Annotated in this window: 49 protein-coding genes and 1 pseudogene (1 of these 50 running past the window's edge); 16 read left to right on the top strand and 34 right to left on the bottom strand. The window is 32.6% G+C overall.

What is annotated here, in order from left to right; translation table 11 throughout:
* From NHF47_RS03770 to NHF47_RS03745, 6 genes are all read right to left on the bottom strand, one after another.
* On the bottom strand, window positions 1-2,301 hold the 5' portion of the coding sequence (locus NHF47_RS03770) for a PKD domain-containing protein (RefSeq protein ID WP_252763682.1). It extends 1,848 nt beyond the left edge of the window; the window shows 2,301 of its 4,149 coding nt (coding positions 1-2,301); the start codon lies at window positions 2,299-2,301; its stop codon lies off the left edge, out of view.
* A gap of 91 nt (window positions 2,302-2,392) precedes the next feature.
* Window positions 2,393-2,674 (bottom strand): F0F1 ATP synthase subunit epsilon, encoded by a 282-nt coding sequence (locus NHF47_RS03765; protein ID WP_252763681.1) that lies wholly within the window; start codon window positions 2,672-2,674, stop codon window positions 2,393-2,395.
* A gap of 70 nt (window positions 2,675-2,744) precedes the next feature.
* A complete protein-coding gene (gene atpD, locus NHF47_RS03760) occupies window positions 2,745-4,256 on the bottom strand; it encodes a F0F1 ATP synthase subunit beta (protein WP_252763680.1) in 1,512 nt (503 codons plus the stop codon).
* 152 nt (window positions 4,257-4,408) lie between these two features.
* Window positions 4,409-6,256, bottom strand: coding sequence for a glutamine--fructose-6-phosphate transaminase (isomerizing) (gene glmS, locus NHF47_RS03755; protein WP_252763679.1), 1,848 nt, complete (start codon window positions 6,254-6,256; stop codon window positions 4,409-4,411).
* A gap of 8 nt (window positions 6,257-6,264) precedes the next feature.
* Window positions 6,265-7,920, bottom strand: a complete 1,656-nt coding sequence (locus tag NHF47_RS03750) for a DUF4270 domain-containing protein (RefSeq protein WP_252763678.1) — start codon at window positions 7,918-7,920, stop codon at window positions 6,265-6,267.
* Window positions 7,921-7,937: 17 nt separating this feature from the next.
* Window positions 7,938-8,744 carry a glycogen/starch synthase gene (locus NHF47_RS03745; RefSeq protein ID WP_252763677.1) on the bottom strand — a complete coding sequence of 269 codons (807 nt, stop codon included), beginning with the start codon at window positions 8,742-8,744 and terminating at the stop codon, window positions 7,938-7,940.
* Between the two features lie 107 nt (window positions 8,745-8,851).
* On the opposite strand from NHF47_RS03745, the gene panC reads away from it, so the two are divergent.
* From panC to radA, 5 genes are all read left to right on the top strand, one after another.
* Window positions 8,852-9,700 carry a pantoate--beta-alanine ligase gene (panC, locus tag NHF47_RS03740; protein ID WP_252763676.1) on the top strand — a complete coding sequence of 283 codons (849 nt, stop codon included), beginning with the start codon at window positions 8,852-8,854 and terminating at the stop codon, window positions 9,698-9,700.
* Window positions 9,701-9,764: 64 nt separating this feature from the next.
* On the top strand, window positions 9,765-10,115 hold the full coding sequence (gene panD, locus NHF47_RS03735) for an aspartate 1-decarboxylase (RefSeq protein WP_252763675.1): 351 nt from the start codon (window positions 9,765-9,767) through the stop codon (window positions 10,113-10,115).
* Between the two features lie 2 nt (window positions 10,116-10,117).
* Window positions 10,118-11,077, top strand: coding sequence for a lysylphosphatidylglycerol synthase transmembrane domain-containing protein (locus tag NHF47_RS03730; RefSeq protein WP_252763674.1), 960 nt, complete (start codon window positions 10,118-10,120; stop codon window positions 11,075-11,077).
* Between the two features lie 84 nt (window positions 11,078-11,161).
* Window positions 11,162-12,376 carry an alpha/beta hydrolase gene (locus NHF47_RS03725; RefSeq protein ID WP_252763673.1) on the top strand — a complete coding sequence of 405 codons (1,215 nt, stop codon included), beginning with the start codon at window positions 11,162-11,164 and terminating at the stop codon, window positions 12,374-12,376.
* A gap of 5 nt (window positions 12,377-12,381) precedes the next feature.
* Window positions 12,382-13,743, top strand: a complete 1,362-nt coding sequence (gene radA / locus NHF47_RS03720; protein ID WP_252763672.1) for a DNA repair protein RadA — start codon at window positions 12,382-12,384, stop codon at window positions 13,741-13,743.
* Here the strand turns inward: radA and NHF47_RS03715 are convergent.
* The 3 genes from NHF47_RS03715 to NHF47_RS03705 are packed head-to-tail and all read right to left on the bottom strand — an operon-like array spanning window position 13,732 to window position 17,143.
* Window positions 13,732-14,583 carry a phytanoyl-CoA dioxygenase family protein gene (locus NHF47_RS03715; RefSeq protein WP_252763671.1) on the bottom strand — a complete coding sequence of 284 codons (852 nt, stop codon included), beginning with the start codon at window positions 14,581-14,583 and terminating at the stop codon, window positions 13,732-13,734. The two genes, radA and NHF47_RS03715, sit on opposite strands and share 12 nt — an antisense overlap.
* 14 nt (window positions 14,584-14,597) lie before the next feature.
* On the bottom strand, window positions 14,598-15,347 hold the full coding sequence (locus tag NHF47_RS03710; protein WP_252763670.1) for a LytTR family DNA-binding domain-containing protein: 750 nt from the start codon (window positions 15,345-15,347) through the stop codon (window positions 14,598-14,600).
* The gene (locus NHF47_RS03705; RefSeq protein ID WP_252763669.1) at window positions 15,344-17,143 is read right to left on the bottom strand and encodes a histidine kinase; all 1,800 of its coding nucleotides are present in this window, start codon (window positions 17,141-17,143) and stop codon (window positions 15,344-15,346) included. Before NHF47_RS03705 ends, NHF47_RS03710 begins: the two co-directional genes overlap by 4 nt.
* 197 nt (window positions 17,144-17,340) lie before the next feature.
* Here NHF47_RS03705 and NHF47_RS03700 point away from each other — a divergent pair, with 197 nt between their 5' ends.
* From NHF47_RS03700 to NHF47_RS03690, 3 genes are all read left to right on the top strand, one after another.
* The gene (locus NHF47_RS03700) at window positions 17,341-18,516 is read left to right on the top strand and encodes a VWA domain-containing protein (RefSeq protein ID WP_252763668.1); all 1,176 of its coding nucleotides are present in this window, start codon (window positions 17,341-17,343) and stop codon (window positions 18,514-18,516) included.
* Between the two features lie 69 nt (window positions 18,517-18,585).
* The gene (locus tag NHF47_RS03695; protein WP_252763667.1) at window positions 18,586-20,202 is read left to right on the top strand and encodes a DUF4139 domain-containing protein; all 1,617 of its coding nucleotides are present in this window, start codon (window positions 18,586-18,588) and stop codon (window positions 20,200-20,202) included.
* Window positions 20,203-20,310: 108 nt separating this feature from the next.
* The gene (locus tag NHF47_RS03690; protein WP_252763666.1) at window positions 20,311-21,744 is read left to right on the top strand and encodes a PQQ-dependent sugar dehydrogenase; all 1,434 of its coding nucleotides are present in this window, start codon (window positions 20,311-20,313) and stop codon (window positions 21,742-21,744) included.
* Window positions 21,745-21,810: 66 nt separating this feature from the next.
* On the opposite strand, the gene NHF47_RS03685 is transcribed toward NHF47_RS03690, so the two are convergent.
* From NHF47_RS03685 to NHF47_RS03670, 4 genes are all read right to left on the bottom strand, one after another.
* Window positions 21,811-25,083, bottom strand: a complete 3,273-nt coding sequence (locus NHF47_RS03685; RefSeq protein ID WP_252763665.1) for a GEVED domain-containing protein — start codon at window positions 25,081-25,083, stop codon at window positions 21,811-21,813.
* 270 nt (window positions 25,084-25,353) lie between these two features.
* Window positions 25,354-26,394 carry an aldo/keto reductase gene (locus tag NHF47_RS03680; protein WP_252763664.1) on the bottom strand — a complete coding sequence of 347 codons (1,041 nt, stop codon included), beginning with the start codon at window positions 26,392-26,394 and terminating at the stop codon, window positions 25,354-25,356.
* A 129-nt stretch (window positions 26,395-26,523) separates the two neighbouring features.
* A complete protein-coding gene (locus NHF47_RS03675) occupies window positions 26,524-27,489 on the bottom strand; it encodes an OmpA family protein (RefSeq protein WP_252766054.1) in 966 nt (321 codons plus the stop codon).
* Between the two features lie 148 nt (window positions 27,490-27,637).
* On the bottom strand, window positions 27,638-28,399 hold the full coding sequence (locus NHF47_RS03670) for an exodeoxyribonuclease III (protein ID WP_252763663.1): 762 nt from the start codon (window positions 28,397-28,399) through the stop codon (window positions 27,638-27,640).
* A 180-nt stretch (window positions 28,400-28,579) separates the two neighbouring features.
* Here NHF47_RS03670 and NHF47_RS03665 point away from each other — a divergent pair, with 180 nt between their 5' ends.
* Window positions 28,580-30,382 carry a lysophospholipid acyltransferase family protein gene (locus NHF47_RS03665; protein WP_252763662.1) on the top strand — a complete coding sequence of 601 codons (1,803 nt, stop codon included), beginning with the start codon at window positions 28,580-28,582 and terminating at the stop codon, window positions 30,380-30,382.
* A gap of 41 nt (window positions 30,383-30,423) precedes the next feature.
* Here NHF47_RS03665 and NHF47_RS03660 read toward each other — a convergent pair whose 3' ends face one another.
* The 11 genes and pseudogenes from NHF47_RS03660 to NHF47_RS03615 form a co-directional block, all read right to left on the bottom strand.
* On the bottom strand, window positions 30,424-30,834 hold the full coding sequence (locus NHF47_RS03660) for a DUF805 domain-containing protein (protein ID WP_252763661.1): 411 nt from the start codon (window positions 30,832-30,834) through the stop codon (window positions 30,424-30,426).
* Window positions 30,835-30,902: 68 nt separating this feature from the next.
* Window positions 30,903-31,187 carry a TM2 domain-containing protein gene (locus tag NHF47_RS03655; RefSeq protein WP_252763660.1) on the bottom strand — a complete coding sequence of 95 codons (285 nt, stop codon included), beginning with the start codon at window positions 31,185-31,187 and terminating at the stop codon, window positions 30,903-30,905.
* A gap of 22 nt (window positions 31,188-31,209) precedes the next feature.
* A complete protein-coding gene (locus NHF47_RS17305; RefSeq protein ID WP_374670176.1) occupies window positions 31,210-31,575 on the bottom strand; it encodes a VOC family protein in 366 nt (121 codons plus the stop codon).
* A 42-nt stretch (window positions 31,576-31,617) separates the two neighbouring features.
* Window positions 31,618-32,580, bottom strand: a pseudogene (locus NHF47_RS03650) (2-hydroxyacid dehydrogenase); the annotation flags it as partial.
* Window positions 32,581-32,635: 55 nt separating this feature from the next.
* The gene (mgtE, locus tag NHF47_RS03645) at window positions 32,636-33,988 is read right to left on the bottom strand and encodes a magnesium transporter (protein ID WP_252763659.1); all 1,353 of its coding nucleotides are present in this window, start codon (window positions 33,986-33,988) and stop codon (window positions 32,636-32,638) included.
* Window positions 33,978-34,754, bottom strand: a complete 777-nt coding sequence (gene rsmA, locus NHF47_RS03640; RefSeq protein ID WP_252763658.1) for a 16S rRNA (adenine(1518)-N(6)/adenine(1519)-N(6))-dimethyltransferase RsmA — start codon at window positions 34,752-34,754, stop codon at window positions 33,978-33,980. The genes mgtE and rsmA overlap by 11 nt, the downstream gene beginning before the upstream one ends.
* A 68-nt stretch (window positions 34,755-34,822) precedes the next feature.
* The gene (locus NHF47_RS03635) at window positions 34,823-35,149 is read right to left on the bottom strand and encodes a DUF4286 family protein (protein WP_140998054.1); all 327 of its coding nucleotides are present in this window, start codon (window positions 35,147-35,149) and stop codon (window positions 34,823-34,825) included.
* Between the two features lie 30 nt (window positions 35,150-35,179).
* Window positions 35,180-36,958: a tetratricopeptide repeat protein gene (locus tag NHF47_RS03630; RefSeq protein ID WP_252763657.1), complete on the bottom strand. Its 1,779-nt coding sequence runs from the start codon at window positions 36,956-36,958 to the stop codon at window positions 35,180-35,182.
* Between the two features lie 78 nt (window positions 36,959-37,036).
* Window positions 37,037-38,308, bottom strand: a complete 1,272-nt coding sequence (serS, locus tag NHF47_RS03625; protein WP_252763656.1) for a serine--tRNA ligase — start codon at window positions 38,306-38,308, stop codon at window positions 37,037-37,039.
* Between the two features lie 89 nt (window positions 38,309-38,397).
* A complete protein-coding gene (gene rnhA, locus NHF47_RS03620) occupies window positions 38,398-38,871 on the bottom strand; it encodes a ribonuclease HI (RefSeq protein ID WP_252763655.1) in 474 nt (157 codons plus the stop codon).
* Between the two features lie 4 nt (window positions 38,872-38,875).
* Window positions 38,876-39,439 (bottom strand): phosphoribosylglycinamide formyltransferase, encoded by a 564-nt coding sequence (locus NHF47_RS03615; protein ID WP_252763654.1) that lies wholly within the window; start codon window positions 39,437-39,439, stop codon window positions 38,876-38,878.
* Window positions 39,440-39,612: 173 nt separating this feature from the next.
* Between NHF47_RS03615 and NHF47_RS03610 the strand changes: the two genes are divergently transcribed.
* From NHF47_RS03610 to NHF47_RS03585, 6 genes are all read left to right on the top strand, one after another.
* Window positions 39,613-39,849: an acyl carrier protein gene (locus NHF47_RS03610; RefSeq protein ID WP_002988156.1), complete on the top strand. Its 237-nt coding sequence runs from the start codon at window positions 39,613-39,615 to the stop codon at window positions 39,847-39,849.
* A gap of 288 nt (window positions 39,850-40,137) precedes the next feature.
* Window positions 40,138-41,391 (top strand): beta-ketoacyl-ACP synthase II, encoded by a 1,254-nt coding sequence (fabF, locus tag NHF47_RS03605; protein WP_252763653.1) that lies wholly within the window; start codon window positions 40,138-40,140, stop codon window positions 41,389-41,391.
* A 5-nt stretch (window positions 41,392-41,396) separates the two neighbouring features.
* On the top strand, window positions 41,397-42,140 hold the full coding sequence (gene rnc / locus NHF47_RS03600) for a ribonuclease III (protein ID WP_252763652.1): 744 nt from the start codon (window positions 41,397-41,399) through the stop codon (window positions 42,138-42,140).
* 113 nt (window positions 42,141-42,253) lie between these two features.
* Window positions 42,254-42,730, top strand: a complete 477-nt coding sequence (locus NHF47_RS03595) for an IPExxxVDY family protein (protein ID WP_252763651.1) — start codon at window positions 42,254-42,256, stop codon at window positions 42,728-42,730.
* A 5-nt stretch (window positions 42,731-42,735) separates the two neighbouring features.
* Window positions 42,736-44,166, top strand: coding sequence for a pyruvate kinase (pyk, locus tag NHF47_RS03590; RefSeq protein ID WP_140998046.1), 1,431 nt, complete (start codon window positions 42,736-42,738; stop codon window positions 44,164-44,166).
* Window positions 44,167-44,196: 30 nt separating this feature from the next.
* Window positions 44,197-44,958 (top strand): Bax inhibitor-1/YccA family protein, encoded by a 762-nt coding sequence (locus tag NHF47_RS03585; RefSeq protein ID WP_252763650.1) that lies wholly within the window; start codon window positions 44,197-44,199, stop codon window positions 44,956-44,958.
* 47 nt (window positions 44,959-45,005) lie between these two features.
* Here NHF47_RS03585 and dinB read toward each other — a convergent pair whose 3' ends face one another.
* Window positions 45,006-46,121, bottom strand: coding sequence for a DNA polymerase IV (gene dinB, locus NHF47_RS03580; RefSeq protein ID WP_252763649.1), 1,116 nt, complete (start codon window positions 46,119-46,121; stop codon window positions 45,006-45,008).
* Between the two features lie 153 nt (window positions 46,122-46,274).
* Here dinB and NHF47_RS03575 point away from each other — a divergent pair, with 153 nt between their 5' ends.
* Window positions 46,275-46,748, top strand: coding sequence for a CYTH domain-containing protein (locus tag NHF47_RS03575; protein ID WP_252763648.1), 474 nt, complete (start codon window positions 46,275-46,277; stop codon window positions 46,746-46,748).
* Here NHF47_RS03575 and NHF47_RS03570 read toward each other — a convergent pair.
* The 9 genes from NHF47_RS03570 to NHF47_RS17300 all read right to left on the bottom strand — a co-directional run bounded on the left by NHF47_RS03570 (window position 46,745) and on the right by NHF47_RS17300 (window position 57,657).
* Entirely contained in the window at window positions 46,745-47,326 is a 582-nt protein-coding gene (locus NHF47_RS03570; RefSeq protein WP_252763647.1) for a TetR/AcrR family transcriptional regulator, read from the bottom strand. The two genes, NHF47_RS03575 and NHF47_RS03570, sit on opposite strands and share 4 nt — an antisense overlap.
* A 40-nt stretch (window positions 47,327-47,366) precedes the next feature.
* Window positions 47,367-48,758 (bottom strand): efflux transporter outer membrane subunit, encoded by a 1,392-nt coding sequence (locus NHF47_RS03565; protein WP_252763646.1) that lies wholly within the window; start codon window positions 48,756-48,758, stop codon window positions 47,367-47,369.
* A gap of 10 nt (window positions 48,759-48,768) precedes the next feature.
* Entirely contained in the window at window positions 48,769-51,918 is a 3,150-nt protein-coding gene (locus tag NHF47_RS03560) for an efflux RND transporter permease subunit (RefSeq protein WP_252763645.1), read from the bottom strand.
* Window positions 51,919-51,935: 17 nt separating this feature from the next.
* Window positions 51,936-53,045, bottom strand: coding sequence for an efflux RND transporter periplasmic adaptor subunit (locus tag NHF47_RS03555; RefSeq protein ID WP_252763644.1), 1,110 nt, complete (start codon window positions 53,043-53,045; stop codon window positions 51,936-51,938).
* Between the two features lie 13 nt (window positions 53,046-53,058).
* Window positions 53,059-53,550 carry a GbsR/MarR family transcriptional regulator gene (locus NHF47_RS03550; RefSeq protein WP_252763643.1) on the bottom strand — a complete coding sequence of 164 codons (492 nt, stop codon included), beginning with the start codon at window positions 53,548-53,550 and terminating at the stop codon, window positions 53,059-53,061.
* Window positions 53,551-53,654: 104 nt separating this feature from the next.
* Complete coding sequence (locus NHF47_RS03545) at window positions 53,655-54,140, bottom strand: septal ring lytic transglycosylase RlpA family protein (protein WP_252763642.1); 486 nt, start codon at window positions 54,138-54,140, stop codon at window positions 53,655-53,657.
* 20 nt (window positions 54,141-54,160) lie between these two features.
* Window positions 54,161-54,586: a hypothetical protein gene (locus tag NHF47_RS03540; protein ID WP_252763641.1), complete on the bottom strand. Its 426-nt coding sequence runs from the start codon at window positions 54,584-54,586 to the stop codon at window positions 54,161-54,163.
* Window positions 54,587-54,679: 93 nt separating this feature from the next.
* Window positions 54,680-57,280: a TonB-dependent receptor domain-containing protein gene (locus NHF47_RS03535; protein WP_252763640.1), complete on the bottom strand. Its 2,601-nt coding sequence runs from the start codon at window positions 57,278-57,280 to the stop codon at window positions 54,680-54,682.
* A gap of 245 nt (window positions 57,281-57,525) precedes the next feature.
* A complete protein-coding gene (locus NHF47_RS17300) occupies window positions 57,526-57,657 on the bottom strand; it encodes a T9SS type A sorting domain-containing protein (protein ID WP_366926832.1) in 132 nt (43 codons plus the stop codon).
* Window positions 57,658-57,671: the final 14 nt, after the last annotated feature.

Here is a 57,671-nt window from a genome sequence, read left to right as displayed (position 1 = left end):
AATTGTTCCAGGATCTTTTAAATCAGAAACCCACAATCCTTGCCCATAAGTTGCCGCATATAGTTTACTTTTACATTCAGTAGCATTCGTATATATTTCTAATTCTGTAATTTCGAGATTGGCTAAACCAGAACTATAAGAAACCCAATCTGACAACGTATTGTCTTTATAGTACACTCCTACATCCATACCTACATACATTGCAGCTACAGAACTCCCTGAATCTATAACAATGGTATTTAATGAGATATTGGGTAGTGTTCCTGAAATGTTTGTCCAATTTAATCCAGCATTAGTAGATTCATAAATATCATTTCCAAGAGCAATGAATAAATGATTTGCATCTATAGGGTCAATTTCTATATCTTTTGGTGTAGACGCTACAGGTAAATTTGCAGTTAAATCAGTCCATGTTGGTGTTGCAGCTAACGCATTTGTAGTACTATAAAAACGATCTGAAGCACTTCTAGCTACATACATAATATTACTATTAGAAGGAGCAATAGCTAAATCTGTGATATTTGAAGTTCCTCCAAAACTAGAAATTTGGGTCCATGTTGTCCCTGTTTTTACAGCATCGTTTCTCCAAATATTATCATATCCAGCAAACATTCTATTTGGCTCATTAGGGTCTAATTTATAAGGAGTAACCCAAGCTCCTGTTTCCGATATTGACCCAGAGATAATAGAAAAAGTGACACCTCCATTAGCAGATCTTCTAATATCTCCATAATAAAGTGCTCCATACATATAATTAGCATCAGTTGGATCAATGATACACTCCATTCCATCACCTCCAATTTCAGTAGTAAATATTCCACCTCTATTAACTGAAGTACCATTATCTTGATATCCATTAATTACAGTGTTTTCTATAGTTTGAGCAACTCCTATTTTATATATTTGGGCAATTCCCAAACCACTACTAATATCTTTCCAGTTGACACCTCCATCAGTTGTATAATAAATTCCCCCATCATTTCCATTATATAAGTTATTTGTATGTGGAGAAAATTCTAATGCATGTTGATCGGCATGAACACCATCAATTAATCCACTTGGACCTACCCAATAGGACACACAATTCATCGTTGAACCACCATCAGTAGATTTCCAAAGATTAACTCCACCAGTGTAGATAACGTTAGCGTCTGTTGGATCTGCAACTATTACTAAATCATACCAGGCTTGACTACCTGTATCAGAACCATCGGTTTGATATCCTAAAATATTGGGTGTTGTAGTTGTGGCGACAAAGCTAGTACCACTATCTGTAGAACGATAAATCCCTACTAAACCGCTACCTCCTCCAGCTAACAAATATACCCAATTGGGTTGATTTTCAGATACCGCTAAAGCCATACGTTGCGTTCCTGTAGGCACGCCACTTGTAATTTGGGTGAAGGAAAGTCCGTTATCTGTAGAAACCTCAAAGGAAGTACCTGATGCATATATGGTATTTGGATCTCCAGGTTTAAAAGCTATATCTTTCATTGCTGTACTTGTTGATGCAAATGTCCAATTGGCACCTCCATCTGTACTTCTGTAAATTCTACTCCCATTTGTAGTAGCAATTAAATTATTTGGATCTAAAGGATTTATAAGTAATTCATAAACTGTTCTATTCCCCATTCCTGTATTCTGAGGACTCCAACTAACACCACCATCTAAACTTCTCCATACTCCATAACCTGGAGCATCACCACTATCCCGATCACCTGTTCCAATGTAAATAATATTAGGATTTGTAGGATTGATTGCAATTGAAGAGACCCCCAAACGCGTTAATCCACTTGAAAATTCAGCCCAAGTTGTTCCATTATCTATAGATTTCCAAAAGCCTCCTGAAGGAGCACCTACATAAATTACATTGGCATCTGTAGGGTGAAATGCGATACAATTTAAACGACCACTTCCATTAAGCTGTCCTGTACCATTATTTGGAGAAGCCACAGGACCTACTATTTGCCAATTTCCAGACGGTGTTGTAGCTCTATTAGAGTAAGTACCTTTAGTGTTTCTATATTTTTGGATTTCTTCTAATACACTACCGTTCTTTGGAAAATTTCCATTTGCATCTACTCTTTGTTGCCAATAATATTCCCATCGTTTAAATTGTTTGATTCCTTTTCCTTTCGGAATTTTTTTAGAATCAACCATATGCTGATTGTAATATACATTAAAATCATTTTGAATGACAAAAAAATTGGCTTCTTTAGTATGCATTAATTCTTGCCAACTATTTTGAGAAAAAGCAAAATAAGAACTCAAAATAAAGGTTAATAACACTATTTTTTTCATAGTTTACGTATTGTTTGTTTCATCGCAAATATTGCAAAAAAAAATAAGCCCTACAAATTGCAAGGCTTATATAAGTTTGAAAGTAATTATTTTAGTCAGCTAAAACAATCACTTTATTATCTTTCATCTCGATAGTACCTGAATTAATTGGCAACCAAAATGTTTGCTCATTCACTTTATTGAATTTAGAAACAAATTCTTTTTCAATAACTATGTTTTGAGCATTAATCTTAACGTTTCCTTTTGTTAATAAAGACACTATAGGAGCGTGATTATTTAACATCTGGAATTCACCATTTACTCCAGGAACTGCTACAGAGGTAACTTCTCCTTTAAATAATGTTGCTTCTGGCGATACTATTTCTAAAATCATAATTTTTTAATTAAATACGAATTTAAAATCACAAATTACGGAAATTAATAATTCGCAATTCATAATTCTATTACGCTTCTGCCAACATTTTCTCTCCAGCTTCGATAGCTTCTTCAATAGAACCTTTAAGGTTGAATGCAGCTTCTGGCAAGTGATCTAATTCACCATCCATAATCATGTTAAAACCTTTAATAGTTTCTTTGATATCTACTAATACACCTGGAATACCTGTAAACTGTTCCGCTACGTGGAAAGGTTGAGATAAGAAACGTTGTACGCGACGCGCTCTAGATACTACTAACTTATCATCTTCAGATAATTCTTCCATACCTAGGATAGCAATAATATCTTGTAATTCTTTGTAACGTTGTAAAATTTCTTTTACTCTTTGCGCACAAGCATAATGATCTTTACCTAAAATCTCTGGAGTTAAAATACGAGAAGTAGAATCTAAAGGATCCACCGCAGGATAAATACCTAACTCAGCAATTTTACGAGACAATACGGTTGTTGCATCTAAGTGAGCAAACGTAGTTGCTGGCGCAGGGTCAGTTAAGTCATCCGCAGGTACATAAACTGCTTGTACAGATGTAATAGAACCTGTTTTAGTAGACGTAATACGCTCTTGCATAGCTCCCATCTCAGTTGCTAATGTAGGTTGGTAACCTACCGCAGATGGCATACGTCCTAATAACGCAGACACTTCAGAACCAGCTTGTGTAAAACGGAAGATATTATCTACGAAGAATAGTACATCTTTCCCTTGACCATCTCCAGCTCCATCACGGAAATATTCAGCAATAGTTAATCCAGATAAAGCTACACGAGCACGTGCTCCTGGTGGCTCATTCATCTGACCAAAAACGAAAGTAGCTTTAGAATCTTTCATGATATTCTTGTCCACTTTTGTTAAGTCCCATCCACCATTTTCCATAGAATGCATGAAATCATCACCATATTTGATAATTCCTGATTCTAACATTTCTCTTAAAAGATCATTTCCTTCACGTGTTCTTTCACCAACTCCTGCAAATACAGAAAGTCCTCCGTGACCTTTAGCGATATTATTAATCAACTCTTGAATTAATACCGTTTTACCTACTCCAGCACCTCCAAAAAGACCAATTTTTCCTCCTTTTGCATAAGGCTCAATTAAGTCAATTACTTTAATACCTGTAAATAAAACTTCTGTAGAAGTTGATAAATCTTCAAATTTTGGTGCTGGTCTGTGAATTGGTAAACCATTTGCTCCTTCTTTAGGTAAATCACCTAAACCGTCAATTGCATCACCAATAACATTAAATAAACGACCAAACACTTCAGAACCAATAGGCATCTGAATTGGTGTTCCTAAAGAAACAACTTCTTGTCCTCTAGACAAACCGTCTGTAGAATCCATAGAGATAGTACGAACAGTATCTTCACCAATGTGAGATTGTACTTCTAATACTAATTTTGTTCCGTCTGTTTTAGTGATTTCTAATGAATCATAAATTTTAGGAAGCTCAGCATTTTCCGTGTTAAATACCACGTCAACAACTGGTCCGATAATTTTTGCAACTTTTCCTGTAACTTTAGACATTGCTTATGTATTTATTAAATAGCTATTTAGTATTGAAAAACTCTTCTATTTTTCAGAGTGCAAAGATAGTTTTTTTGTCGACACTTTTGCAATTTATTTTTTGAATTTTTTGCAATAAAAAAGCGAAAATTTAAATTTTCGCTTTTTTATTGCTATTCTACAGTAACTGATTTTGCTAAATTCCTAGGTTGATCCACATTACAACCTCTCATTACTGCAATATGATAGGACAGTAATTGCAATGGAATTGTTGTTAATAAAGGGGTTAATGCCTCTGTAGTTTCTGGTATTTCAATCACGTGGTCTGCCAAGGCTTTCACTTGAACATCTCCTTTGGTGACAACTGCTATAATTTTACCACTTCTCGATTTAATTTCTTGAATATTACTAACCACTTTATCATAATGCCCTTTGTTTGGCGCTATAATCACAACTGGCATTGACTCATCAATTAATGCAATAGGACCATGTTTCATTTCTGCAGCAGGATAACCCTCAGCATGTATATAAGAGATTTCTTTTAATTTTAAAGCTCCTTCTAAAGCTACTGGAAAATTATACCCTCTCCCTAAATACAAGCAATTTGGGGCGTCTTTATAAATTTTTGCAATTTCTTTAGCAACCTCATTTGTATGTAGTGCTTCGGCAACTTTTTCTGGAATTAATTCCAATTCTAATAAATATCTTTGATAATCTGAATTCGCCATTTTACCATTTGCCTTAGCTAATCGCAAAGCCAATAAAGTTAAAATAGTAATTTGCGTAGTAAATGCTTTTGTTGAAGCCACACCAATTTCAGGCCCCGCATGTGTGTAAGCCCCTGCATTTGTTTCTCTTGAAATTGAAGACCCTACTACATTACATACACCAAACACAAAAGCCCCATTTTCTTTAGCCAATTTAATTGCAGCCAAAGTATCTGCTGTCTCTCCTGATTGGGATATTGCTATAACCACATCGTCTTTACTAATGATTGGGTTTCTGTATCTAAATTCAGAAGCATACTCAACCTCTACTGGTATTCTTGCAAATTCTTCAATTATATATTCTGCTACTAACCCAGCATGCCATGACGTTCCGCAAGCAACAATTATAATACGTTCAGCATTTAAGAACTTTTCAATATTATCTTCGACGCCAGCCATCTGAATAATTCCTTTATTCGCCAAAAGCCTACCTCTGTAAGTGTCTTTAATAACATTGGGTTGTTCATAAATCTCTTTCAACATAAAATGCTCATAACCCCCTTTTTCAATTTGCTCTAAGTTCATTTGCAACTCTTGAACATAAGGGTCTACTAAAGAATCGTCTTTAATTTTACGAACCTTCATAGGTTTATGTAAGCGCACAATGGCCATTTCTTCATCTTCTAAATAAATAGCATTGGATGTGTATTCTATAAAAGGAGTAGCATCGGAAGCGATAAAAAACTCATCTTCTCCTATACCTATTGCTAATGGACTTCCTAGTCTAGCAACTACAATTTCATCAGGCTTTTGCTTGTCAAAAACAGCAATTGCATAAGCGCCAACTACTTGGTTAAGAGCAATTTGAACCGCTTTACCTAAGCCTACATTTTCTTTCTTTTTAACATCTTCAATTAGATTGACCAAAACCTCAGTGTCGGTATCTGACTGAAAACTATAACCCCTTTTAATTAATTCTTTCTTAATAGGTTCATAGTTTTCTATAATCCCATTATGTATGATTACCAAATTTCCAGAATTAGAATAATGCGGGTGTGAATTTACATCATTAGGAACTCCATGTGTTGCCCAACGTGTGTGACCCATACCAATTTTACCAACTTTAGTATTTTCTTTTTCAGCTTTAATTTCCAAATCTGAAACTTTACCTTTTGTTTTTGACAATTTAGTATCTGTACCATCATACAGTACAATACCAGCACTATCATATCCTCTATATTCTAATCTTTTTAAACCTTTGATTAAAACTGGATATGCATCTCTATGCCCTATATAACCTACAATTCCACACATAAAAATAATTAATTAGGTTTGGTATAATAAATTTCTAGCTTTAGTTTTTTAGATTCATCCGTAGTAGTATTACCATAAACAATAGTACCTAATGGACTTATAATTGAAGCGATTGGCAATTTTTCATTTCCAAAATTTACAGAATCAAAAACATCATAACTAGAAGAATTTGCAATATTATCGGTAACTGATAATCCTAATCTAACATTTTTATTTGTATCTGGATTATCACCATTTATTATGTTATTAATATGACTTCTAATTCTAATTTTAAATTTAACTCCTAAATCTTCATTATCTTCGTCTACTTCTAAAATTCCTCCAAATAATAATTTGTTGTTTTTAGGATCAGTTGCTGTAGAACTATCAAAAATATAGTCTAATAAAGGTGCGTTATTTGTAGCATCATATAAATAAATTCTTGTGGCGTTTTTTTGCCCATCATTTTTAACATAAAAAGTCAAAAAAGCATCATTTACCAATATTTTTTCAGATCTTAATTGCTCCAATTGATCAGGGACATCATTAGCATCTGTATCTGGACCAAATAAATCAATAAATACAACCGAACCATCATTGCCTTTCATATACAATAATTCATCACCTGTAGTGCTATTAGAATTGTTCAAAGCAGTTTCATAAGCTGAAGAAAAATTATTCTGAAAGAAATTAATAGTATTTCCTGTCATATTAATTCGAACCGATTTCTTTTTTACTTCAGCAGTAGCTTCATCTGTATCTTTAGAATGATATTGCATCATGATATATCCTTTTGAAAAATCCAAATACGCAAGAGCATCTTCATCAGGATTATTTTCAGTCATTTGAAAATACAACCCTTTAAAATATTCTTTAAATATATTATTGTTTATCAAATCCGATGAAGACGCATTCAGAATAATATCTTTAAAACGAAGTGGATCAAGATTTATCCACATTCCAGGAGCCAATCTTTGACTCACTACTCTAGCAGATTCATCGGTAGTAACATTCCCACTACTATCCAAAAAATCACCAGCTGCATTTCTTTTATAAATTATAATTTCTTCTTTACTAAATTTAAAGGCAGTCGTTTCTGAAGCTAAAGCTCCAGTAAACTCATTCAAAGGAACACCATCAAGATTTGCTTCTACCAAACTCCTATCAGTTGCTCCAGAATAATATTTTTGACGTTCTTCTGGATTGGTTCCAAAATCTCTTAAAAAATAATCACTTTTATAAATTTTCAAATCAAAGGTTGCTGTTTCAAAATCTTCACCATATGTTGAATTTAATTCATAAGTATTAGGCTCATTTCCTGAACCAGTGGCAGTTTGTTTGCTCAAATAAGGAACATATAAATAAACCGAATCTGTAGTTGTAATATCGGCTTCAAAACCAAAATTTGGATTCACACTTGCTAACGTTAATTGGGTCACAAAGCTAGCCTTAGTTGTTCCAAAAAACGGATCTGAATAATAACCCAACATGTTGGAAGGCAAATTATTAGATTGCACTTGACCTGTTCTTTTTGTATATGCAATTACATTAACATCCTCTTTTTTTTCTAGTCCAAAATGATCATCTCCAATAACATCCGATCCTATAGTATTAAAATCTTGGTCACAAGAAATTAAAAACATTACACTCAACAATAGAGCACTCTTTAAAACGATTTTTCTCATGCAATTAAAAAGGTAATTTATAAAATATGTTCTTTGATAAATTCAGTATACATAGCACTAATTTTATCTTTAGAGGCGAAAGGTAAAAAAGGTTTTCCTGAAGTTTCTATATATTTTGTTAAAGTTGGATTCAAGCCTTCTGATCCAACTACGACACCATCTGAATGATCAATAGTGAGTTTCATTAGATTTTCATAATTCGGACTTTGAATGTCTTTGGTTACTTCTTTTGAAATATTATCAAAACTCATTTTACCTACTAATTCTGAATTTAGCTCCCCTTCATAACCTAAATTGTATACAGAAGTAATAATTTTTGTCTCTGCAAAAATACCTTCGTTTTTATAATAGTGTTTTAAATAAACAGGTAATAAAGAAGCCATCCAACCATGAACATGAATAACATCAGGAACCCAATTTAATTTCTTAACCGTCTCAACAACTCCTTTAGCAAAAAAGATGGCTCTTTCATCATTATCTGGATACAATACCCCTTCTTCATCTGTAAAAGTTGCTTTTCTTTTAAAATACTCGTCATTATCAATAAAGTAAACCTGAATCCTCTCTTTGGGAATAGAAGCTACTTTAATAATTAGAGGCATATCCATATCATTCACCACTAAATTCATTCCTGATAAACGAATAACTTCGTGTAGCTGATGTCTTCTTTCATTAATATTTCCATATCGTGGCATGAAAATTCTTATTTGACCACCTATATCATTAATCATTTTTGGAAATTCATATGATTGTAGGGAAACTTCGTTCTCTGCTAAATAAGGCACCACTTCAGATGATACGTACAATATCCTCTTTTCTTCCATAATTTATTTTGTTTAACATTTGTTTTTAAAAAACATGCAAAATTACAAAAATTTATGGATTTATCTAGTAAAATAGTAAGTTTGCATCCTAATTAATACAAAAAGGCATGCTCGTTTTCACTCAAAAGAAAGTTTTATCTCTGCATTTAAGTAACATAATTGAAGCAAATAAAACTATTGGTTTTGTTCCTACAATGGGAGCGCTTCATCAAGGACATCTTTCTTTAATGGAACAAGCTCTAAAAGAAAATGACATCGTAGTGGTAAGCATTTTTGTAAATCCCACACAATTTAACAATATTGAAGATTTAGAAAAATATCCTAGAACACTTGACGCCGATGTAGCTAAAATGAAAACTTTAAGCGAAACTCTACTGGTTTACGCGCCTGATGTTGATGATATTTATGAAGAAAAATTAGCGTCTGAATCATTTGATTACGATGGTTTAGAATTAAAAATGGAAGGCAAACATCGATTAGGCCATTTTGACGGAGTGGGTACGATTGTAAAACGTTTGTTTGAAATTATTACTCCGAATAAAGCATATTTTGGCGAAAAAGACTTCCAACAATTACAAATTGTAAAAAAATTGGTTGAAAAATTCCAGCTTTCTGTTCAAATTATAGGTTGTCCCATTTTTAGAGAGCCTAGTGGTTTAGCCATGAGCTCAAGAAACGAACGACTTTCTCCAGAAGCTCGAAAAAAAGCTTCTTTTATCTATGAAACTTTACAGGAAGCCAAACAAAATTTTATCACAAAATCTGCTCAAGAAACTACTAAAATAGCAGAAAAAGCCTTTAAAAAGCACCCAGATTTCAAATTAGAGTACTTTGAAATTGCGGATGAAAAAACGCTTAGTATTTGCCAAAAGAAAGACAATAGTAAAAAATACAGAGGTTTTATTGCTGTTTTTATAGAAAACATTAGACTCATAGATAACATTCCAATGTATTAAAAAACAAAAAATAGATTTCATAAAAAAAAATAATTAATTTATTCAAAATAATTAACTTTGCAGCATGCATATTCAAGTAGTAAAATCGAAAATTCATAGGGTAACTGTAACTGGTGCTGATTTGAATTATATTGGAAGTATCACCATTGATGAAACCTTAATGGAAGCTTCAAATATCATAGAAGGTGAAAAAGTACAAATCGTTAACATTAATAATGGGGAGCGCTTAGAAACCTATGCCATCAAAGGCCCAAGAAATACAGGTGAAATAACACTAAATGGACCAGCAGCAAGAAAGGTACATCGAGGTGACATCATCATCATTATTTCTTATGCTTCAATGGAATTTGAAGAAGCTAAAAAATTCAAGCCTACTTTGGTTTTCCCAAATGAAAAGGATAATTCATTGACCTAATTTTGACTTTTTCTTTTAAAAAAATTTTAAAGACTACTATTCCACTTTTAATTGGAATAGTATTAATTTATTATCAATTTTCCTCATTTAGTGAAACGGAGTTAGAACAGATTAAGAATTATTTTAAAAATGCCAACTATTTTTATGTTTTTCTGTCTGTTTTCATTTCTCTTTTTGGATATTGGTCAAGAGCATACCGATGGAAATATTCTCTTAATCATTTAGGATACCAACCTAAATTTTATAATTCTTTTTTTGCAGTAAGTATCTCTTATTTATTAAATCTAACTATACCTAGATCAGGAGAAATTAGTCGAGCTGTTATTTTAAAAAAGTATGAAGGTGTCCCTTTTGATAAAGGTTTTGGAACTATTGTAGCAGAAAGAGTAGTCGATTTACTTATTTTCTTGCTTTTTGTCTTAACAGCATTTATTATTCAATTTGACACTATAAACACCTTTATCTTTTCTCATATTTCTCCTCAAAAAATTGCTTTATTAACTGGAATTTTAATTTTAGGAATCATTGTATTTTTGTTTTTATGGAGATGGGCAAAATGGCCTCTTATTCTTAAAATTAAAAGTAAATTCAATGGCCTTGCTGAGGGAATGACAAGCATTTTAAAAATGAAAACGAAATGGAAGTATTTAGGCCATTCCCTTTTTATTTGGTTCTCTTATTTAATGATGTTTTATGTTTGTGTATTCTCAATACCCGAAACCGCATCAATTTCATTTGAAATCGTTATTATGGGATTTATTTTCGGAACCGTTGCTGTTGGTTTTACCAACGGTGGAATTGGCGCTTTTCCCATTTCTATTTCAAAAGTCTTATTATTATACGGAATAGCAGAAGAAGCGGGAACAGCATTAGGTTGGATCATTTGGACATCCCAAACCATTTTAACTATAGTTCTTGGGCTACTTTCTTATTTATTTTTACATCTTCTCAATAAAAATTAATTAGTATATTGCCACATATTTTCAATTCTACTTTTAAGCAAAATTGAAAACTATTGCCATAAACTCAAACTAACTTATAACGTTATGAAAACGAAATTTCTTTTACTATTTACTTTAGTAACTTCATTCGCTTTTTCACAAAGAATAACCGAATCTATCCCATCAAAAAAATTAGGAGGAGAAAGAACATTTACCGTTTCCCTTCCTGGAAATTATGAAGCTGATGTGGAAAAAAAATATCCAGTTCTAGTCTTGTTAGATGGCGAATATCTTTTAAACCCGTTTGAAGGAAACTTAAAATATGGTAATTATTGGGATGATTTACCAGAGACAATCATCGTTGCCATCAATCAAAATTATGGCGAACAACGTTTTGATGATAGTGATTATGACCAAACTGGTTTGCCTTCTGGAAAAGGAGCTAGTTTCTTTGAGTTTATTGGATTTGAGTTATTACCTTATATTGAAGGCAAGTACAGAACACAACCTTTCCGAATTATTGCTGGTCATGACACAACAGCTGGTTTCTTAAATTTTTATTTATACAAAGATGACCCAGTCTTTAATGCTTATATTTCACTTGGAGCAGAATTGGCTCCACAAATGATTACAAGAGTAGCAGAACGTTTACCTCTAATCAAAAAACCAATTTTCTATTATCATGCCATAGGTCAAGGTGACCTGACAGATATTAATGATGGAGCTAAAGCTCTTGATAAAATGATTGCTCCCATTCCAAATAAAACGTTTAATTATCGTTTTGATCAATTTAAAGGAGCAAGTCATTACTCTCTAGTAGCATTAGCTATTCCTCAAGCTTTGTATTTTATTTATGATGGGTACCAACCTATCTCTATGATGGAATACAAAGATAAAATTGCTACTCTTGACAAAGGTTATACGCAATATTTAATTGATAAATACACGAAGTTAGAAGAAAAATTTGGCTTAAAATTAAAACCAAGATTAACTGATTTCAAAGCAATTGAAGCAGCAATTTTAAAAAACAAAGCGTACTTTGAATTACAAGAATTAGGAAAATATGCCGACAAACATTATCCTAAAACTACTTTAGGCACCTATCACCAAGCATTGTATTACGAAAAATCGGGAGAGTTTAAAAAAGCGATTAAAGAATACCGAAAAGGCTATACTTTAGAGGAAATTAGAGAAATAACTAAATCTTTTATGCTAGATAAAGCCGAAAGCTTAAAAGGTAAAGAAGATGCTTCAACAGTAGAAGAATATGTTGAACCTGCTCCTGAAGAAGGGAGTGAAGAGAAAAAAGAAGAAGAATAAAAAATATGGCTAAGGTAAAAACAGCTTTTTTTTGTCAGAATTGTGGGACTTCTTTTTCTAAATGGCAAGGTCAATGTCATGCCTGTAAAGAATGGAATACCATTGTAGAAGAAGTCTTTCAAAAAGAAGAAAAAAAGGCATGGAAAACAGAAAGCAATTCGGTATCCAAAGCACCTAAACCTTTATTAATTAAAGAAATTGATTCGGCACAAGAAATCCGACTCAACACCACAGACAACGAATTGAATCGTGTATTAGGTGGTGGTTTAGTTCCTGGTTCTTTAACCCTTTTAGGAGGAGAACCAGGAATTGGAAAAAGTACGCTTTTACTTCAAATTTCTTTAAAATTACCTTATAAAACTTTATATGTTTCTGGTGAAGAAAGTCAAAAACAAATTAAAATGCGTGCGGAACGTATTGTTCCCAATAGCGACAATTGTTACATTCTTACAGAAACCAAAACACAAAATATTTTCAGACAAATTCAGGAAATGGAACCAGAAATTGTCATTATAGATTCGATACAAACCTTACACACCGATTATATAGAATCTTCAGCAGGTAGTATTTCTCAAATTAGAGAATGTACCGCAGAACTGATTAAATTTGCTAAAGAGACGAATGTTCCTGTAATTTTAATTGGCCATATTACTAAAGACGGTACTATTGCTGGTCCAAAAATTTTGGAACATATGGTGGATACGGTACTCCAATTTGAAGGCGATCGTAATCACGTGTATCGTATTTTGCGTTCTCTAAAAAACCGTTTTGGCTCCACAGCGGAACTAGGTATTTATGAAATGCTAGGCAATGGTTTACGAGAAGTAGACAATCCATCTGAAATTTTAATTTCGCACAAAGAAGAGGCTTTATCAGGAACAGCAATTGCTTGTACATTGGAAGGAATGCGTCCTTTAATGATCGAAATTCAATCTTTAGTAAGTTCGGCAGTTTACGGAACACCGCAGCGAAGTACGACAGGATATAATGCCAAACGTTTGAACATGATTTTAGCTGTTTTAGAGAAAAGAGCAGGTTTTCGTTTAGGTATGAAGGATGTTTTTTTGAATGTTACAGGAGGGATTTCAGTTGATGATACTGCTATTGATTTGGCTGTTGTGGCTGCTATTTTATCTTCAAACGAAGACATCAGTATTGAAGAAGGTTTTTGTTTTGCAGGTGAAGTAGGTCTTTCAGGTGAAATTAGACCTGTTAACCGAATAGACCAACGCATTCAAGAAGCAGAAAAACTAGGTTTTACTACTATTTTGGTTTCAAAACACAATAAAATTACCTTAAAAAATACCGCTATCAAAGTGGTTTTAGTATCCAAAATTGAAGATGTAGTTAGCGAATTATTTGGGTAATTCAAAACAATAATTAGACGGCTTGGCGTGAATTGGCATTGCATAAATACCATGTAAAGCGGTTCTAATTTGCGCTTCGTTTTCATAGCAAGTTACCTCTTTTTCCCACTGAAATTGTGGCAATAAAGGATTTTGCAAGTGGTAATAACTGGTGGCAACAGCTAACAGTTGGGTTCTATTTGCCACTAATTCAGCTGTATAAATTTCTTCTGTAGCGACTTGTTTGGCTGATAAAAATTCAAAATAAATGACACGTCTTTTTTCATTCTTTTGCAAAATACCCGAACTATGCGCCAACATCATATCGTGAACCAAAATATCACCTGCTTTCATAGGCACTTCAATAGCTTCATCTTGTGCCAATTCACAAATGGCTTTTGAACTCAAATGGCTTTTGGGAACCACTTTTAAAGCACCATCACCTGCATGTGCATCATCTACATAAATGCCCACCGTAAAGCAATTGCCTGTGCGTTGGTGCATCATATCTTGATGCCATAAAACAGGTAATTGGTCACCCGAGTTTTTAATTACCGCAAATTCTTGAATCGCAAAAAAATCGGGCCCGCAAATTTTTTGAGCCATGTCTAATAAAAAAGGTAAGCCCAACAATTCTAAACAGGCTAAATTATTTTTATAACACAACAATTCCACATTCGTAATGAACTTTTTTTCTCCAACAGAAATGGTTACTTTTTGGAAGTCATTTTCATCAGCTATTACCTCATCGAAAAAAGTACGCAATTTTTGTAATAATGCTAGAGACAAACAATTTTCTATTTTTACAAAACCTTGTTCGTAAAACTGTTCTAATTGTGTGGTTGTAATTTGTAAATGCATAAAATGGTTCTTCTTTACTTAAACTTACTCAAAAAATCATCTTTATAGGTACTGGAAATTTCAATTTCCGAATCATCTTGCAGCGTAATAAAACCTCCTTTGTTATACGCTTTCACAAAATTAACATTGATAATATGTGATTTGTGAACCCGTAAAAATGGAAACGGTAAAATTTCTGAAAAATGTTTTAAAAACCGACACACCATTTTTTTAGAACCGTCGACTAAATGCAAATCAGTAAAATTACCATTGCCTTTTAAGCGCACAATATCTTTCATTTGAACCACTTCGAACCCTTCCAAAGTAGGCAAAATGACTTGTTGTTTCTCGGGCTTTGGCTCTCTGAAATTTTCTACAATAATTTTATTCCGATTGATTAAATCGTGTTTTGCTAACTGTTGCTGCACTTTGTTAACGGCTACAATTAATTCTTCTATACTAATGGGTTTCAGTAAATAATAAGCCGCACTTTGATTTAAGGCTTTTAAAGAATATTCGGAAAAAGCAGTAACAAAAATGGTTTCAAATTGCAAATCTTTACAAGCTTCTAACACATCAAAAGCATTTCCAAAAGGCATTTCCACATCCAAAAAAACCAATTGTGGCTCCAAATCATGCAACAAAGGTACTGCTTCTTTGATATTAGCCGCTTCACCAATAATTTCGACTTGCGGACAATACTTGTTGAGATAGTTTTTTAACACCTCTCTAGCGGCTGTTTCATCTTCAACAATAACACTTCTTATCTTTTGTAATCCTGTCATATTTTATCTAATAAAGGTACGGTAATAACGACTATGGTTCCCGTTTCTGGTGCTTCTTTTTCTGTAATAGAAAAACTAATATTCATTTTATACAACTCATTCAATAATTTAATCCGTTCCAAAGTATTGGTCGTTCCTCTGGATTGATGCACTTTTTGATTAACGGTTTTTAGAGCTTGACTTTGGGTTAACCCAATACCATCATCTTCAATTGTAATTTGCACTTTTTTAGTAAGCAATTGAAATTGTAAAAGTAAGTTGCCTTTGCCTTCTTTATAACGCAATCCATGCCAAATAGCATTTTCTAAATGTGGCTGTAAAATCATGTTTGGAATAAAGGTAACTTCGGTATCAATTTGTTCGTCTATACTAATTTGGTACTCAAATTGATCTTGAAAACGCAAATGTTCTAACGCGAGATACTTTTTTAATTGTTCCAGTTCATTACTAATACTAATAAAGTCTTTGTTGGAATTTTCCATCATGTTTCGCATTAAATGAGAATACGAACTCAAGTATTTATTGGCTTCTAATTCTTTATTTTCAGAAATAAATTGGTTTACGCTATTCAAACTATTGAAAATAAAATGCGGATTCATTTCTCTTCGTAAAGATTGTAAGGCAATTTTTTTATTCTTTGTCTTAATTGCGTACAAAGCTTTTACAATCAGTGCAAAAAAGATAAAAAGTAACGCTAAAGAGCCAATCAAAAAATAATTGAATCGGTTCTTTTTGCTAATTAATTCGTCTTTTAGAGCTTTTTCTTTTTCTAATTGTAAAATCTTCTTTTCGGAAATTTGAAATACTTTATCCTCTATTAAAGAACTATCTGCAGCTACAATATCATCAAAATGATTTAGAAAATCATCATAAAGCAACACACTTTCTTTGTCGTCCCCTTTTGATTTATAATATGCCACTAATTGATTTAAACTATTCTTAACTTCTTTAGTATTCCCTTTTTCACTAGCTAGAGTATAGGATTCTTTTAACGACTGAACGCCTTTTTCAGGTTGATTAAATTGGAAATAAATCTCGGCTACTTCTTGTAATTGCTTTATTTCGGTATCATAATCTTTATTTTTTCTCGCTTCATCCAATAAGTTCAATTGAATGGTTAATGCTTTTTCATACTCGTTTTCTTCTTTATATACTTCTGCTATTTTATTCTTTATTTTAATGGCTTCCTCAGTATCATCATTCACATAATCTAAAGCACTTTTATAACTTTCAATTGCTTCTGCTGTTTCAGCTGCAGATAAATCGGCTTCTGCTTTTTGAACATAAGCATTGGCAACCTCTTCTTTAAGAGCCACTTTTTTAGATTCTTTTACTAATTTATCTTTTGATTTTTCTTCTAATAATTGGATATTCGAATTAATATAATCCGATTGAGCTTTTGGGTTGCTTTGGTTGCGTAAACGGTTGGCATCATTATAATTTAATTGTTGAGACATTTCATCATCTGCAATTCGACCTGCATTTTCATAACTTTGAATGGCTGGAACCATTTTGTTTTGTCTCTCCTGCACTTGAGCAATAGAACGCGTTACTCTCATTTTATCTTCTGCCTTTTTTAATTTGGTATAAAGAGCTTCTGCCTTCTTATAAAATTCTTCCGCTTTAGCTAAATCGCCTTTTTTTTGGTAAACCAAAGCCAATTCTTCATAGTTCTTTGCGGTCTTAAAATCATCATTGGTATCAATGGAACGCTCTAATTTTTCAACTGATTTAGATAAAGACACTTTGGCTTTTTTGTCTTTAATAGTATCCTGAGCCTTTACCTGTAAAGACATTATAAAAAATAAAAGAAAGAAATATGTAATTTTTTTTACTTGCATTGCATGGTTTAATTATACAATGTAAAGATAATTTTTTTACCGTTTATTATTTTATTGGTTTACCAAGTGAAAAGCCCTTTTCACCAAGTCTCCAAAATTAGCCTTGATTATCCTCCTAAATTTGAATCAAATAACTACAAAAATTATTTATCATGAAAACTAAAATCGTATACATCAGCACTTTATTGGCATCCACTTTAACTTTTGGAAGCTGCCATAACAGTAAAGCAGAAAATTTGACAAACCCTGAAGTTGCCGTAGAAAAAACAATTGAAAAACCACTTTCTGACAACAAAATTCAGGTTGCTATTCTTTTAGATACCTCTAACAGTATGGACGGGTTAATTGAACAGGCCAAATCGCGTTTATGGAACATCGTAAATACGTTGACTACTTTAAAATATGAAGGAAAAACTCCAGAAATTGAAATTGGATTATATGAATATGGTAATGATGGTTTGTCATCTGCATCTAATTACATCAGACAAGTGGCTCCTTTGACCAATGATTTAGACTTAATATCCGAAAAATTATTTGCATTGCGTACCAATGGTGGTGAAGAATATTGCGGAGCTGTTATTCAAGATGCGGTGAAACAATTGACTTGGAAAGATGGCAATAAAAACATGAAATTAGTGTATATCGCTGGAAACGAACCTTTCAATCAAGGAAATGTAAATTATAAAGAAGCGGTAAAAAATGCTTTACAACAAGACATTTACATTAATACGATATTTTGTGGTAATCATGAAGAAGGTATTCGTACATTTTGGCAAGATGGTGCTATAACGGGAAATGGAAAATATTTTAATATTGATTCCAACGAACGTGTACGCTATATTAATACGCCTTATGATGATGAGATTACTTTATACAATCAAAAAATCAATGAAACCTATGTAAGTTATGGACGAAAAGGGGCTGATAAGAAAATGAATCAGATGGCACAGGATGCCAATGCAGAAAGTGTTTCCAAAGCGAATTATGTAGAACGTTCGGTAAGTAAATCCAAAGCGGTTTACAAAAATGAAAGTTGGGATTTAGTGGATAAAGTAAGTGAAGATGAAAAAGCCTTGGATCAAATCAAGTCAGAAGAATTACCAGCAGAATTAAAAGGAAAAAGCAAAGCAGAAATTAAAACCTATGTGGCGCAAAAATCGGCTGAAAGAGAAAAAATTCAAAAAGAAATTAGTGTATTAGCCAAAAAACGTCAGGCATACATAGACTCTGAAATGAAAAAAGAGAAAAAACAAGACGATTTAGGGAACGCCATTGCAACTTCTATTATCGAATTAGGTCAAAAGAAAGGGTATCAAGTTGAAAAATAATTCATTTTTTAGGCTTTAATCCAACCTTTGGTTACCAAAAACAATCTTAATATATAAATACATCGTCTTATGAAAAAAATAATTGTAGGATTACTGCTTGTAGCAAGTGTTTCCATTTGGGCCCAAAAACCCATTTTCACCACTGCAAAAGTAAATGCAGCAACCGTTTATGTAAACAGTGCCGAATTATCGCAATCGACTACAGTAACTTTACCCAAAGGCAATAGTGAAATTGTAATTAAAAATGTAGCCGATTATGTAAACGAAAGTACCGTACAAATTAATGCTCCAAAAAACATTACGGTGTTGTCGGTTCAGTTTACCAAAAATTATATTTCTGAATATGAAATTGATGAAAGTAATCCTACTATTAGAAAAGTACGAGATAGTATCGATTGGGTAACCAAAGAAATTGCTAAAGTTGTAAACCAAAAAACCTCGCATTCCAAAACCATTGAATTACTCGACAAAAACCAACAAATAGCTGGTGCAAATGCTACTTTAACCGTTACCGAATTGATGAAATTAGTAGATTATTATACTAGTAAAAGAACGGAATTGAGTAACCTCGTAAATACGTTTTCTGAAAAAGAAAATAAATTAAGAGAACAATTGGCTACATTGAATTCCAAATTAGAAATTAATACCCAAAAAGAAGAAAAAACGTCTAAAGGAAAATTAATTCTACAAGTAATGAATGATTTGGCTGGAACCGTTGACTTAGACATTAATTATTTAACGCAAGGAGCCTCTTGGAATCCTTTTTATGATTTAAGAGCAGAAAGTATTAGTAGCCCTATTGACATGCTATACAAAGGGCAAGTAACTCAAAATACAGGAATCGATTGGAAAAAAGTAAAATTAACTTTATCAAGTGGGAATCCAAATCAAAGTAATGAAGCTCCTATTTTAAGTGCTTGGTTTTTGCGTTTTGGTTATCCAAATTATGGCAATTATAAAAGAGAAAATTCCGCATTAAATTCTATTCAAGGTTATGCAGCAGGATTAGCAGTTGAAAAAGACAAAGCTGCTTTAAGTGAATCAACTGTTTCAGATTATACTACAATTTCAGAAAATCAATTGAATGTAAGCTTTGATATTGACATTCCATATGATATTTTATCTAATGGAAAAGCCCATAGTGTAGCGTTAAAAGAAATTCAATTACCTGCTTCTTATAAATATTATGCCGTTCCAAAAGTAGAAAAAGAAGCTTTTTTATTAGCGGAACTAAGCGATTATTCCAAGTTTAATTTATTACCTGGTGAAGCCAATATTATTTTTGAAGGTACTTATGTAGGGAAAACCTTTATTAATGCAAATGCTACTTCAGACACCTTAAATTTAAGCATGGGAAGAGATAAAAAGATTTCGATAAAAAGAGAAAAAGTAGTAGACAAATCGGGAACCAAATTTTTATCTTCTTACAAAGAACAAGTATTTACCTACGATCTTATTATACGAAACAATAAAAAGGAGGCTATTAATATGATTTTAAAAGATCAATATCCAATTAGTACCGATAAAGAAATCACAATCGAACTTCTAGAAAAAGATAAAGCTTCGGCAAATGAAGAAACGGGCGTTTTAACATGGAAAATAGATCTCAGACCCAATGAAACGAAGAAATTCAGAATTAGCTATAAAGTGAAATATCCAAAAGACAAAATTATCGACAATCTATAATACAAAAAGCCTATCTTAACTCGATAGGCTTTTTTATATTCTGATAATTAGTGTTTTGAAATTTATTTTCGCTATTTTTACAAGGCAACTATAAAAAACAAACAAACTATGAAAACGATTAACTCATTCAAAAGTCCGCTTGTAAAAGCATGGGCTCCAACTCAATTATTTGTATTTTTTATCTTCAGTACTTTTTCACTCGCACAAACCATCAGTTTACAATCTTTTGCCACTGGTTTTTCGAGTCCTGTAGAAATTACTCATGCTGGAGATTCTAGATTATTTGTAGTAGAACAAGGTGGACTTATTAAAATTCTAAATGCAAATGGAACCGTAAACACGACTCCATTTTTAGATTTGTCTGGACTAATTGGTACTGGTGGCGAACGAGGATTGTTAGGCCTTGCGTTTCATCCTGATTATAGTACCAATGGGTATTTCTTTGTAAATTACACAAATACTTCTGGGAATACTGTTATTGCACGATACAGTGTTACAATACCAAGTTCCAATGAAGCAGATCCAACTGGTACTATTCTAATGACCATTAACCAACCGTATAGTAATCATAATGGAGGTTCCATTAAATTTGGTCCAGATGGTTATTTGTATATTGGAATGGGTGATGGCGGTAGTGGTGGTGATCCTCAAGGATATGCTCAAAATACAACTATTGACAATGCTAATCCTTCTCGTATCTATTTAGGAAAAATGTTGCGTATTGATGTAAATGCAACTACTGCACCTTTTTATAGTATACCTGCTACCAATCCATATGTGGGTCAAACCGGAAAAGAGGAAATTTGGGCATTGGGTTTAAGAAATCCATGGAAATTTTCATTTGATAGTGTTACTGGAGATTTATGGATTGCAGATGTAGGGCAGGGAGCTCATGAAGAAGTAAATAAAACTACAACACCACTACCCAATGACTTGAATTATGGTTGGAGATGTTATGAAGGCAATACTTCTTATAATACTTCAGGTTGTCCAGCTGCTTCTGCTTTAGACTTCCCAATTGTTGACGTGAATCATTCAACGGGCGCTTGTTCGATAACAGGTGGATATGTTTACAATGGTGTGATGTATCCCAACTTACAAGGAAAATATTTATTTACGGATTATTGTGATTCAAGAATAGGTATTGTGACCTCAACGGGTGCTTTGAGCTATACTTCACCTTTTTCAGGGAATAACTTTGTGACTTTTGGAGAAGACCTGAATAAAGAGCTATACATTGCAGCAATTAATAATGGAACTATTTATAAAATTACAGATACTTCACTTGCTACGGAAGATTTTGAAAAAAATGGTTTTGCAATTTATCCTAACCCTGCTAAAGAAAGTTTTACCATTGTAAATACGAATAACATTATTACTCAAAAAATTACTATATATGATTTATCTGGTAAAAAGATACTATCTAAAGAAATTAATGGTAATACTACGGTTGCTATTCCAGATTTATCAGCTGGTGTTTATTTATTAAACCTAATAGATCATAACGATGATTCTTATACAACAAAATTAGTTGTTCAATAATTTTATTCAAAAAAGGGCAATTAGTTTGAATTAATTGCCCTTTTGTTATATAACTATTTTTAAATTTTATTTCTTCAAAAATTCTTCAAAAATTATAATCTCAGCTTTGATTAATTTCAAGAAGTAAACGCCAGTACCTAAATTGCTAACATCGATACCAGTCGTATCCAAATGACCCATTTTTACTACCTTACCTTGAGAGTTAATAATTTCATATGAATAAAGATTTGATTTATAATCATTAATCTCTAAGTTTAAATAGCTTTCCACAGGATTAGGATATAATTTCAAAACAATTGAATTCTTTTCTGACATTTCATCTATATTTACTACCATCGTAGGCCCTTGTTCAGAAGAACTACCAGTTATATTTACTGTATAATCTTCTGTTTGACCATAAGAATACGTTTCACATGAAGATGGAATTCCATTATATTTCAAAGAAACTCTCATTCGGGTACTTCCCAAAACAGCCGAAGTAGGAATGGTAAAAGTGCCTGAAATTGAACTAGAAGTTGAAGAAGGTTGAGACCATACTAATTCACCTGAGTCTAGAAAGTCACCATCTTTATTATAATCAATCCAAACTGCATAACCTTCTGAATAGGTTGGTCCAGGCCAAACTGGTGTTATGGAAATGGTATAAGCAATTCCACGAGTTAAATTTGTTGAAATTGCCGTAAAATTTTCGTAACCTGCAGTACTTGTTGAAGTATTATTGATAGAACCTAAAACAACTCTGCCAATATATTCTTCAGTACCATTTTGACTTGTAGAATTACAATATGTTACTGTATTGTTTAAAGTAGTAATTGAAATAGTATTACTAGAGCCCGAAATATTTCCCGCGGCATCTTTTGCTCTCACACTAAAAGAATAGGTTGTAGCTGCCGTTAAACCTGAAACATTATAGTTCGTATTTGCTGAAGAACCAATTAAAGTAGAACCACGATAAATATCGTAACCAGTAACAGCTACATTATCAGAGGAAGCAGTCCAAGATAAATTGGTACTCGTTTGTGTGGTTCCAGAAGCAGATAAATTGGTTGGGGGCGATGGCGCTGTTGTGTCGGAGGTAGTTCCTAAGGCTGTTCTCCAAATTCCTCGACCATAAGTTGCCGCTGTAAGATTATTATCCACATAATTGATTTCTAAATCGGTAACTGAAACATTAGGAAGATTGGTATCAAACGGTAGCCAAGACGACATGGTATCATCTTTATGATAAACTCCTAAAGTGGTTCCTACATATAACATATTGTTAGGATCTTGTCCTTGATGCACGATTACATTTTTACCAATGGAAGGAAGCCCTGTTGAGATACTCGTAAAAGAAGTTCCTCCATTATTAGATTGATAAACCTGACCAGAGGTTCCTTGAGTAACTGCATAGATTATAGCATTATTCGAGGTATGTACACAAATACTCTTTACTGTTGTTGGAAACGTATAAATTAATGTAAAATTAATTCCTTTATCGGTACTTTTGTAAAGTTTGCTTGCATCAGAAATATACATAATATTATCGTTAGATGGATCTATTATTACATTTTCAATTGGGGTTGAAAAAGCTGTGGTTCCAGCCACCCAAGAGCTACCATTTAAACGATATACTTTTTTATATCCTGCAAAAACTTGTCCAGCAGCATTAATTGCTAATGGTGTTACCCAATTACCTGTTTCTCCACTAGGCTTATTTATAGAGGTACTCAAACTACTTCCTCCGTTTGTGGAAATATATAGTCCACCTCCACTTTGAATAAACCCATAGAATTTGTTACTATTATTTGGATCAACACCTGTATCCATTCCGTCAGCACCATAGTAATTCTTCCATTGGCTTCCACTATAACCATAACCACCATTATCTTGCAAACCTCCTACCATATTAGCAGAAGTTTGTTTTGAAACCGCAATTTTATAAAATTGACTAATTTGTAGTCCAGCCGTTTTACTAGTAAAAGAGACTCCATTATCAGAAGATTCATAAATACCCCCATCACTTCCACAGTATAATTTATTCCCATAATATCTTAAAAAATGAATATCTGCATGAGTATATGTTGATGCTGTAGGACTGCTCCAATTATTTACTTTGGTAAAAGAACTTCCTCCATTGGAGCTTTTCCAAATGTTTAATACTCCCGTAAAAATTAAATTCGCATTTGTAGGCGATATTTCCAGAGCAAAATCATACCATGCTTGAGAACTTTCAAAAATATCAGTAGTAGCTGTTGTTTTACTAAAAGAAACACCACTATTTGTAGAACGATATAATCCTTGAAAAGTATAAGAGCTTGAAGAAGGATTGGCACTTAAAACATAAACATAATTTACGTCAGCAGGAGTTACACCTATAATTAACCTTCCGGAACTAGTAGGTAAGCCTGAAGTTATTTGAGAAAAACTATCACCTGCATTTGTTGACTTATAGAATGCAGAAGATGTAACTGCATAGATAGTATTTGGATCTCCCGGTTTTAATTTAATATCCTTGATATTTCCAGACAAAACATTGGTCCAAGATGTTCCTCCATTTGTAGTTTTATAAACACCTACACTAGTTGCTACCCATAAAATATTTGAATTATTTGGGTGCATATAAATATCTCCAGCTCTAGTAGAAGTATTTGTAAATGTAAGACCAGTTGTATTCCAAGTTGCACCTCCATTAGTCGACTTTAGAACTCCAATAGAATAGGTATCTCCAGCATCTTTATCACCAGTTGCAATATAAATAACGTTTGAATTTGTTTTATCTGTAACAATTCCAGAGACCCCAATTTGCGGTAATTCATCTGATAAAGGATTCCATGTTGAACCACCATTTGTAGTTTTCCAGATTCCTCCTGCTGGCGTTCCCACATAAATTACACTGGCATTATTTGGATCCACATAAACGACATTTACTCTTCCTTGTCCAGCTGACCAAGATCCATTAATGGTATGATTAAAAGGCCCAACGGGTTGCCAATTACTTGCTCTCCACATTAAATCACTTTGATTTTTGCTTTTTTGACTTCGTTTCATTTGCCATGCGTCGTTCATTTCTTGAGGAGTTACTATTGTTCCATCTGGATGTTCATTATTTCTCCAATGATATTCCCATCGCATGAAAGGTTTGTATCCTGAACCTTTTTTTTCTTTGTCATGAGTTAACCAATATTGATTAAATGAAGCAACCATTTCATTAATAGTTAATTCTCCTTTTTTTGAGGCGGGATTCAAATTTTGCATCCAAGGAGCGTCTTCATTGAATTGTGCATACAGGCTTTGGAAAATTCCAAGCCACATTCCAATTGCCACTACATATAAGTGTAGCGAATTACTTTTTTTCATACTTGTCGTTTTTGTTTGTTTGTTGAATTAGATTATAAAACCCTAATTACAAAATAGTTAACTACAGTTTTATAAATCTAAGATAATTTAAATTCCAGTACGATAAGTATTTGTGTTCTCTTTTTTTTAACATTAATTTCACATTTAACATTATTAATAGATTTACTATTAAAATTCACAAATAATTGATTTACAGTAAAATAAAAAAGACTCTTGTCCGATTAACAAGAGTCTTTTTTTATTTTACTTTTATTATTATGTACTACTAAATTATGGTGCTGGATTAGGAATTAACTCCTGAATATCTTCTATTTTAGAAAGTATATCGGGTGTTAAAACCGTATCAAAAGCATCAATATCTTCTTTTAATTGTGCTAAAGTTGTTGCTCCAATTATAGTGGAAGTCACAAAATCTTGTTGGTTGACAAAAGCCATAGCCATTTGTGTTAAAGTTAAATTATTAGCTTCCGCTAACTTTTTGTACAATTGTGTGGCTTTATAACAATTTTCATTGGTATACCTTTTAAAATTAGGAAACATGGCCATACGATATTCAGGCTGTATTCCGTCTAAATATTTACCCGTTAAAAATCCAAATCCTAAAGGAGAATAAGCCAACAAGCCTACATCTTCCCGCATTGTAATTTCACTCAAACCTACTTCATACAACCTATTTAATAACGAATAGGGATTTTGAATACTCACAATTCTTGGCAAATTGTGCTTTTCGCTTTCCATTAAGTAACGCATCACACCATAAGGATTTTCATTGGAAACCCCTATGTGTTTTATTTTCCCTTCTTTAATTAAGCCATCAAATACATGAAGAATTTCAAGGAAAGAATACTGCCAAGAAGTATCAATTTCTTGTAACCCTCTTTTCTGAAACATATTCATCACCCGTTCAGGCCAATGCATTTGGTATAAATCGATATAATCCGTTTGTAAATTTTTCAAACTTAATTCTACAGCTTCAGTGATGCTTTTCTTTGAAAAATCAAGAGGCTTTCTAATGTATTCCATTCCTCTATTAGGTCCTGCAATTTTAGTAGCGACAACTAATTTTTCTCTTCCTGTTGTTCCAATTTTATGCAACCAGGATCCGATATGCCTTTCTGTACTTCCAAAGATGTGTTCGTTTCCTCCTATAGGATACATCTCAGCAGTATCGATAAAATTAATTCCTCTTTCAATGGCATAATCCAATTGTGAATGCGCTTCTTGCTCTGTATTTTGATTTCCAAAAGTCATAGTACCTAAACAAACAGTACTAATTTTTACATTGGTTTTAGGTAAAGTTGTGTATTTCATTTCTAAGTTGAATAGTTTGAGTTTTCCAATTTTTAGGAATGGTAAAGTTACGGAGATTCTCTAAAAGAAAAAACCTGCTTGTAAAAGTACATGGCAGGTTTTTTTAAAAATTTGTATTACAAATACATCTTATAATTCGTTCATTAATTTTGAAATTTCATCTAATTTTGGAGTTAAGATAATCTCAATTCTTCTGTTTTTCGCTTTTCCTTCTGCCGTTTCATTACTTGCTAAAGGCGCATATTCTCCACGACCAGCAGCCGTTAAGTTCTTTTTATCAATGGCTTTGTTTTCTGCTAATATATTTACAATAGCTGTTGCTCTTTTGGTAGATAAATCCCAGTTACTATCAATTCCTCCACCAATACTTCCTGTAATTTTATCATTATCGGTATGTCCTTCAATTAAAACTGAAATTTCTGGGTTTTGCCCCAATACTTCTCCTACGGCTTTCACAGCTTTTTTCCCTTCTGTTCCAACTGTCCAACTACCCGATTCAAATAATAATTTATTTTCCATGGAAACGTATACTTTTCCGTTTCTATGTTCTACAGTTAACCCTTTTCCTTCAAATGCATTTAATGCTTTCGATAAGGTTTCTTTTAATTTTTTCATTGCAGCATCTTTATCTGCCATCATTTTTTCCAATTCTGCTAAACGAGTGGAAGAAGCTTCTAAATCAGCTTTTAATTTGTTTAAACGATCTTGTTCTGCATTTAAGGTTTTTTGTTTTGCTTCTAATTCTGCTAACAATTCACGGTTTTTCTTCATGTTGTTCTCCAAAGCATCACTACTGTTTTTCTCTAAAGCATCATAAGACGCTTTTAAGTTGTCTAAATTTTTCTTAGTTGCTGCATAATCTGTAGCTAATTTATCTCTTTCCGCTTTTACTTTATCTAATTCTGCTTGTAACGCGTTTTTATCTAATTCTAACTTATTTTTTTCGGTAGCCAAAGTTGCTTTTTCATCTGCTAACGCATTTCTTTCCTTTTTAAGGTCGGCATACTTACTTTCTAAATCTTGATAGATTTTTTTAGAAACACAAGACGTTGTTAACGAAACAACAACTAGTGCAAGGGCAATTTTTTTAATCATGATTACTTTATTATTAGGTTTTTTATTGTTCAATTCTATTTTAGCCCTGATGGGAACGGCATCCTTTTTAATTTTTAGACTAAAGACAATTCCGATGCCAAAAATTAAAAAGATACAGTGTACAGCAGGAATAAGCTCCAAAAAATGATTATTTAATTTCAACTAATATGGGACAATGATCGGAATGTTTGGCTTCTGGTAAAATTAACGCTCTTTGCAATCTGTTTTCCAAAGGAGCAGCTGCCAAACAGTAATCGATTCTCCAGCCTTTGTTATTGTTTCTAGCATTGGCTCTGTAACTCCACCAGCTATAATGATGCGGATCTTTATTAAAATGTCTAAAAGTATCTATAAAACCATTCTTCATAAAAGCGTCTATCCAAGCTCTTTCTTCTGGTAAAAATCCAGAAACTTTAGCATTTCGAATCGGATCATGAATATCGATAGCTTGATGACAAATATTATAATCGCCACAAATTACTAAATTAGGCACCTCTTTCCTTAATTGTATAATGTAATTTTGGAAATCATCCATATATTTAAATTTATGATCCAAACGATCAATATTGGTTCCAGAAGGCAAATACAAACTCATTACTGACAAATCTTCAAAATCGACTCTTAGGTTTCTTCCTTCAAAATCCATATGGTCAATTCCTGTTCCAAAAACTACATTTTTAGGTTCAATTTTAGATAGAATAGCAACCCCACTATAACCCTTCTTTTGTGCAGAATAATAGTATTGATAGGGATAACCTGCATCTTCAATATCGAGTGTAGGAATTTGATCTTCTGTTGCTTTGATTTCTTGTAAACAAATAACATCAGGATTGGCCTGTTGCAACCATTCTATAAAGCCTTTTGTTATGGCTGCACGTATTCCGTTTACATTGTAGGAGATTATCTTCATGATTTCTTTTTGGATGTGCATCAAAAGTACTAAAAAGAGTGGTAATTTTACAAAAAAATTAAGATACATTAACATTAATAAAAGTGCAATTTTTTGAATAGTTTGAACGAATGCTATTATATTTGCCACCGATATTAAAGTAGATTTATTATCTTTGTTTTTCGCTCAAAAAAAATTTAAATGGGATTAGTCACAGCCAAAGAAGTAGCCAAAGCTATACATGCTGATAAATATGGTTTTTTAGGAACTTTTTCAGGATGGTTACTGATGAAAGTTCTAAAAATATCTACTCTGAATAAAGTGTATGATAGAAACAAGCATCTTAGTGAAGTAGAGTTTTTAAATGCTATTTTAGACGAATTCCAAATCAAATTTGAAATTCCAGAAGAAGATTTCAAACGTCTTCCCAAAGATGGTGCTTATATAACCATTTCCAATCACCCTTTAGGAGGAATTGATGGTATATTACTTTTAAAATTAATGCTTGAAAAAGAGCCTAATTTTAAAATCATAGCCAATTTTTTATTGCACAGAATTGAGCCCATGAAACCTTATATTATGCCTGTAAATCCTTTTGAAAACCATAAGGATGCCAAATCAAGTGTAATTGGAATCAAAGAAACGTTACGCCATTTATCGGATGGAAAACCTTTAGGCATGTTTCCAGCTGGGGAAGTTTCTACTTATAAAGATGGAAAAATTGTGGTAGACAAACCATGGGAAGAAGGAGCTATCAAAATCATAAAAAAAGCAAATGTACCTGTAGTACCTATTTATTTTCATGCTAAAAACAGTACGCTTTTTTATTTTTTATCCAAACTCAACGACACCCTTAGAACCGCTAAATTACCAAGTGAATTATTGACTCAAAAGAAAAGGGTAATTAAAGTTCGTATAGGAAAACCCATATCTGTTGCTGAGCAAAATGAATTTACTTCTATTGAAGAATATGGCGAGTTTTTACGTAAAAAAACATATATGCTTTCCAATGCTTTTGAAAAGGAAAGTAAACTTATAAATACAGATTTACTTAAACTTCCCAAAAGCAGTCCGAAACAAATAGTTAAACCAGCTAATCATGAACAAATTTTAGAAGAGATTGCCGCTTTACGAGAGCAAGATTGCCGTTTGTTACAAAGTAAAAATTACGAAGTTTTTCTAATTACTGCGGATAAAATCCCTAATATATTACATGAAATAGGTCGTTTAAGAGAGATTACTTTTAGAGAAGTGGGTGAAGGAACTAATGAATCTATAGATTTGGATAAATACGACCAATATTATCATCATATGTTTTTATGGGATGATGAAGCGCAAGTGATTGCTGGTGCTTATCGAATGGGATTGGGTTCTCAAATCTACAGTAAATATGGTATTGATGGTTTCTATTTACATGATTTGTTCCGATTTGAACCTGAACTATACGATATGATGAGTAAGTCAATAGAAATGGGTCGTGCTTTTATTATTAGTGAATACCAACAAAAACCAATGCCATTATTTTTGTTATGGAAAGGAATTGTGCACACTACGCTACGTCATCCTGAGCATAAATTTTTAATTGGCGGTGTGAGTATTAGTAATCAATTCTCTGAGTTTTCAAAATCATTGATGATTGAGTTTATGAAATCGCATTATTATGACCCCTACATAGCACAATATATTCATCCTAAAAAAGATTATAAAGTAAAATTAAAAGATGCGGATAAAGATTTTGTTTTTAACGAAACGGAAGCCGATTTAAATAAGTTTGACAAAATTATCGATGAAGTAGAACCAGGCAACTTACGCTTACCTGTTTTAATCAAAAAATATATTAAGCAAAATGCACGAGTAGTGGCTTTTAATGTAGATCCTCTATTTAATAATGCAGTAGACGGTTTGATGTATATTAAAATTGCCGATCTACCCGAAAGTACGGTTAAGCCCGTTATGGAAGAATTTCAAGCAGAGCTTGAACGAAAAGAAGAAAAGAAGAAATAAAAAAGAGTTCCAATGGAACTCTTTTTTATTTCTTGATTATATTATTCTAAACCTATTTCGTTGATCTCTGCAGTATTTCCTTTTGGATCTGCTCCATATTCATTATGTCCTTTATCTCCTTCTGTACAAAAGAGAATTAATAACCAAATCGATCCAATAAAAGGTATTAATGAAATGAAATAAAACCAGCCACTTTTACCTGTATCATGTAATCTTCTAACAATTACTGCAAGTGATGGAATTATAATTCCTACGACATACAAAATAAACATTCCAAAAAATAAATATGCTACTTCTGGTAAATTAATAGCTGAAAATAAACCTGAAATAAATGCAATGGAAAAATAAATTAATACATTGGCCAATGTAAAATACCAGTACTCTGACCTTCTTGCTCTACCACTAAAATTTGCATAGTTTTCAAAAACTACTTTTTTGTAAAATTCAATCATAATTTTCTTTTAATTAGTTATTTCAAAACAATAATAAAAAATATTCTTGAATTAACAATACGCAATTTTTAAAACCAACCTTTTTTGTTTACTTGATAGGTTTGAAAAAATTCTTCATCCGATTTAGTAAGATAAACAATTCCTTCTACAATGCCTATTATACTTGAAACCGTCCCACATGTAAAAAGTGTTATTACTAACATAATTATTCCTTCATTAGTATATCCTAAAAGAAATTTATGTATTGCAAAAGGTCCTAGTAAAATAGCTAAGATACCACATGCAACTTTTTTATTATCTTGTTGTGGTTGTGAGGGTTGATTCCATTCTTCTACGGGTCTTGTTGTTTCCATTTTTGTTAATTTATTTAGTTAATTATTTAAAAGCGCTATCTACAGGTTCCCAAAGCTCAATTTTGTTCTCTTCTAAATCCATAATCCAAGCAAACTTTCCATATTCATATGTCTGCATTTCACCCACAATTGTTACACCTTCTTGCGATAATTTTTTGAGAAGTGATTCCAAATCCTGTACTCTAAAGTTTTGCATAAACTCTTTTTTCGAAGGCTCAAAATAGTTGGTATCTTTTGAAAATGGACTCCATTGTGTAGAACAATCATCCCCATTTGTATCTTTCCACCAAAAAGTAGCACCATAGTCATCTGTGTTAAATCCTAAATGTTTACGATACCATTTTTTTACTTCTTTTGAATCCTTTGTTTTAAAAAAAAATCCTCCAATTCCTGTTACACGAATATCTTCTTTTTTTTCAAATTCCTCAAAATAGAGTGACTTAATTTTATTAACAATTGTTTGTGCTAATTTTTCATGACTCTCAAAGGTCCAACCGGCAATGTGTGGTGATAATAATACATTATGCGCTTGCAAAAGATAGGAAAAAGCAGCTGGTAATTCTCTCGACTCCGCTCGAGATGACTCAAAGAGTGTTTCAAAAGACAATTTTTCATATTCTAGTACATCTAATCCAGCTCCAAGTATTTTTTTATTTTTTAAGGCTTCCACTAAATCAGATGTTACTACGCTTTTACCTCTCGCGGTATTAATCAACCAAAAGGACTTGGTAAAACCATTAATAAAAGTCGCATCTACCATTTTATCGGTTTCTGGTGTCCAAGGAATATGCAAACTCAGGACATCCACTTTTTCTTGTAATTCTTTTAAGGTAACTTGTTTTGCGTTGGCATCAGCCACATTGGGTAAAATATCATAACACAAAACCTCCACCTCAAAACCACGTAATTTTTTCGCAAAAGCTTTACCCATATTTCCATAACCAATGATACCGACTGTTTTGCCGTCTAATTCATGGCCACGATTGGCTTCTCTATTCCATTTCCCGTTTTTAACCTCTGCATCTGCCTTATTGAGATTATTAAATAAAGACAGTAGCATTCCCAAAGCGTGTTCGCCCACAGCATTACGATTTCCTTCTGGAGCTGCTATTAAGTGAATTCCTTTTGTTTGTGCGTACTCACAATCGATACTTTCTAAGCCAGCACCTACTCTCGCAATAAATTGCAATTTTTTCGCTTTATCTAAAAAAACTTTGTCAATTTTAAAACGACTACGAATTACAATTCCGTGATAATTTTCGATTTTGGCTTCTATTTCTTCTTTAGAAGAGGTATAATCTGCTTCGTTAATAAATCCTGCAGCTTCTAATTGATTCCAAAGCAAAGGATGATTGGAATCGATATGTAAAATTTTGATGGTTTCGGATTTCATTTTCATTCTTTAAAAAGTTAAAGATAACTATATTTTAAAAAAAGAAAGAAAGATTTTAAAACCCTAAAATGGCTTTGGCAATTGTAAAAAAGATAATAATTCCCATAATATCATTACTTGTGGTAATAAATGGGCCAGTTGCCAAGGCAGGATCGATTCCATATTTGTCCAAAATAATCGGAATAAAAGTCCCTATTAATGAAGCCATTATAATTACAGAAAGTAACGCTAAAGAAACGGTCATTCCAGTTTGAAAATCAATACCTAATAAGAAATGACTCCCTAACATTAAAATTAAAGACAGAATACAACCATTTAATAAACTTAAAGAAAGTTCTTTTAATAATCGATTTAAAAGGGAACCCGATAGGGCATTATTTGCTAAACCTTGTACTATAATCGCAGAAGATTGCACTCCTACATTTCCGGCCATTGCAGCAATAAGCGGTGTAAAAAAGAATAAATTACGGTGTTCTTCCATAGCTGGCTCATAAATCCCTAAAACACGAACCGAAATAAAACCACCAAATAAAGCTAAAACCAACCAAGGCAATCGCGCTTTTGTAAGTTCCAAAATACTATCATCCGCTTCAACATCTTGAGAGATACCCGCAGCCAACTGATAATCTTTATCTGCTTCTTCTTTAATCACGTCAACCACGTCATCAATCGTAATTCTTCCCACCAACCTTCCTAATTCATCAACTACCGGAATGGCTTCCAAATCGTATTTTTGCATGATTCTCGCTACCTCAACATTTTCGGTATTGACTTTTACATAATCTACTTTTGGAATGTATACTTCGCTAATGGGCGTTTTGGTAGAAGTGGTTAAAAGGTCTTTTAAAGACAATCTCCCTTTCAAACGATTTTCATCATCGACTACGTATATAGAATGTACTCGAGAAACATTTTCTGCCTGAGCACGCATCTCTTTGACACAAGTAAGTACATTCCAATTTTCATTGACTTTTACTAACTCTTTTGCCATTAAACCTCCAGCGGAATCTTCGTCATAACGCAATAAGTCAACAATGTCTTTCGCATGTTCAACATCTTCTAACTCAGAAATTACTTCTTCTTTTCTAGATTGAGGTAATTCGGCAATAATATCAGCAGCATCATCGGTACTTAACTCATCAATTTCTTCTGCAATTTCTTTAGCAGACAAACTTCTAAGAATTTTTTCACGAACTTCTTCGTCTAATTCCAATAGAATTTCGGCTGTTTTTTCGGAATCTAATGCATTAAAAATATAAATAGCTTCATGAGATTGCATTTCTCCCATGATTTCAGCAATATCAGCAAAGTGTATGTCTTGAAGTAGGTCTAATACTTCCTTTTCCTTATTTTCTTGAATAAGAACTTCTAATTCATCTAATAAGTCTTTACTGATTTTAAACTCCATCGGCCGCTATTTTTTGAGTTAATGTTATAAATTGTTCGTATGAAAGTTGTTCCGGACGCAGGTCAAAGATACTATCTTCTTTTAAATTATCAGAATTTATCATGCTTTTAAGACTGTTTCGCATGGTTTTTCTTCTTTGATTAAAGGCTTGTTTTACTACCGAAAAAAATAGTTTTTCATCACAAGGCAACTCAAAATTTTCTTTTCTAGTTAAACGCAACACACCCGATTTCACTTTTGGAGGTGGATTAAACACATGCTCATCTACCGTAAAAAGGTATTCTGCCTCATAAAAAGCTTGCGTTAAAACAGACAAAATACCATATACTTTGCTTCCTTTTTTTTCACAAATACGTTCCGCCACTTCTTTTTGGAACATCCCAGAAAATTCTGGAATTTGATGTCGCATTTCTAAGGTCTTAAAAACAATTTGACTCGAAATATTGTAGGGAAAATTCCCAATAATAGCAAAAGGTTCTCCTTTAAAAACTTCGTTTAAATTATATTTTAAAAAGTCTTTAGAAATAATGTGCCCATGTAACTTTGGGTAGTTTTCCTCTAAATAAGCAACCGATTCGGTATCAATTTCGATAACATTGGTTTCAATTGGTTTTTCCAATAAGTATTTGGTTAAAACACCCATTCCTGGTCCAATCTCTAGAACTTTTTGATATCCTTTTAACGATAAGGTATCGGCTATATTTTGAGCTACATTTTCATCGGTTAAGAAATGCTGACCTAAATGTTTTTTTGCTTTAACTGACATGTTTTGAATTTAGAAATTAAAAAGAGAAGTGGTTCTTCTAACCTACTTCTATAAAAGAAAGGTTCTAGTTAATTTTCTTTCCCATAATGTTCGCTCATGACTTCAAGTTCGGTTCTAAAGGCTAACATTTTATCTGCAAAAAGTTTAAATCCTTCCTCACGCAATCTAGAAGCATGATTTTTATAATACTCTTCTAATTTTGCCCTTGAATCTGTGAAATATTGTACAGAATATGTAGTTCCTCCCATTTCTTCTTCTACTAAAACTTTCACCATTCTAGCACTTATAAAAAGACCTGTAGAAAGAACATCATCTATATGCTTATTACGCATCCATTGTAACCACTTGTCGTGAACACTTTCATCAATATTTACAGTAACGTTGTATATAATCATTCTTTAGTTATTAAGCGAATTTATTTATTTTTAGAGATTGGCATCACCTCTCAGTATTCTAAATTGTTTTCGGGCTTCAGTAAAATAAATACTATCGGCATGCTCAAAAATCATTTTTTCATAGAGTGGTTTTGCTTTTTCAGGATCATCTAAATATTTCCTGTAAATTTCTGCTGAGAAAAACAAAGCTTCATCCACATAAATTCCATCAGCATGATGATCCAAAATTTGATTGTAATAATCAATTGCTTTTTGATATTCTTTTCTTTTACTATATATCGTTGCGACTCTATATAAGGTTTCGTCTTCAATAGTATCTCCTTTGTATTTTTCTAAAATAGAAACAAATCCGCTTAAGGCTTGCTCTTCTTTATTTTGATATAACAATAAATCCGCTTTGGCAAAACTTGTAAGCGCTACTCTTGTACTGTCTTCATAAGAATTATCTTTAATTAACAAAAATAATTCCACCGCGTCATTTGCAATAAGTAAACTAGACGATTGTTTTAAAACTTTTACTTGTTGCAATGCCCAATCAAAATCATTCTTATAATAATTGGCTTTGGCCATCTTCATACTAGCTTCATGTGCAAGTACATCGTTTTTCATATTTTCTTCCACCTGAGCATAGTATAATATCGATTGGTTGAATTTTTCATCAAAAAGCAACACATCAGCCAGCTCGATTTTTATTTCTGAAATTTCTCTGTTATTCAATCGTAACTTCAACGCCTTGTTCAATAATAAACTAGACTCTTGTGGTTGATTCAAATAAAAAGCTTTAAAATGCGCTTGCAATTTAATTAAATTAATTGCTGTAGACTGAAATCCAAATTTTTCCAATAAATGATTCAAATCAGCATCAATTTTAGCATACTCAGAAGGAGTAGCTTCTTCAATCTTGAGTTGCATTAAAAGCGTGTGAGCAGCTACTTGTTGGGAAACATCATTAGTGTTTTCCAATACATATTCTAGAATCGAAATCGCATCCGTTTGTTGTTTATCATCAACTGCCATATAAGCCAAGGACAAAATAGCATCTAAACTCTCTGGATTTCTTTTATAAATGGCTTTTTCTTGAATAAATGCTTTACCGTATTCTTTTTGTTGCACATACAACCAACTCAAAAATTGGTTCCAATATACATCTTGTTTTTTTTGAGTTCGTAATAACAAGGTTTTTTTAAGATAATTTAAAAAAGTACTTTGTGCTTCATCAGCTATGAAACGGATTAAATAATTTTGTACAATAGCTGTATTATCTTGTTTTTCATATGCGAAGTCCAATAATTTGTCCGTCATGAGTTCGATGTTTCCCAATTGTCCTTGCAATAACGCAATTTGGTAATCAAAATTCAATTCAGGATTTACTTCTTGCCCTTTTTCGTAGGCTTTTAAAGCCCATTCTACTAACACTTTTTTTTCAAAACCACTTCCTATTTGATACGCATAGGCGGGTTGATTTTCAATTTCCTTGAGTGCTAATTCATATTGCTTAACTGCTTTATTTTCTTCTTTTTGTAATTGATAATTATACCCTAAATCAATGTATAAAATAGGTTGATCATATCTTTTTTTTCGTTCTAAAATGGCTTTTTCGGCTTTATCAAATTGTTCTAATTGCTGATAACAATCAATAATTTTTTGAAAAAAATAATAGTTAGAAGGTTGTTTTGTACCAATTTGTTCCAATAAAGTAAGTGCCTTTTCAAATTCTCCTTTTTCATAATAATCAAGTGCCAATTGTTCACTTTGAGCAGAAACAATCAGTGAGATAAAAAAGAAGATAATAGCGGCTATTTTTTTCATAAATGGCAAAAAACAAATAATGTACTAAAGTAACACTTTTGTGTCAAATTAGTACATTATTAAGTGAAGATTAACGATTTAGTTAATGATGTCGAAACCAGTATATTTTCTTAAAACGTCTGGAATTACAATTCCTTCAGGAGTTTGGTAGTTTTCTAAAATTCCTGCTAATACTCTTGGTAAAGCCAATGAACTTCCATTTAAGGTATGAACCAATTGATTTTTACCCTCTTTATCTTTGAAGCGTAATTTTAATCGATTCGATTGAAAAGTTTCAAAATTAGAAACAGAAGAAATCTCTAACCAACGATCCTGAGCGGTTGAAAACACTTCAAAATCATAGGTTAAAGCGGAAGCAAATCCCATATCTCCACCACACAATCTTAATACTCTATAGGGTAATTTTAGTTCTTTTAAAATATCTTTTACATGCATTACCATACCATCTAAAGCTTCATAAGATTTTTCAGGATGTTCAATACGCACAATTTCAACTTTGTCAAATTGATGCAAACGATTTAGTCCTCTCACGTGTGCACCATAAGAACCCGCTTCTCTTCTAAAACATGGAGTGTAACCCGTGCAAAGAATTGGTAATTCATTTTCATTTAACAACACATCTCGAAATAAATTGGTCACGGGTACTTCAGCTGTAGGAATTAAATATAAATTATCTTCTCCAACATGATACATTTGCCCTTCTTTATCTGGTAACTGACCTGTTCCAAAACCAGAAGCTTCATTAACCAAATGAGGTACTTGAAATTCTTGGTAACCAGCATCCGTATTTTTATCTAAAAAATAGGTAATTAGAGCACGTTGTAACTTAGCCCCTTTTCCTTTATATACTGGAAAACCAGCACCTGTAATTTTAGCTCCTAAATCAAAATCAATAATATCATACTTCTTAGCTAATTCCCAATGAGGCAAAGCACCTTCATGCAATTGAGGTACAGCACCTTCTTCAAAAACAGTTAGATTATCATCAGGTGTTTTTCCTTCAGGTACAATTTCAGCTGGAAGATTTGGTATTTTATACAGTTCTGTTTGTAATTCTTCTGTAACAGCATTTAAAGTTTCCGTTAACTCTTTTGTTTGGTCTTTAAACTTTGCCGTTTTCTCTTTTAAAATTTCCGCTTTTGCTTTTTCACCATTTTTCATTAAAGCACCAATGTCTTTGGATAGCTTATTGGACTCGGCAAGAATATTATCTAATTCCACTTGAGTTGCTCTTCTCTTTTCATCGAGTGCAACTACTGATTCCACTAAACCCTTAGCTTCTAAATTTCTTTTAGCCAATCGTTTAATTACTTCGTCCTTGTTTTCTCTAATAAATGCTACCTGTAACATGATTTTTAAAATTTTAAGAGGCAAATTTAATGAATTTGACTTTAGTTTTCTGAAAATATATGTAAAAGTTAAAATGCAGAAAATCTTTTTTAAAACGACTGCTCATTCGTTTCATAAAAAGCATCAATGGATAATTTTTCCTGTTGGGAAGCCATTACAGCTAAGGCATCACAGCGTTCATTTTGAGGATGATTATTGTGTCCTTTAACCCATTTAAAATCGACTTGGTGCTTTCTATATACTTTTAGAAATCGTATCCACAAATCAGGGTTTTTTTTATTCTTGAAGTTTATTTTTTCCCATTGAAATACCCATCTTTTTTCAACAGCATCCACCACATATTTAGAATCTGAAACTACGAGCACCTTCATTTTAGGATTTTTTAATTTTTCCAAACCTACAATAACCGCCAATAGCTCCATTCTATTATTAGTTGACAAACGAAATCCTTCAAAGAATTCTTTTTTATAAGGAGTACCCACTAATTCCATCACCACACCATAACCAGCTGGCCCAGGATTTCCTTTGGCAGCACCGTCTGTATATATATGTACTTCGTGCATAAAATTATGGAGTTAATAAAGATTCTATGACCACTGGGAAAAACTCATGTTCCAAATGATGCACTTTTTCAGCAATTTGTTCAGAAGTTATACAATCAGCAATAGCAACCTTTTTTTGAAAAATAAAAGCCCCTTCATCGTAATGCTCATTCACATAATGAATGGTAATCCCTGTTTCTTCTTCTTTATTCTCTAATACCGCTTGATGTACATGTATCCCATACATGCCTTTTCCGCCATATTTAGGGAGTAAAGCAGGGTGAATATTAATCACTTTATTTGGATAATACTGAATAATCGAAGCTGGAAATTTCCACAAAAAACCAGCCAATACAATCAAATCGGGCTGAATCGTATTTAGTTGCTCTAAAACTGCTCCTTCATTAAGCTCTTCTTTCGTAAAAACTACAGCATCTATCTTGTGATTTTCAGCAAGTTGCAAAACTTTGGCACGAGGATTGTTAGAAAAGATGCCGACTACGTGTGCTAGATTTGATTTTTTGAAATGTGATATTATTTTCTCGGCATTGGAACCAGTACCAGAAGCAAATATGACTATTTTTTTCATTATCCTGTAATTTTTATTACACAAAAAAAAGAATAATAATTGGTAAAAAATAGAAAAATGAAGTCTTTGTGAATTATTTTTTTTAATTTCGTAGTCTTATTTAGTAACAAAAAGGTTGTTTTAAAATAAAGTTTTTTATTTTTGCCAACAAATTAAATTAAAATTAAAAGATTATGTCAGACATTGCATCAAGAGTAAAAGCGATTATCGTAGACAAATTAGGTGTTGACGAAAATGAAGTTGTAGCTGAAGCTAGCTTCACTAACGATTTAGGAGCTGATTCATTAGACACTGTTGAGCTAATTATGGAATTCGAAAAAGAATTTGATATTCAAATTCCAGATGATCAAGCTGAGAACATTGCTACTGTAGGTCAAGCTATTTCTTACATCGAGGAAGCTAAGAAATAATATCAAAACACCCAATTGATGTAATATCATTTGGGTGTTCTTGTTTCGCTTTTCTCTTCACCTTATTATAATTAAGGTAGTCTTTAATTATATATTAAATTATGATTAAAGATTCATTAAATAAGTTTTTAATTATATTTTTATATATTTATAACGAGAAATTTATTTTATTAGTAGAAAACATTGATTGTATTACAATCATAAAAATAAACTATGTAATACCCATTGTTTCTTTTAGTTATTATTAAAAGCACTTTGGGTTTTTTTATATAATCAAAACATATTTATATGCAATTAAAGCGTGTTGTTGTAACTGGTTTAGGAGCGCTAACTCCAATAGGAAATAACATTCAAGAATATTGGGATGCGTTGATCAGCGGAAAAAGCGGTGCTGCTCCCATTACCTATTATGATACTGAAAAACATAAGACTAAATTTGCTTGTGAAGTAAAAAACTTCAAAGTGGAAGACTTCATCGACAGAAAAGAAGCGAGACGTTTAGATAAATTTTCGCAATATGCTATCGTTGCTAGTGATGAAGCGATAAAAGATGCAGGTATCACACCTGAAAACATCAACAAACACCGTGTAGGTGTAATTTGGGGAGCAGGAATTGGTGGTTTAGAAACTTTCCAAGAAGAGGTTTTAAGTTACGCTGCTGGAGATGGAACACCGAGATTTAACCCGTTTTTCATTCCTAAAATGATTGCCGATATTGCTCCTGCACACATTTCTATGCGAAATGGTTTTATGGGACCTAATTACACTACTGTTTCTGCTTGTGCTTCTTCTGCGAATGCCATGATTGATGCTTTCAATTATATTCGTTTAGGAATGTGTGATGTAATCATTTCAGGTGGTTCAGAAGCCGCAGTTACTATAGCAGGAATGGGTGGTTTTAATTCAATGCATGCTTTATCTACTCGTAATGATAGTCCAGAAACAGCTTCTAGACCTTTTGATGCCACTCGTGATGGGTTTGTATTAGGAGAAGGTGCCGGTGCATTAGTTTTGGAAGAATATGAACACGCTAAAGCACGTGGTGCCAAAATTTACTGTGAAATAGGTGGCGGTGGAATGTCTTCGGATGCCTATCATTTAACAGCTCCACATCCGGAAGGAATTGGTGTAATTGCTGTTATGGAAAACTGCTTACGTGATGCTGGTGTGAAACCTGAAGAAGTAGAACATATCAACACACACGGAACTTCTACACCTTTAGGAGATGTTGCAGAGTTAAAAGCTATTAGTGCTGTTTTTGGTGATCATGCTAAAAATATCAATATTAATTCTACCAAATCTATGACAGGTCACTTGTTAGGTGCTGCTGGTGGAATTGAAGCTATTGCTTCTATTTTAGCCATAAAAAATGGTATAATTCCTCCAACGATTAATCATACAACTGTAGACGAGAATATTAATCCAGAATTAAATTTAACTCTTAATAAGGCTCAAAAGAGAGATATTAAGATTGCAATGAGTAATACTTTTGGTTTTGGAGGACACAATGCATGTGTATTATTTAAAAAACTTGAAGCATAATTTATATGCGTAAATTATTTAAAAAAATAATAAAAAATTCCCGTTCTCCTGAAGACGGGATTTTTTTTGAAAAAATTACCAAAATATTAGGCTTTAAGCCTTTAAACTTGCGTTATTATAGGAAAGCATTTACACATCGATCATCTAACAAACAAGACGACAATGGGAATCCTTTTAATTATGAACGTTTAGAATTCTTGGGTGACGCTATGCTTGGTAGTGTTATCGCAGCTCATTTATACAATGAAGTTCCTACTGGAGACGAAGGGTATCTCACTAAAATGCGCTCTAAAATTGTGAGTAGAGAACATTTAAATGAGTTAGGTAGAGATTTCAATTTAATACAATTTGTGGAAAGTAAAGTAAATCCACAGCATTTTGGAGAAAATATACACGGTAATATTTTTGAAGCATTTATAGGGGCAATTTATTTAGATAGAGGTTTTCCTTTTTGTGAAAAATTCATTTATGACAAAGTTATTGAGCCATACGTAGACATTCCAAAATTAGAAGGAAAAGTAATTAGTTATAAAAGCTTAGTCATTGAATGGTGTCAAAAAGAAAAAAAGCAATTCAATTTTGAGGTTTTTGATGATACAGGAATTGAAGAACAAAAATATTTTGGAGTTAAACTTACTATTGATCAAAAAATAGTAGCCAAAGGCAGAGCAACATCTAAGAAAAAAGCAGAAGAAAAAGCAGCCAAAAGAGCCTATTTTGCGCTTCAAGAAAAAATAGACAAAAAATAACGATCATATGTCGTAACTAAAACGTTTTCGTTAGTAAACTATCCTTAACTTCTTTAAAAACAATACTTTTTATTTATTTTAAATAGTATATTTACAACTTATTTTTAAGAGATATGGCTATTCATAAAATTCAAATAAATGATTTTATTTCGATAGATTATGAGCTTATTGCCATACATTCTAGCCTTGAAGACTATCGTTTAGCCTATTTTATTAATAAAGCATTACAAATTCAGCTAAGCAAAAGTAATTCGAATATCGAAATAGAAACAAAAGAAGGTAAAAGTGAATTCAGTCATTTTATCTTTGATGATGAAATTCACGATATCATTTGGAATGTATTTGAAAATAAAGCAACAGCTATTCCCTCTGAAAAAACAACTAATGGAATTTTCGATTCGGTAGATGTTACAATGTATGTGGTACCTGAATTTAAAAAAGCGGATTATATTTTGAAAATTGAAAATATGGAAACAGTTATTTTTCCTTTAGAAAAAATAATTCAAAAACTTTCAAAGATTTCCCAAATTTCCATGGTGTACCGTATTGACCAAAACAAACTTAAATCAAAAAATAATTTAATTTTTTAATTAAAATGCCAACAACAAAAAAGACCAAAATTGTAGCTACATTAGGACCTGCAACTAGTTCAAAAGAAGTTTTAAAAGACATGATCGAAGCTGGAGTTAATGTTTTCAGAATTAACTTTTCACATGCTGATTATGAAGATGTAAAAGAAAGAATAGACATGATTCGAGAACTGAATGAAGAATTTGGTTATACTACTTCTATTCTAGGTGATTTACAAGGACCAAAATTGAGAGTTGGAGTAATGAAAGAAGATGTTGTCGTTGCCAAAGGGGATAAAATAACTTTTACAACAGCTGAAGACATCTTAGGAACTGCTTCTAAAGTATACATGAATTACAAAGCATTTCCAAAAGATGTGAATGCAGGAGAACGGATTCTTTTAGATGATGGTAAACTTATTTTTGAAGTCGTTAAAACAGATAAAAAGACAGAAGTTGAAGCAGTAGTTATTCAAGGAGGTCCCTTAAAATCAAAAAAAGGAGTTAATTTACCGAACACGAAAGTTTCTTTACCTGCCTTAACTAAAAAAGACATTAAAGATGCCATTTTTGCGATTGAAAATAAAGTAGATTGGATTGCTTTATCATTTGTAAGAACTCCAAAAGATTTAGAAGAATTACAAGACTTGATTGCCAAACATTCTGATCATAAAATTCCAATCGTAGCTAAAATTGAAAAACCAGAAGCAGTAGAAAACATAGATAAAATTGTTGCTTTTTGTGATGCTTTAATGGTAGCTCGTGGCGATTTAGGTGTGGAAATTCCTGCAGAACAAGTTCCGTTAATTCAAAAGAAATTAATTCACAGAGCGAAAACAGCTCGAATTCCTGTAATTGTAGCAACACAAATGATGGAAACCATGATTACGAGTTTAACACCTACGCGTGCAGAAGTAAATGACGTTGCGAATTCGGTTATGGATGGAGCGGATGCAGTAATGCTTTCTGGAGAAACGTCTGTAGGTAATTATCCCGTTCAAGTTATTGAAACCATGACACGTATTATTGAAAGCGTTGAAGATTCACCACTTATTAAAGTACCTTTAAATGCACCACATGTACGCACCAAACGTTTTATTACAAAATCGATTTGTTATCATGCTGCCATTATGGCTGATGATATTGCTGCTAAAGCCATAACAACTTTAACAAATAGTGGGTATACCGCTTTTCAAATTTCGGCTTGGAGACCAAAATCTCATATTTTAGTATTTACTTCTAACAAACGCATTTTAACACAATTAAACTTATTATGGGGTGTGAGAGCGTATTACTATGATAAATTTGTAAGTACAGATGATACGGTAGATGATATTAATCAAATATGTAAAGAAAGAGGTTATGTTAAGCCTGGTGACATGGTAATCAACTTAGCAGCCATGCCAATTGTTAAAAAAGGAATGGTAAACACCTTACGTGTTTCTGAAATAGAATAATGTGTATATTTGTTAAAAATAGTAAATCATATGAATTTAAAATCGAAAAACCCTTTTTTAGGATCTAAAGCATTTAACAACACGTCTAGAACTGTTGAGGATGCAACTGTTATTTCTTATGAAGAAACAATGACTGTTAGCGGTGCTATGAATAAAAGTTTTATTTTATTAGCTACCTTATTATTTTCTGCTATAGGAACATGGTTACTCGCTTACAATGGTTATAATCCAATGCTGTTTGCAATTGGAGGAGGAATTGTAGGTTTTGTATTAGTCTTAATTGCTTCTTTCAAACCGGAAACATCTACTTGGGTAGCTCCAGGTTATGCTTTATTTGAAGGTTTATTTATTGGAGGAATTTCAGCGTTTTTTGAAGCAGCCTATCCAGGAATTGTAATTCAAGCGGTAAGTTGTACTTTTGTAACCTTTATTATTTGCTTTGCTTTGTATAAATATCAAATTGTAAAAGTTACTGAAAAATTCAAATCGATTGTAATTGCTGCTACTTTTGCAATTGCTACTTACTATTTATTATCTTGGATTCTATCTTTTTTCATTAATTTCGAACCCGTACACAGAGGCAACTCATTAATGAGTATTGGGATTAGTGTTTTTGTAATTCTAATCGCTTCTTTAAATTTATTTTTAGATTTTGATCAAATTGAAAAAGGTGCAGAAAGAAACTATCCTAAATATATGGAATGGTTTAGTGCTATGGGATTAATGATTACTTTAGTATGGTTGTACATTGAATTTTTAAGACTTCTAGCAAAACTATCAAGTAGAGATTAATTTTTTTTAATTATACATTTAAAAAGCAACTCTATAGAGTTGCTTTTTTAGTATTCTTTAAAATCAAATTGGAGCTGTATGGATATACTTTTTTGTTTGGGCTCTTGTGTTTTTTTTGATTCTTGATTGTTTAAATTATGCAAGGACAAACCCAAAAGGCGTACGGAGTCTTTTAATCGTTCTTGATACAATAACTCTTTGGCTACATCAATTAACAAACTTTTATCGGAAATATAATAGGGTAATGTTTTACTTCTAGTTTGTAATGAAAAGTCAGAATATTTTAATTTTAGCGTAATGGTCTTGCCTGCAATTTTACTTTTTTGCAAGCGCTTTTCTAGTTCGTTAGCAATACTGATTATTTTTTCTTCTAAAAAAACTTCGGAAGAAAGATTTTCAAAAAAAGTGCGTTCAGCACCTACCGATTTAATCGTTCGATTAGGTTTAACTTGACTGTTATGAATACCTCTACAAATTTGATAATAATACGGACCACTGTTGCTAAAATGTTTTTCTAGAAATTCCAATGGTTTTTGTTTCAAATCATAACCCGTAAAAATCCCCAATTGGTACATTTTTTCTGCAGTTACTTTTCCAATTCCATAGAATTTTTTGATGTCTAGTTTTTCTAAAAAAGCTTCCACTTCGTTTGGATTAACCGTTTTTTGTCCGTTGGGCTTATTGTAATCGGAAGCTACTTTAGCGACAAATTTATTAATAGAAATACCCGCAGAAGCGGTAAGACCTACTTCTTCAAAAATGCGTTTTCTAATTTCCTGAGCAATTAAAGAAGCACTAGGATTGTTTTTTTTGTTTACAGTAACGTCTAAATAGGCTTCATCTAAGGAAAGTGGCTCTACTAAATCAGTGTAATCAAAGAATATTTTTCTAATTTTTCTGGAAATTTCTTTGTAACGATCAAATCGCGGTTTTACAAAAATTAAATCAGGACAATTGCGTTTGGCTTGAGCCCCACTCATGGCACTTCGCACTCCAAATTTACGTGCTTCATAACTGGCTGCACTAACTACTCCACGAACTTCATTACCTCCAACAGCTACTGGTTTTCCTTTCAAATCGGGGTTATCCATTTGTTCCACAGAAGCATAAAAGGCATCCATGTCTATATGAATAATTTTTCGATATTGAATTCCCTCTTCCATATTACAAATTTATAGTATATTTGATTATCCTAGCCCTGATAGTAGTGAAAATCCTTTTATTGCGAATCAAATATTGATACAGTAACTGGTTTTTCTAACAATAAAAGATTGTAACGGATAGCAGGAAATAGCTTCAAAAAATAAAAAATACGTATGGTTGAAATTGAACGCAAATTTTTAGTTACCTCGAATGCTTTTATGAAAGAAGCGGTGAAACACAATCGTATTGTACAAGGTTATTTATCGAGTGTTCCGGAACGAACTGTTCGTGTTCGAATAAAAGGAGCAAATGGTTATGTGACGATTAAAGGTAAAAGTACGAGTTCTGGAATGACACGAATGGAATGGGAAAAAGAAATTTCGATTGAAGAAGCCGAACAGTTATTAACCCTTTGTGAAAAAGGCATGATTGACAAAACTCGTTATGAAGTTATTGTAGGGGTTCACGTTTTTGAGGTAGATGTTTTTTCGGGTGAAAACCAAGGTTTAGTGCTGGCAGAAATTGAGCTTTTAAGAGAAGATGAAACTTTTGAGCGCCCCGATTGGTTAGGAAAGGAAGTGACTACAGATGAACGTTATTACAATAGTTATTTGAGTAAAAATCCTTTTACTACTTGGGAAAATTAGAATAAATCGAAATTTTCTTTGGTGAGAATTCCTTTTAATTTGAGAATGACAAAGTAGTCAATGGCTTGTGGTATAGAATAGCTTTCAAACACCTTGTATTTCCATAATTTTTCGTCGATATCTTCAAAATTAATATTGTGAAACAATTCGATATCTACATCTTTTCGAATTAATTGCTTGGTTTTAGCTTCTTCTAATAAAGGTCGGACTACATTTTCATACATGAATACTTTGTAGTGTTTATACACGTCCATTGCATCAGGATGGTATTTTTTCAAACTAAATAAAAAAACCGGATTGATGTTGCTAATATTTTGGATACCAACTTTATAAATAGCAATGATTTTTAAGAGCGGATTTTCTTCTTTGCTTTTGATTACAGTCACTTCATCTAAAAAATTTTGCCATAATAAGTCTATTGCCTCTTTTAAAAGCGCTTCTTTATTTTCAAATAGACAATAGAGCGTTTTTTTAGACAATCGAAATTCATTGGCAATATCATCCATGGTAATGATTTTGCTTCCATTTTTAAGAAAATGCGTTAATGCTTTTTCAATGATTTCTTTTTTTCGATCCATAGAAAATAAAGTTGAAAACCCTGCTTTCACAGGGCTTTAATTAGTTTCCACCACCTAATGCTTTGTATAACGAGATTACGGCATTCATTTGTTTGTATTTATTGTCGATATAGTTAATCTCTGTATTTAAAGCATTGTCTTTTGCGGTTAGAACTTCTAAATAGGTAACCAAACCATATTGAAGTAATTCGTCTGAATAGGTAGCTGCATTGTTTAATGCTTCTAATTGTTTTTCACGAATACTTAATTTATCGGTTTCATTTTCATAACTCGCTAAAGCGTCAGAGACTTCTTTTCCTGCAACCAACAAAGCTTTTTCATATTGTAAATAGGCTTTTTGTTGATTGGCTTTAGCCACTTCCAAACGCGTTTTATTTTGACGTTGATTAAAAATAGGTTGTGTTAAACCCGTAATTATATTCGCAAAAATAGACTTAGTATTGAACCAATCTTTTAATTCTAAAGCTTGTAAACCACCTGTTGCATTTACCGTTAACGAAGGGTAAAAATAACTTCTGGCAACATTGGTTAATTCGAAAGTATTTCTAAAATTGAGCTCTGCAGCTACAACATCAGGTCTTTTACTTAATAAATAAGCAGGTAATCCAACAGAAACATCTGCTTCTATTTGTTGCTCTTCAAAAGTAGATCGAGCAACGGCTCCTGGAGCTTTTCCTAACAGTTGGTTAAATGTATTTTCTAAGACTTTACGATTGTATTCCAAATCTTTCAAAATAATTTCGGTTGCATATTTTTGAGCTTCTGTTTGTTGTACTGCGACTTCGTTTACACTTCCCGCTTTTTTTAAGGCTTGAATGACTTCTACACTTGTGTTTCTATTTTCGATAGTTTGTGTAACAACTTGTATTTGTGCATCGGTAGCTAACAACTGATAGTATAAAGAAGCAATATTGGCTATCAATTGCGTTTGAATCGCTTGTTTTGCTGCTTGTGATTGTAAATATTGAGCAAAAGAAGCTCTTTTATTACTTCTTATTTTTCCCCAAATATCGGCTTCCCAACTTAATTTTCCTGATAATTCATATTGGTCAATACTACTAAAAAGTCTACCAAACTGACTGTTTTCAGAGGTTTCCTGATGTGTCCAAGTTGCATTGGCTGTTAACGTAGGGAAATAACCCGCTTTCCCTTGTTTCATCATTGCTTCTGAAGCGGTAATATTTTGAAGTGCAATCTGCATGTCTAAGTTGTTCTCCAATCCTTCGTTGATATATCCTTGTAATAAAGCATCAGAGAATAATTCTTTCCAAGAGAGCATCGCTATCGAAGTGCTATCAATACTAAGTTCTGTTCGATATAATTTATCGGTTGTTATCTTAGGAGCTTCGTAATTTTTGGCTACAAAACAAGATTGCAGCAAAAAAACACTCGCTAATAAAAGGATACTTTTTATAATATATGGTTTTTTCATTTTAAATTTCTTATTCGATTGTAGCTTCTTCACTTTGAGTCGTTTCTATAGTTTTACTACTTACTTTTTCTTGTAAAGCTTGGAAAATGATAAATAAAACCGGAATAATAAACACTCCTAAAATGGTACCTATTAACATACCTCCAATAGCTCCAGTTCCAATTGCGTTATTACCAATAGCTCCTGCTCCTTTAGCCAACATTAAAGGCAATAATCCTAAAATAAAAGCAAAAGAGGTCATTAAAATAGGTCGTAAACGAGCTACTGCACCTTGAACCGCAGCTTGCGTAATACTCCAGCCTTTCCTTCTTGCTTCTGCAGCAAACTCTACGATAAGAATTGCATTCTTAGCTAATAATCCAATTAACATAATCAAAGTAATTTGAAGATAGATATTATTACTTACATTAAAAAAGTAAGCAAAAACATAAGCTCCAGCTAATCCTACTGGTAAAGAAAGTAGCACCGCAAAAGGCAACATATAACTTTCATATTGAGCCGCTAATAAGAAATAGACAAATATCAAACACAATAAAAAAATATAAAGGGTTTGTCCTCCAGCACTAATTTCTTCTCTTGTCATTCCAGAAAACTCATACCCATAACCTAATGGTAAACTTTGACTCGCAACTTCTTCCACTGCTTTAATGGCATCACCTGTACTAAATCCTTCATTAGGTGCTCCCGTAATTTTAACAGAAGTGAACAAGTTGAATCGGTCTATGGCTTGTGGCCCAAAAACTTTCTCTAAAGTTAAAAATTGAGAAATAGGAGCCATTTGACCTTTATTATTACGAACCATAATTTTATTCAGTGATTCAGGGTCACTTCTAAATTGGGGTTCAGATTGATACACCACGCGATATTGTTTTCCAAATTTATTAAAGTTGGATGCATATACTCCTCCATAATACCCTTGCATAGTTCCTAAGATATCGGTAACCGTTAAACCTGATTTTTTAATCGCGGCTACATTTAAATCGATTCGGTATTGCGGATAATTTGGTGAAAAAGAAGTGGCTGCATATTTAATTTCTGGTCTACCATTTAAAGCCTTTAAAAATGAATTATTCACCTCACTTAATTCTTTAATAGAACCTCCTTTTTGATCTTGCAACTGCAATTCAAAACCATTGGTAAAACCAAAACCAACTAGAGTAGGTCGTGCAAAAAATAAAACCCTAGCGTCTTTTACAGCTGCTGCTCTTTTGAATAAATCTTGAACAATAGCTGTCACTTCTTGATTTTTTTCAGGACGGTCAGACCAAGGTTTTAATTTTACAATTACCATACCGTAATTGCTACCTGTACCACTGATTAAACTTCGTCCCGAAATTCGAAGTACTTCTTTTATTTCAGGTATGTCTTTTACTTTATTTTCAATTTGTAATAATACTTCTTCTGTTCGTTCTAATGAAGTTCCCGGAGGAAGTGATACATCCGACAGTATGGCTCCTGTATCTTCACTAGGTACAAAAGCTTTTGGGGTAATATTTAACAATAAAACATAAATTCCAGCAAAAAGAGCTATACCTAAAAAGGCCAACCATTTCCGTTTGATGAAAAACTCCACCGCTTTTTTATATTTAATGGTAGTAGCATCAAAAGCAACATTAAAAGCACTATAAAAACGTTTTAATACGCCTTTTTTCTCTTCCTCTTTTTCATGATGTTTCAAGAAAATAGCACATAAAGCTGGTGAAAGCGTTAACGCATTAATCGCAGATAAAACAATAGATACCGCTAATGTTAATCCGAATTGCTTGTAAAAGACACCTGCTGATCCATTAATAAAAGAAACGGGAATAAATACCGCAGACATGACTAAAGTAATCGAAATAATAGCGCTACTTATTTCATTCATCGCACTGTGTGCCGCTTTTTTAGGATTATGTTCTCCTGCTTCCATTTTGGCATGTACCGCTTCTACCACTACTATTGCATCATCCACCACAATTCCTACGGCTAGTACTAAAGCAAATAAGGTTAGTAAATTGATGGTAAAACCAAAAATACTCAAGAAAAAGAAGGTTCCTACAATAGCTACTGGTACAGAAATAGCCGGAATAAGTGTGGATCTCCAATCTTGCAAGAAAATAAATACTACTACAAACACTAATAAAAAGGCTTCAATTAAAGTGTGAATAACTTTGGTAATAGATTCACTTAAAAAATCATTCGCATTAATTAAGGTGGTATACTTAATCCCTTTTGGGAAATTAACTGCTGATTGGTCTAAAACTTGTAGAGACCCTTCAATTACTTCTTGTGCATTGGAGCCAGCCGTTTGCGCAATAGCAATAGCCACCGACTGATTTCCATTGGTTAACGTATTACTCGCATAATTTACAGCACCTAATTCAATTCTAGCTACATCTCCCAGTTTAAGAATCTCTCCGTTTTCAGTAGAGCGTACAATAATTTCCTCAAACTCTTTAGTACTTTGTAAACGTCCTTTATATTTTAAAGTATATTGAAAAGATTGATCTGCACTTTCTCCTAGTTGACCTGGAGCTGCTTCAATATTTTGCTCTGCCAATAAACTGGTTACATCTGAAGGTACCAATCCATAAGTCGCCATTACATCAGGCTTCAACCAAATACGCATCGAATAATCTTTTTGTCCAAAGATTACCGCTTCACCTACACCTGGAACACGTTTAATTTTAGGTAAAATATTAATGTTAGCATAATTTTGAAGAAAAGTCATATCATATTCTGGGTTTTCACTGTAAAGCGAAAAAATCAAAATATTATCACTTTGTCTTTTTGCGGTTGTAACTCCAGCTCGCGTTACTTCTTGTGGCAATAAATTAGTAGCTCTTGAAACTCGATTTTGTACGTTTACAGCAGCTAAATCAGGATTCGTTCCTAATTTAAAATAAATATTTATCACTGCTGAACCATCATTGTTAGAGGTAGAAGTCATATACGTCATGTCTTCTACACCGTTAATTTGTTCTTCTAAAGGAATCACTACTGAATTCATTACTACTTCAGCGCTTGCTCCTTGATAATTTGCCGCAACCGTTACGGTAGGTGGTGCTATTTCTGGGTATTGTGAAACAGGAAGTGAGATTAATCCTAACACTCCCAAAATAACAATGATAATAGAAATCACTGTTGACAATACGGGTCTGTCAATAAATTTTGAAAACATATGTTACTTACTAGTGTTTATTTTTTTGATGGACTAACCACTTCTTCTATTGTTACAACTTGCGATTGAATAGGTGTACCTTCTGTTACAATACCCACACCTTCCACTAAAACTTTATCTTTTTCATTTAACCCTTTATCTACTACAAAATATTTCCCTCCAGGAACGGGTCGCACTTCAATAGGTACTGCTTTTACCTTATTCTCTTTATCTGCAATTAAAGCAATACGCTTGTCTTGCATTTCTATGGTTGCGTTTTGAGGAATTAAAATAACCTCATTCAAGCTTGTAGGAATTTGAATGGAACCACTTCCACCAGAGCGTAATAATTTATTAGGATTTTTAAAGCTCGCTCTCACATTAAACGAACCTGTTTGTGTATTGGCTTGACCACTCATGGTTTCAATTTTCCCAGTTTCTTCATAAGTATCTCCATTACTTAAAATTAATTTTACTGGAGGCATTTTTGCAATTTTATCTTGAAACGTTTTCCCATCAGCATGCAGCATCATATCCAATTGCTGTTTTTCGTTCATTGAAAAATAGGCATAAATGGAACTAATATCTGATATTCTTGTTAAAGGTTCTTGCGTTTGACTACTCACATAACTCCCTAAACGGAAAGGTAAAGTTCCTACGATTCCATTAACTGGACTTTTAATAGTGGCATAATTGATTCTGGCAATAATACTTTGATACGTACTTTTTGCAGAAGCTAAATTTGCCTTAGCAGTTTCTAGTTGCACATCGCTAATAATATTTCTTTCAACTAAGGGAGCTAAACGATTCACTTCTACTTGTGCAGCATCCACTCTTGCTTTTGCAGCACTTGCGTCTTGTGTAGCCATTTGTGTTTCTAATTTAAAAAGCAATTGTCCCTTTTTTACTTCTTGTCCTTCATCTACATATATTTTTTCAATGTATCCATCTACTTTCGGACGAATGTCTACATCTACTATTCCTTCTAAAGTTGTAGGGTATTCTGCTAATAAAGTCGTATTCGACTTTGCTACTTCAATTACTTTATAAGATTGTACTGGTGGAGCCTGATTGGCTGCTTCTTTATTATTACAAGAAAAAAAAGCGAGAGACAAAACAGTAATGCTTAGTATATATTTTTTTTTCATTTGAGAATCTAGGTTATTTATTTAATTGGTTTTTTTCTTCTATTTCTTTAAACTTAGTTATAGTTGTTAGTAAAAGTTGCTCTGCTTTTTCCATGTGTTCTTTATAAGCATAACTATTTAATAAATTGATTTTCTCTTGAGGACAACAGGTATTTTTTTCTCTATACTTTATAATTTTATCAATTAAAAGCAATTCGTTGTTTACCAAGGTTAAGTAATTATTTAAGCGCTGACTTAAAGGAGAGGCTTTGAAATACTTTTTTCGATCTCCTAAAACTGTGAAATAATAAATTTTCTCCATTTTTAAAAGTAAATTTATATTCGTGGAGATGGAACTTTTACTTGCTTGCATTTTATCCACTAATTCTTCAAAAGTTAATCCCGATTTACATCCATCAATAATTAAAGTACCTAAAATTCGGGATGCCAATGGAGGAATGTTGTATAATTGTTCAAAATGAACCCCAAACATTTCAATTAGTTCTTGTTTTTCTTCCTGCATCATATAAATATTTCCTGCAAAGATACTCCAGGTTCGCTAATTACCGAACTAAACGAACTTAATTTTTTGTTAAAAGTATATCAAAAAAAAATCAGCTAATGCTGATTCTATTCTTTTAGTATTTGAAGGTTAACGGTAAGATATCCAAGATTTTTTTGTTCGGACAGTTCCATAAAAGCCGCTTTTGATAAATCGATTTCTCTACCTTTTGTAAAGGGTCCTCGATCTGTTATCGTAACGACAACCGTTTTATTATTGGCTATATTAGTTACCAAAACTTGAGTTCCAAAAGGTATTTTTTTATGAGCAGCAGTATACTCAGAATTATTAAAAATGGAACCACTTGCTGTTCTTTTACCATTAAATTTATCATGATAATAAGAAGCATGTACTTTTTCTTTGTAAAATACTGCAGGAGAAGGTGTTTCAACAATAATAGAATCCACAAGAATGGAATCTATCAGAACTGTGTCTTTTGTTAAGGTATCTAAAAAAATAGTTTTACTTGAAAACGGTTCGTTTTGTTTACAAGTAAAACTACTGATACTAATAAGAAGAAGTAAAAATGGTATGGTAACACTATAAATTTTCATCTTCTCTATTTTTTAAAGAATTAGCTTAACCAGCTTGTCCAAGGAATTCTAGATAAAATTAATAAGAAACCGATGGTATAAAAAATGGCAATCTTTTTAAATTTCCCATTATGGCTTTCTTCTTTTTTATGTTTTGACCAACCTATAGTGATTAAAACTATAGCAATGATATTTATTAAAGGATGCTCCAAAGAAGTCAATCGCATAGCTGGGTCTTTCATTTCCCCCAACATAGCAGATCCTTTTGGAGACATAAAATAAAGAATAAAACCGATGAGCAATTGCATGTGTGAAAGAATTAACGCAAATAAAGAAATTCGCAAGTCTTTATCGGTAAATAATTTTTTAGAAACTATTCCCATTATAGCATTAACAGCTGCTAAAAATAAAACCGTTAAAACAATGTAAGCAAATATAGAATGCGCGGATTGTAAAGTGGTATACATACTAGTTCATTTAAATGTTATGTAACAAAGATAGGAAAATAAAAAACCGCTTCACAAAATTGTGAAGCGGTTTTATAATTTATGACTTTTATATTAGAAATTATATCTAATTGTAAAATTCCAAGTTCTTCCTAAACCAAAGTATCCAATGTTGTTCGTTTTAATACCATTAAAAGTTTCATCACCATCTTGTGCTTGGTTAGTTGTACTTAGACTTGCCAAATATACTTCTCCAAATACATTGTTTACATTTAATCTGAAGTTTACAGAATTTTTATCATCTTTACCAACTAACATTTTGTATGATAAACCAGCATCAACTAAATCATATTTAGGTAATTCTAAATTTTCTTTTATTGCACCAACATCAGAATATAATTTATCATAATTTCTCCAGTCAGCATCGAAATTGAAGCGTGGTAATAATTCATATCTTACTCCTAATCCCCAGCTTGTTTGTGCAGCACCACCTACTTTACCACCATCTACATCATCTCTTGTTTCAAGAAGCACGTTTCTGTCTTGATCTCTCTTTACAGTAACAACATCTCCTTTATATTGCCAATCTCCTACAGAAGCAAAACCTCTTAAATTAAGTTTTTTAGTTGGTCTAGCATTAAAATCTAATTCAACACCTTGGTGTAATTGTTCTACACCTTGGTTTGTTGTATAAATAATATCACCATCATTTAATACTGTAGTACCTACTACTTGCCCAGCAGTTGCTGTTGTAGAACTAGACGTAACTCTATCTTTCCAAGATGTTCTATAGGCATTTAAATTTGCAGAAATGAATTTAGAAGTAAAACTATAACCTAACTCTAATCCTAATATTTTTTCATTTTCAGTCAAAGGGTTTACATCATTTCCAAAATTCAAATAAATATTATCATGATATGGTTGACGTGAATAATATCCCGCATTTCCGTAAACTGTATTATTTTCATTAATATTGTAAGCAACACCACCTTTTGCATTATATCCAGTGTTATTAACCGCATCTGCTTTTTCATTTTCAGGTAAATACTGATATCTATCCCATCTTACGTGAGATTGATTGGAAACAGATCCTTGAAAGAAAGCTGAAAAATTATCATTAGAATATTCAATTTGTGAAAACACTCCACCATAATTAATTCTTTCATCGTAATCCCATGCATATCTTTCACTTTCACTTGCATAATTAAATAATGCACTCCACGGATTAGATTTGTAAGTAGCAGAAATTTGATTATTTGGAATATTTACGTTTCCATTATCTAGAAAATAATCTGCACCTAATAAATCTGTAATTTGTCTAAAGTGCGACCCTTTATATGTTCTAATATCTAAACCTGCGTTGAAACTAATTTCATCACTTAATTTAGTTTCAAAGTTACTTACTAAACCATACCAAGAGTGATTATTAACTGAATTTCTTAACGCGTAAGTTGATCTACCTGTAGCACTTGCAAGGTTATTAGCATAAATTTGATCAAAATCAATTTGACCATCAGCAGTTCTAACTCTTGAACCAACACTTCCAACACTTCCTCCTCTTCCTAAAGAAGCATATAAAACAGTTGATACGTTTGAATTTTCAGAAATAGTATAATCCCAGTTTAAGTTTGCTACTGGTTTGTGATAGTAGTTACCCACTTCACTTTTGAAGTTTCCGTTTAAAGTTCCCCAGTTACCGTTATATTTTCTTCCTTTATCTAAATATACACTGATTCTTTGAGAAAAGCTTTGGTTATGGTATTGAGGTGCTCCCGTTAACAAAAAGTTGAAATTATGTTTGTCATTTGGCTGATAACCAACAGAGATAAAATAATTCTGCCCATTACCTTGAGTACCGATAGTGTATCCTTCTCCTTGCCAATGTGACATCATGATACTCATACCCCATCCTTTTTCGTTCATACCAGTATTATAACCAGCAAGTGTTTTAAAATAACTATTATTAGCTACTCCTAAAGACGCAAAACCTCCTTCTTTTTTATCAGTAGCTCTAGTAACGATATTAATAGTTCCCCCTACAGAAGAAATTGCTAATTTAGAAGATCCTAAACCTCTCTGAATTTGAATTCCATTTGCAATATCTGTTAAACCTGACCAGTTTGACCAATATACTAATCCATCTTCCATACCATTAACAGGTTGACCGTTAATCAATACAGCAGTATTATCTTGTTCAAAACCACGTACCCTAATATTAGAATCTCCGTATCCTCTTGATTGGTCAGCCACATAAACAGATGGTGTATTAACCATTGCTTGTGTAATATCTGCTGTTCCAACTTTTTCTTGAATTTCAGCAGCTTTAATTGTTGAAACTGCGATAGGCGTTTTTCTATCGCTAGCTAAGTCGATAACCCCTTTACCAATTACTACTACTGCTTCTAATTGATTTTCATCTCCTTTTAAAGAAATATTTCCTAAATTAGTTGATCCTGTGAAAGGAATTACAACAGTCTTAAATCCTAAATAAGAAACTACAATTTCACCTGAAGCCATAGATGTAGTAAATTCAAATTTACCATCAAATCCAGTTGTTGCTCCATCTTTAGTACCTTTTACAAATACGTTTGCACCTGGTAGTGGTCCGTTAAAGTCTCCATCTATAACCATTCCGGTTATTTTAGATTGAGAAAAAATGGTTTGGGTTGCTAATAAAAATAACCCAAGCATCATTAATTTTTTAAAAACTCTCATTTGTTGTTAATTTTTTTGCAAAATTGGTACAAGCATTTGAGTTGTGTGTTAAGTAAATGTTAACATTGCAAAGAAGGTGTTTTTATTGCAATTGTGCCTTTTTTTTCAAAAAAAATTACATTATCGTTAATAAATACATCGAAAATAAAAAATTATTTATTTTTTTTATTAAAATTATATTTTTTAAGTGTTGATTTTTAATTTACAAACTATTTTTAATTCTTATTTTTTATACTTAAAAAATCTTAATTGATAATTAATTTTTTTGTTTGCACATTTCCGGGTGTTCTTACTACTACATAGTAAATCCCACTACTAATAGGTAATGTATAGGCTTTGCTATGAACTGTATTAGATGAAAACGAGGTTACATCTATTAAACTACCTAAGG

The organism is Flavobacterium sp. NRK F7 (genome assembly GCF_024054195.1).
In the GTDB taxonomy this organism is placed as follows: domain Bacteria; phylum Bacteroidota; class Bacteroidia; order Flavobacteriales; family Flavobacteriaceae; genus Flavobacterium.
This window is presented reverse-complemented; position numbering and strand designations above follow the sequence as displayed.

Coding starts and splice junctions, on each gene's coding strand:
- NHF47_RS03765 (WP_252763681.1), bottom strand. CDS start 2,674: ATGATTTTAGAAATAGTATCGCCAGAAGCAACATTATTTAAAGGAGAA.
- atpD (WP_252763680.1), bottom strand. CDS start 4,256: ATGTCTAAAGTTACAGGAAAAGTTGCAAAAATTATCGGACCAGTTGTT.
- glmS (WP_252763679.1), bottom strand. CDS start 6,256: ATGTGTGGAATTGTAGGTTATATAGGGCATAGAGATGCATATCCAGTT.
- NHF47_RS03750 (WP_252763678.1), bottom strand. CDS start 7,920: ATGAGAAAAATCGTTTTAAAGAGTGCTCTATTGTTGAGTGTAATGTTT.
- NHF47_RS03745 (WP_252763677.1), bottom strand. CDS start 8,744: ATGGAAGAAAAGAGGATATTGTACGTATCATCTGAAGTGGTGCCTTAT.
- panC (WP_252763676.1), top strand. CDS start 8,852: ATGCTCGTTTTCACTCAAAAGAAAGTTTTATCTCTGCATTTAAGTAAC.
- panD (WP_252763675.1), top strand. CDS start 9,765: ATGCATATTCAAGTAGTAAAATCGAAAATTCATAGGGTAACTGTAACT.
- NHF47_RS03725 (WP_252763673.1), top strand. CDS start 11,162: ATGAAAACGAAATTTCTTTTACTATTTACTTTAGTAACTTCATTCGCT.
- radA (WP_252763672.1), top strand. CDS start 12,382: ATGGCTAAGGTAAAAACAGCTTTTTTTTGTCAGAATTGTGGGACTTCT.
- NHF47_RS03715 (WP_252763671.1), bottom strand. CDS start 14,583: ATGCATTTACAAATTACAACCACACAATTAGAACAGTTTTACGAACAA.
- NHF47_RS03710 (WP_252763670.1), bottom strand. CDS start 15,347: ATGACAGGATTACAAAAGATAAGAAGTGTTATTGTTGAAGATGAAACA.
- NHF47_RS03705 (WP_252763669.1), bottom strand. CDS start 17,143: ATGTCTTTACAGGTAAAGGCTCAGGATACTATTAAAGACAAAAAAGCC.
- NHF47_RS03700 (WP_252763668.1), top strand. CDS start 17,341: ATGAAAACTAAAATCGTATACATCAGCACTTTATTGGCATCCACTTTA.
- NHF47_RS03695 (WP_252763667.1), top strand. CDS start 18,586: ATGAAAAAAATAATTGTAGGATTACTGCTTGTAGCAAGTGTTTCCATT.
- NHF47_RS03690 (WP_252763666.1), top strand. CDS start 20,311: ATGAAAACGATTAACTCATTCAAAAGTCCGCTTGTAAAAGCATGGGCT.
- NHF47_RS03685 (WP_252763665.1), bottom strand. CDS start 25,083: ATGAAAAAAAGTAATTCGCTACACTTATATGTAGTGGCAATTGGAATG.
- NHF47_RS03680 (WP_252763664.1), bottom strand. CDS start 26,394: ATGAAATACACAACTTTACCTAAAACCAATGTAAAAATTAGTACTGTT.
- NHF47_RS03675 (WP_252766054.1), bottom strand. CDS start 27,489: ATGATTAAAAAAATTGCCCTTGCACTAGTTGTTGTTTCGTTAACAACG.
- NHF47_RS03670 (WP_252763663.1), bottom strand. CDS start 28,399: ATGAAGATAATCTCCTACAATGTAAACGGAATACGTGCAGCCATAACA.
- NHF47_RS03665 (WP_252763662.1), top strand. CDS start 28,580: ATGGGATTAGTCACAGCCAAAGAAGTAGCCAAAGCTATACATGCTGAT.
- NHF47_RS03660 (WP_252763661.1), bottom strand. CDS start 30,834: ATGATTGAATTTTACAAAAAAGTAGTTTTTGAAAACTATGCAAATTTT.
- NHF47_RS03655 (WP_252763660.1), bottom strand. CDS start 31,187: ATGGAAACAACAAGACCCGTAGAAGAATGGAATCAACCCTCACAACCA.
- mgtE (WP_252763659.1), bottom strand. CDS start 33,988: ATGGAGTTTAAAATCAGTAAAGACTTATTAGATGAATTAGAAGTTCTT.
- rsmA (WP_252763658.1), bottom strand. CDS start 34,754: ATGTCAGTTAAAGCAAAAAAACATTTAGGTCAGCATTTCTTAACCGAT.
- NHF47_RS03635 (WP_140998054.1), bottom strand. CDS start 35,149: ATGATTATATACAACGTTACTGTAAATATTGATGAAAGTGTTCACGAC.
- NHF47_RS03630 (WP_252763657.1), bottom strand. CDS start 36,958: ATGAAAAAAATAGCCGCTATTATCTTCTTTTTTATCTCACTGATTGTT.
- serS (WP_252763656.1), bottom strand. CDS start 38,308: ATGTTACAGGTAGCATTTATTAGAGAAAACAAGGACGAAGTAATTAAA.
- rnhA (WP_252763655.1), bottom strand. CDS start 38,871: ATGCACGAAGTACATATATATACAGACGGTGCTGCCAAAGGAAATCCT.
- NHF47_RS03615 (WP_252763654.1), bottom strand. CDS start 39,439: ATGAAAAAAATAGTCATATTTGCTTCTGGTACTGGTTCCAATGCCGAG.
- NHF47_RS03610 (WP_002988156.1), top strand. CDS start 39,613: ATGTCAGACATTGCATCAAGAGTAAAAGCGATTATCGTAGACAAATTA.
- fabF (WP_252763653.1), top strand. CDS start 40,138: ATGCAATTAAAGCGTGTTGTTGTAACTGGTTTAGGAGCGCTAACTCCA.
- rnc (WP_252763652.1), top strand. CDS start 41,397: ATGCGTAAATTATTTAAAAAAATAATAAAAAATTCCCGTTCTCCTGAA.
- NHF47_RS03595 (WP_252763651.1), top strand. CDS start 42,254: ATGGCTATTCATAAAATTCAAATAAATGATTTTATTTCGATAGATTAT.
- pyk (WP_140998046.1), top strand. CDS start 42,736: ATGCCAACAACAAAAAAGACCAAAATTGTAGCTACATTAGGACCTGCA.
- NHF47_RS03585 (WP_252763650.1), top strand. CDS start 44,197: ATGAATTTAAAATCGAAAAACCCTTTTTTAGGATCTAAAGCATTTAAC.
- dinB (WP_252763649.1), bottom strand. CDS start 46,121: ATGGAAGAGGGAATTCAATATCGAAAAATTATTCATATAGACATGGAT.
- NHF47_RS03575 (WP_252763648.1), top strand. CDS start 46,275: ATGGTTGAAATTGAACGCAAATTTTTAGTTACCTCGAATGCTTTTATG.
- NHF47_RS03570 (WP_252763647.1), bottom strand. CDS start 47,326: ATGGATCGAAAAAAAGAAATCATTGAAAAAGCATTAACGCATTTTCTT.
- NHF47_RS03565 (WP_252763646.1), bottom strand. CDS start 48,758: ATGAAAAAACCATATATTATAAAAAGTATCCTTTTATTAGCGAGTGTT.
- NHF47_RS03560 (WP_252763645.1), bottom strand. CDS start 51,918: ATGTTTTCAAAATTTATTGACAGACCCGTATTGTCAACAGTGATTTCT.
- NHF47_RS03555 (WP_252763644.1), bottom strand. CDS start 53,045: ATGAAAAAAAAATATATACTAAGCATTACTGTTTTGTCTCTCGCTTTT.
- NHF47_RS03550 (WP_252763643.1), bottom strand. CDS start 53,550: ATGATGCAGGAAGAAAAACAAGAACTAATTGAAATGTTTGGGGTTCAT.
- NHF47_RS03545 (WP_252763642.1), bottom strand. CDS start 54,140: ATGAAAATTTATAGTGTTACCATACCATTTTTACTTCTTCTTATTAGT.
- NHF47_RS03540 (WP_252763641.1), bottom strand. CDS start 54,586: ATGTATACCACTTTACAATCCGCGCATTCTATATTTGCTTACATTGTT.
- NHF47_RS03535 (WP_252763640.1), bottom strand. CDS start 57,280: ATGAGAGTTTTTAAAAAATTAATGATGCTTGGGTTATTTTTATTAGCA.